Annotated in this window: 57 protein-coding genes (1 of these 57 running past the window's edge); 28 read left to right on the top strand and 29 right to left on the bottom strand. The window is 67.7% G+C overall.

Annotated elements, in window-relative coordinates; genetic code table 11:
* On the top strand, positions 1-653 hold the 3' portion of the coding sequence (locus tag NA4_RS09675) for a helix-turn-helix domain-containing protein (RefSeq protein ID WP_067467323.1). Its footprint begins 535 nt before the window's first position; 653 of the gene's 1,188 nt are visible here — the last part of the coding sequence; its start codon lies off the left edge, out of view; its stop codon occupies positions 651-653.
* A gap of 288 nt (positions 654-941) precedes the next feature.
* Here the strand turns inward: NA4_RS09675 and NA4_RS09670 are convergent, their stop codons facing one another.
* Positions 942-1,286: a hypothetical protein gene (locus tag NA4_RS09670; protein WP_157128922.1), complete on the bottom strand. Its 345-nt coding sequence runs from the start codon at positions 1,284-1,286 to the stop codon at positions 942-944.
* 133 nt (positions 1,287-1,419) lie between these two features.
* Between NA4_RS09670 and NA4_RS09665 the strand changes: the two genes are divergently transcribed.
* Positions 1,420-2,379 (top strand): NsdA family TPR-like regulatory protein, encoded by a 960-nt coding sequence (locus tag NA4_RS09665; protein ID WP_245671232.1) that lies wholly within the window; start codon positions 1,420-1,422, stop codon positions 2,377-2,379.
* Between the two features lie 442 nt (positions 2,380-2,821).
* Here the strand turns inward: NA4_RS09665 and NA4_RS09655 are convergent, their stop codons facing one another.
* The 12 genes from NA4_RS09655 to NA4_RS09600 all read right to left on the bottom strand — a co-directional run bounded on the left by NA4_RS09655 (position 2,822) and on the right by NA4_RS09600 (position 14,868).
* Complete coding sequence (locus NA4_RS09655; RefSeq protein ID WP_067467311.1) at positions 2,822-3,316, bottom strand: h domain protein; 495 nt, start codon at positions 3,314-3,316, stop codon at positions 2,822-2,824.
* Positions 3,313-4,512, bottom strand: a complete 1,200-nt coding sequence (locus NA4_RS38990) for an Rv1363c family protein (protein ID WP_084496945.1) — start codon at positions 4,510-4,512, stop codon at positions 3,313-3,315. Before NA4_RS38990 ends, NA4_RS09655 begins: the two co-directional genes overlap by 4 nt.
* The gene (locus tag NA4_RS09645) at positions 4,509-5,933 is read right to left on the bottom strand and encodes an MCE family protein (RefSeq protein WP_067467308.1); all 1,425 of its coding nucleotides are present in this window, start codon (positions 5,931-5,933) and stop codon (positions 4,509-4,511) included. Before NA4_RS09645 ends, NA4_RS38990 begins: the two co-directional genes overlap by 4 nt.
* A complete protein-coding gene (locus NA4_RS09640; protein WP_067467305.1) occupies positions 5,930-7,174 on the bottom strand; it encodes an MCE family protein in 1,245 nt (414 codons plus the stop codon). The genes NA4_RS09645 and NA4_RS09640 overlap by 4 nt, the downstream gene beginning before the upstream one ends.
* The gene (locus NA4_RS09635) at positions 7,171-8,436 is read right to left on the bottom strand and encodes an MCE family protein (protein WP_067467302.1); all 1,266 of its coding nucleotides are present in this window, start codon (positions 8,434-8,436) and stop codon (positions 7,171-7,173) included. The genes NA4_RS09640 and NA4_RS09635 overlap by 4 nt, the downstream gene beginning before the upstream one ends.
* Positions 8,437-8,515: 79 nt before the next feature.
* Entirely contained in the window at positions 8,516-9,577 is a 1,062-nt protein-coding gene (locus NA4_RS09630; protein ID WP_067467299.1) for an MCE family protein, read from the bottom strand.
* The gene (locus NA4_RS09625; RefSeq protein WP_084496944.1) at positions 9,574-10,602 is read right to left on the bottom strand and encodes an MCE family protein; all 1,029 of its coding nucleotides are present in this window, start codon (positions 10,600-10,602) and stop codon (positions 9,574-9,576) included. Before NA4_RS09625 ends, NA4_RS09630 begins: the two co-directional genes overlap by 4 nt.
* Complete coding sequence (locus NA4_RS09620; protein ID WP_067467373.1) at positions 10,599-11,771, bottom strand: MCE family protein; 1,173 nt, start codon at positions 11,769-11,771, stop codon at positions 10,599-10,601. Before NA4_RS09620 ends, NA4_RS09625 begins: the two co-directional genes overlap by 4 nt.
* Before the next feature lie 47 nt (positions 11,772-11,818).
* The gene (locus tag NA4_RS09615; protein ID WP_067467296.1) at positions 11,819-12,670 is read right to left on the bottom strand and encodes an MlaE family ABC transporter permease; all 852 of its coding nucleotides are present in this window, start codon (positions 12,668-12,670) and stop codon (positions 11,819-11,821) included.
* A 4-nt stretch (positions 12,671-12,674) separates the two neighbouring features.
* Complete coding sequence (locus tag NA4_RS09610; protein ID WP_067467293.1) at positions 12,675-13,439, bottom strand: MlaE family ABC transporter permease; 765 nt, start codon at positions 13,437-13,439, stop codon at positions 12,675-12,677.
* Positions 13,440-13,733: 294 nt separating this feature from the next.
* Positions 13,734-14,636, bottom strand: coding sequence for a 3-oxoacyl-ACP reductase (locus NA4_RS09605; protein ID WP_067467290.1), 903 nt, complete (start codon positions 14,634-14,636; stop codon positions 13,734-13,736).
* Between the two features lie 43 nt (positions 14,637-14,679).
* Positions 14,680-14,868, bottom strand: coding sequence for a ferredoxin (locus NA4_RS09600; RefSeq protein WP_067467367.1), 189 nt, complete (start codon positions 14,866-14,868; stop codon positions 14,680-14,682).
* 210 nt (positions 14,869-15,078) lie between these two features.
* Here NA4_RS09600 and NA4_RS09595 point away from each other — a divergent pair, with 210 nt between their 5' ends.
* From NA4_RS09595 to NA4_RS09580, 4 genes are all read left to right on the top strand, one after another.
* Complete coding sequence (locus NA4_RS09595; protein ID WP_067467288.1) at positions 15,079-16,272, top strand: acyl-CoA dehydrogenase family protein; 1,194 nt, start codon at positions 15,079-15,081, stop codon at positions 16,270-16,272.
* Positions 16,273-16,292: 20 nt separating this feature from the next.
* Positions 16,293-17,396, top strand: a complete 1,104-nt coding sequence (locus NA4_RS09590) for an acyl-CoA dehydrogenase family protein (protein ID WP_067467285.1) — start codon at positions 16,293-16,295, stop codon at positions 17,394-17,396.
* 117 nt (positions 17,397-17,513) lie between these two features.
* Complete coding sequence (locus NA4_RS09585; RefSeq protein WP_067467282.1) at positions 17,514-17,753, top strand: type II toxin-antitoxin system Phd/YefM family antitoxin; 240 nt, start codon at positions 17,514-17,516, stop codon at positions 17,751-17,753.
* Positions 17,750-18,154 carry a type II toxin-antitoxin system death-on-curing family toxin gene (locus NA4_RS09580; protein WP_067467279.1) on the top strand — a complete coding sequence of 135 codons (405 nt, stop codon included), beginning with the start codon at positions 17,750-17,752 and terminating at the stop codon, positions 18,152-18,154. Before NA4_RS09585 ends, NA4_RS09580 begins: the two co-directional genes overlap by 4 nt.
* Here the strand turns inward: NA4_RS09580 and NA4_RS09575 are convergent.
* Entirely contained in the window at positions 18,133-18,744 is a 612-nt protein-coding gene (locus NA4_RS09575) for a TetR/AcrR family transcriptional regulator (RefSeq protein WP_067467276.1), read from the bottom strand. The two genes, NA4_RS09580 and NA4_RS09575, sit on opposite strands and share 22 nt — an antisense overlap.
* 101 nt (positions 18,745-18,845) lie before the next feature.
* Between NA4_RS09575 and NA4_RS09570 the strand changes: the two genes are divergently transcribed.
* Positions 18,846-20,033, top strand: coding sequence for an FAD-dependent monooxygenase (locus NA4_RS09570; RefSeq protein ID WP_067467273.1), 1,188 nt, complete (start codon positions 18,846-18,848; stop codon positions 20,031-20,033).
* 68 nt (positions 20,034-20,101) lie between these two features.
* Here NA4_RS09570 and NA4_RS09565 read toward each other — a convergent pair whose 3' ends face one another.
* Positions 20,102-21,751, bottom strand: coding sequence for an acyl-CoA synthetase (locus NA4_RS09565; protein WP_067467364.1), 1,650 nt, complete (start codon positions 21,749-21,751; stop codon positions 20,102-20,104).
* A gap of 60 nt (positions 21,752-21,811) precedes the next feature.
* Between NA4_RS09565 and NA4_RS09560 the strand changes: the two genes are divergently transcribed.
* Entirely contained in the window at positions 21,812-22,594 is a 783-nt protein-coding gene (locus NA4_RS09560) for a crotonase/enoyl-CoA hydratase family protein (protein WP_067467270.1), read from the top strand.
* A 77-nt stretch (positions 22,595-22,671) separates the two neighbouring features.
* Here NA4_RS09560 and NA4_RS09555 read toward each other — a convergent pair whose 3' ends face one another.
* Complete coding sequence (locus NA4_RS09555; RefSeq protein WP_067467267.1) at positions 22,672-23,091, bottom strand: VOC family protein; 420 nt, start codon at positions 23,089-23,091, stop codon at positions 22,672-22,674.
* 179 nt (positions 23,092-23,270) lie between these two features.
* Here NA4_RS09555 and NA4_RS09550 point away from each other — a divergent pair, with 179 nt between their 5' ends.
* On the top strand, positions 23,271-24,272 hold the full coding sequence (locus NA4_RS09550; RefSeq protein WP_067467264.1) for a sigma-70 family RNA polymerase sigma factor: 1,002 nt from the start codon (positions 23,271-23,273) through the stop codon (positions 24,270-24,272).
* A 148-nt stretch (positions 24,273-24,420) separates the two neighbouring features.
* Here NA4_RS09550 and NA4_RS09545 read toward each other — a convergent pair whose 3' ends face one another.
* A complete protein-coding gene (locus tag NA4_RS09545) occupies positions 24,421-25,980 on the bottom strand; it encodes an acyl-CoA synthetase (RefSeq protein ID WP_067467261.1) in 1,560 nt (519 codons plus the stop codon).
* A 22-nt stretch (positions 25,981-26,002) separates the two neighbouring features.
* Positions 26,003-27,040 (bottom strand): LLM class F420-dependent oxidoreductase, encoded by a 1,038-nt coding sequence (locus NA4_RS09540; protein ID WP_067467361.1) that lies wholly within the window; start codon positions 27,038-27,040, stop codon positions 26,003-26,005.
* 166 nt (positions 27,041-27,206) lie between these two features.
* On the opposite strand from NA4_RS09540, the gene NA4_RS09535 reads away from it, so the two are divergent.
* The 5 genes from NA4_RS09535 to NA4_RS09515 are packed head-to-tail and all read left to right on the top strand — an operon-like array spanning position 27,207 to position 31,701.
* Positions 27,207-28,160, top strand: a complete 954-nt coding sequence (locus tag NA4_RS09535; protein ID WP_067467258.1) for a Zn-ribbon domain-containing OB-fold protein — start codon at positions 27,207-27,209, stop codon at positions 28,158-28,160.
* A gap of 10 nt (positions 28,161-28,170) precedes the next feature.
* On the top strand, positions 28,171-29,208 hold the full coding sequence (locus NA4_RS09530) for a thiolase family protein (RefSeq protein WP_067467255.1): 1,038 nt from the start codon (positions 28,171-28,173) through the stop codon (positions 29,206-29,208).
* Positions 29,205-30,386, top strand: coding sequence for a thiolase family protein (locus NA4_RS09525; RefSeq protein WP_067467252.1), 1,182 nt, complete (start codon positions 29,205-29,207; stop codon positions 30,384-30,386). Before NA4_RS09530 ends, NA4_RS09525 begins: the two co-directional genes overlap by 4 nt.
* Before the next feature lie 5 nt (positions 30,387-30,391).
* Positions 30,392-31,291, top strand: a complete 900-nt coding sequence (locus tag NA4_RS09520; RefSeq protein WP_067467249.1) for a TIGR03619 family F420-dependent LLM class oxidoreductase — start codon at positions 30,392-30,394, stop codon at positions 31,289-31,291.
* Positions 31,288-31,701, top strand: a complete 414-nt coding sequence (locus NA4_RS09515) for a nuclear transport factor 2 family protein (protein WP_067467246.1) — start codon at positions 31,288-31,290, stop codon at positions 31,699-31,701. Before NA4_RS09520 ends, NA4_RS09515 begins: the two co-directional genes overlap by 4 nt.
* Before the next feature lie 62 nt (positions 31,702-31,763).
* Here the strand turns inward: NA4_RS09515 and NA4_RS09510 are convergent, their stop codons facing one another.
* Positions 31,764-33,023, bottom strand: coding sequence for a cytochrome P450 (locus tag NA4_RS09510; RefSeq protein ID WP_067467243.1), 1,260 nt, complete (start codon positions 33,021-33,023; stop codon positions 31,764-31,766).
* 144 nt (positions 33,024-33,167) lie between these two features.
* Between NA4_RS09510 and NA4_RS09505 the strand changes: the two genes are divergently transcribed.
* Together NA4_RS09505 and NA4_RS09500 are read left to right on the top strand one after the other, a co-directional pair.
* Positions 33,168-34,331, top strand: a complete 1,164-nt coding sequence (locus tag NA4_RS09505; RefSeq protein ID WP_067467240.1) for a steroid 3-ketoacyl-CoA thiolase — start codon at positions 33,168-33,170, stop codon at positions 34,329-34,331.
* A gap of 359 nt (positions 34,332-34,690) precedes the next feature.
* The gene (locus tag NA4_RS09500; protein ID WP_011207048.1) at positions 34,691-35,107 is read left to right on the top strand and encodes a helix-turn-helix domain-containing protein; all 417 of its coding nucleotides are present in this window, start codon (positions 34,691-34,693) and stop codon (positions 35,105-35,107) included.
* A gap of 902 nt (positions 35,108-36,009) precedes the next feature.
* Here the strand turns inward: NA4_RS09500 and NA4_RS09495 are convergent.
* Both NA4_RS09495 and NA4_RS09490 read right to left on the bottom strand, forming a co-directional pair.
* Complete coding sequence (locus NA4_RS09495; RefSeq protein WP_067467237.1) at positions 36,010-36,921, bottom strand: SDR family oxidoreductase; 912 nt, start codon at positions 36,919-36,921, stop codon at positions 36,010-36,012.
* A gap of 40 nt (positions 36,922-36,961) precedes the next feature.
* Positions 36,962-37,744, bottom strand: coding sequence for an SDR family oxidoreductase (locus NA4_RS09490; protein ID WP_067467234.1), 783 nt, complete (start codon positions 37,742-37,744; stop codon positions 36,962-36,964).
* Positions 37,745-37,806: 62 nt separating this feature from the next.
* Here NA4_RS09490 and NA4_RS09485 point away from each other — a divergent pair, with 62 nt between their 5' ends.
* From NA4_RS09485 to NA4_RS09470, 4 genes are read left to right on the top strand one after another with little or no spacing between them, the layout of a single operon-like run.
* Entirely contained in the window at positions 37,807-38,571 is a 765-nt protein-coding gene (locus NA4_RS09485) for an enoyl-CoA hydratase family protein (protein ID WP_067467232.1), read from the top strand.
* Between the two features lie 53 nt (positions 38,572-38,624).
* Positions 38,625-39,500, top strand: a complete 876-nt coding sequence (locus NA4_RS09480; protein ID WP_084496940.1) for a CoA transferase subunit A — start codon at positions 38,625-38,627, stop codon at positions 39,498-39,500.
* Between the two features lie 37 nt (positions 39,501-39,537).
* Positions 39,538-40,296 (top strand): CoA-transferase subunit beta, encoded by a 759-nt coding sequence (locus NA4_RS09475; protein ID WP_067467226.1) that lies wholly within the window; start codon positions 39,538-39,540, stop codon positions 40,294-40,296.
* Positions 40,293-41,378, top strand: coding sequence for an NAD(P)H-dependent flavin oxidoreductase (locus NA4_RS09470; RefSeq protein WP_067467223.1), 1,086 nt, complete (start codon positions 40,293-40,295; stop codon positions 41,376-41,378). The genes NA4_RS09475 and NA4_RS09470 overlap by 4 nt, the downstream gene beginning before the upstream one ends.
* A 76-nt stretch (positions 41,379-41,454) precedes the next feature.
* On the opposite strand, the gene NA4_RS09465 is transcribed toward NA4_RS09470, so the two are convergent.
* A complete protein-coding gene (locus NA4_RS09465; protein WP_067467220.1) occupies positions 41,455-41,982 on the bottom strand; it encodes an SRPBCC family protein in 528 nt (175 codons plus the stop codon).
* Entirely contained in the window at positions 41,979-42,764 is a 786-nt protein-coding gene (locus NA4_RS09460; RefSeq protein ID WP_067467217.1) for an SDR family NAD(P)-dependent oxidoreductase, read from the bottom strand. Before NA4_RS09460 ends, NA4_RS09465 begins: the two co-directional genes overlap by 4 nt.
* 79 nt (positions 42,765-42,843) lie before the next feature.
* On the opposite strand from NA4_RS09460, the gene NA4_RS09455 reads away from it, so the two are divergent.
* A complete protein-coding gene (locus NA4_RS09455; protein WP_067467214.1) occupies positions 42,844-43,416 on the top strand; it encodes a TetR/AcrR family transcriptional regulator in 573 nt (190 codons plus the stop codon).
* A gap of 220 nt (positions 43,417-43,636) precedes the next feature.
* The gene (locus NA4_RS09450) at positions 43,637-44,110 is read left to right on the top strand and encodes a YbhB/YbcL family Raf kinase inhibitor-like protein (protein ID WP_067467211.1); all 474 of its coding nucleotides are present in this window, start codon (positions 43,637-43,639) and stop codon (positions 44,108-44,110) included.
* A 76-nt stretch (positions 44,111-44,186) separates the two neighbouring features.
* Here the strand turns inward: NA4_RS09450 and NA4_RS09445 are convergent, their stop codons facing one another.
* The 5 genes from NA4_RS09445 to NA4_RS09425 all read right to left on the bottom strand — a co-directional run bounded on the left by NA4_RS09445 (position 44,187) and on the right by NA4_RS09425 (position 49,064).
* The gene (locus tag NA4_RS09445) at positions 44,187-45,380 is read right to left on the bottom strand and encodes an acetyl-CoA C-acetyltransferase (RefSeq protein ID WP_373862770.1); all 1,194 of its coding nucleotides are present in this window, start codon (positions 45,378-45,380) and stop codon (positions 44,187-44,189) included.
* A 10-nt stretch (positions 45,381-45,390) separates the two neighbouring features.
* Positions 45,391-46,008, bottom strand: coding sequence for a TetR/AcrR family transcriptional regulator (locus NA4_RS09440; protein ID WP_067467208.1), 618 nt, complete (start codon positions 46,006-46,008; stop codon positions 45,391-45,393).
* 36 nt (positions 46,009-46,044) lie between these two features.
* Complete coding sequence (locus NA4_RS09435) at positions 46,045-46,824, bottom strand: hypothetical protein (protein ID WP_245671230.1); 780 nt, start codon at positions 46,822-46,824, stop codon at positions 46,045-46,047.
* A 210-nt stretch (positions 46,825-47,034) separates the two neighbouring features.
* Positions 47,035-47,832: an SDR family oxidoreductase gene (locus NA4_RS09430; protein ID WP_067467202.1), complete on the bottom strand. Its 798-nt coding sequence runs from the start codon at positions 47,830-47,832 to the stop codon at positions 47,035-47,037.
* Complete coding sequence (locus NA4_RS09425; RefSeq protein WP_067467199.1) at positions 47,829-49,064, bottom strand: acyl-CoA dehydrogenase family protein; 1,236 nt, start codon at positions 49,062-49,064, stop codon at positions 47,829-47,831. Before NA4_RS09425 ends, NA4_RS09430 begins: the two co-directional genes overlap by 4 nt.
* Positions 49,065-49,140: 76 nt before the next feature.
* Here NA4_RS09425 and NA4_RS09420 point away from each other — a divergent pair, with 76 nt between their 5' ends.
* The 6 genes from NA4_RS09420 to NA4_RS09395 all read left to right on the top strand — a co-directional run bounded on the left by NA4_RS09420 (position 49,141) and on the right by NA4_RS09395 (position 55,834).
* Positions 49,141-50,694, top strand: a complete 1,554-nt coding sequence (locus tag NA4_RS09420) for a FadD3 family acyl-CoA ligase (protein ID WP_281179992.1) — start codon at positions 49,141-49,143, stop codon at positions 50,692-50,694.
* Complete coding sequence (locus NA4_RS09415) at positions 50,694-51,599, top strand: enoyl-CoA hydratase (protein ID WP_067467193.1); 906 nt, start codon at positions 50,694-50,696, stop codon at positions 51,597-51,599. The genes NA4_RS09420 and NA4_RS09415 overlap by 1 nt, the downstream gene beginning before the upstream one ends.
* Entirely contained in the window at positions 51,599-52,741 is a 1,143-nt protein-coding gene (locus NA4_RS09410; protein WP_067467190.1) for an acyl-CoA dehydrogenase family protein, read from the top strand. The genes NA4_RS09415 and NA4_RS09410 overlap by 1 nt, the downstream gene beginning before the upstream one ends.
* Positions 52,738-53,769: an acyl-CoA dehydrogenase family protein gene (locus tag NA4_RS09405; RefSeq protein WP_067467189.1), complete on the top strand. Its 1,032-nt coding sequence runs from the start codon at positions 52,738-52,740 to the stop codon at positions 53,767-53,769. The genes NA4_RS09410 and NA4_RS09405 overlap by 4 nt, the downstream gene beginning before the upstream one ends.
* Positions 53,770-53,916: 147 nt before the next feature.
* Complete coding sequence (locus NA4_RS09400) at positions 53,917-54,972, top strand: acyl-CoA dehydrogenase family protein (RefSeq protein ID WP_067467186.1); 1,056 nt, start codon at positions 53,917-53,919, stop codon at positions 54,970-54,972.
* Positions 54,973-55,081: 109 nt separating this feature from the next.
* Positions 55,082-55,834 (top strand): DUF427 domain-containing protein, encoded by a 753-nt coding sequence (locus NA4_RS09395; RefSeq protein WP_067467183.1) that lies wholly within the window; start codon positions 55,082-55,084, stop codon positions 55,832-55,834.
* Positions 55,835-56,045: 211 nt separating this feature from the next.
* On the opposite strand, the gene NA4_RS38985 is transcribed toward NA4_RS09395, so the two are convergent.
* Positions 56,046-56,165, bottom strand: a 120-nt coding sequence (locus NA4_RS38985; RefSeq protein WP_157128920.1) for an AraC family transcriptional regulator, incomplete at its 5' end; no start/stop codon positions are given.

Genomic DNA, 56,165 nt, shown 5'->3' with positions numbered 1-56,165 from the left:
CAGCCGAGCGTTGCGTATGGGCCGCTGAGCGCAGTGGTGACCCGGCGTGGCCGATCGCGGCGGAATTCCATCGCGCGGTGATCCTGCTGTATTCCGGCGCGTACGCCGCTGGGTTGCGGATCGTTGAGCGCGCGTACGCCGCCAGCGAGCAGCTACCCACGACACCGGAGATCCTCGCGGTGCGCGGCGCGTTGCACCTGCGGGGTTCGATACTGTCGGCTCGTGCGCTCGACGGCGACACCGCCGACGCGCATCTTCGGGAGGCACGCCGGATCGGCGAGGCGATCAGCTCCGACCAGTATCAGGAGTACGGGACCCGGTTCGATCTGGCGAACGTCGACATTCACTTCGTCGCTGTACCGGTCGAACTGTCCGATGGGACAACGGCCGTATCCCGCGCAGGACAGGTACGCCTACCGGCGTCGGTCGCTCCCTCCCGTGCCGGGCATCACTGGATCGATGTGTCTCGCGCATGGTTGCTACACGGGGACAAGCAGCGTGCGCTGACCAGCCTCGAACACGCGCGCAAGATCGCGCCGGAGCTGACGCGCAACCACCCCCAGGTGCATGAGACCGTTCGCGTACTCGCCCACGCCCGCCGCGGAACCGACGCCCTGACCCGGTTCGCGAAGTGGGCCAACGTCAAGATTTGAGCCGCATCGCTGGTGGCCAGGTCGTTGCTCAGCCAGACACTGCGCTCGACCCGGAGATTGTCGAAGCTGATCACCGAGTTGTCCATGATGACCGCGGCTGATGGTCGAGCCAGGTGATCGTCACGCCGGGGCACGGGTCGCCGTTGCCGTCGCGTAGGCGCGCCGTGAACAGGTGCACGCCCTGATCGACGCCCGCCGCGTCGATGGACCGTGCGCCGATGACGCAGACCCGAGCAAACCGGGATGCCGACGCTGGGCATGAATTTCTGGGTCTAGTTCTCGGGCGGCTCAGACCGGAGTGACGACCTCGACCCACCAGCGCGAGTCGGTTTTCGCCAAGGTGACGCGCACCCGGCTGCCAGTGGTGGTGCCCTGGGATGTCTTTCTCGTCATGACCTGGTTACGGGCGTCGCAGTCGATGTGTTCCTGTGTCACCCAGTGCGCTTCATCCACCGGGAATGGTCTGCGCGGCGCTGCGTGAGGTCCTGGGCGTTGCGGCAGTTCGTCGGTGTGCTCGAGTTCGGACAGTTGACCGCCCAGGTCGATCAGCCACGGCAGCACGCAGAACAGCAGTAGCAGCATCCCGGCGACGGCGGCTGCGACGATCAATACGACTGCGAGTTCTTCGGGCATCCCGATACCCCCTGGCGCGTTGGTGTGGTTGGTGAGCACCCGACGCCGGGGACTCGCGGGTCAACCCGGCGTCGAGTGCTACGGAAAGTGTGTTCTGCCAGCAGACTTCGCCGAATGGGCATAGTGTTTGCGTGTGTTTTCCGATACGGGGGTGACGGGCGAACTGCTGCGCGAGCTGCGCACAATCGCCGGTATCGGCTTGCGGCGCATGGCAGGTAAGACCTGCTTCACCCCGGGCTACCTATCGCTGATCGAGACCGGCCAGCGGCCCGTAACCGCCGCAGTGCTAGAGGCATACCGGTCGGTGCTGTCGGATCCCGTGCTGGGGCTGGAATCCGTCGACCTGGAACGGCTCGGCGCGACCGTAGGTGACCCGTCCAGCGCGGGCCGTGCAGGACTGAACGACATCTCCGCGATTCTGGACCGCACACGACACCTCGAGGACATTGTGGGCGCGGCGGCCGTCGTGCAGCTGGTCCGCGGCATGGATGCAACAGCGCGCACCCTGGCACGCCACCGAGCAGGCGGCCCAGCTTCGGCCAGCCTCGCATCCGAAATCACGCGATACCGTGGCTGGTTGGAGCACGCCACCCACCGAGCGCACATCGCCGACAGGGTCCTCGGCGACGCCGCCAAGCTCGCCGCTGACGGCAATGACCCATCACAGCTTGCGCACGCGCACAGCTTCCGCGCCTATGCCGCGCGCCACAACGGCGACCTACAGCGCGCTGTGGACCTCACCGACTCGGCGATAGCCGTCACACGGGCGCATCCGATTCTCGGCGTCTACGACCGCTATCAGCGGGCCGAACTGCTCGCCCTGCAAGGAGACCGTCGCCGCGCTGCCCGGGCGCTGCACCATGCCGACGTGGCAGCAGCGGCAACCGAAGGGATCGACCTCCCGGCGTTCGGATACTGGTACACGCCGGGGTTCTGGGGCCTCGAGCGCGGCGTCGTGCTAGCAGCGATGGGCCGCGCCCCAGACGCGATACGGGAAGCCGAGGACGGGTACGCGGCTCTGCCGGATGGTCACAAGGGCACCGACTGGACGCGCTCGATGCTCACCCAGATCGACCCCGAGATGAGCGTTTGAGCAGCCAAGTTGCCGATGCGCATCTTCGGGACGCACGCCGGATCGGCGAGCCGATCAGCTCCGACCAATATCAGGGGTACGGGACCAGGTTCAATCTGCCGAACGTCGACATTCATTTCGTCGCTGTGTCGCATCTGTGCTGTTCATCGACCAAAACGGTATCGAAACGACTCGAAAGTGTACTGTCTATTTGGATTCACTCAAGCATGACAAATCGAAAGTATGTTCTGAGAACGACCGAGAGCGCTACCTCGAGGCGCTCCGGAGGGCGGACAAAGGCGACTACGGAGCGATGGGCGAGTTCCTTGCTCGCGCGATCCTCGACAACCTCTACCGATTCATCGTCCCGGCAGTGGCAGGACCAGCCAAGCTCGTCCGGAATCCTCCGTTCCCGCCCGAGCCGCAGCGGCGCTGGACGATCCATCGCGCGGTTCTTGGGCGCTCACACCGGAGTGACGGCCTCGACCAACCAGCGCGAGTCGGTTTTCGCCAAGGTGACGCGCACCCGGCTGCCGGTGGTGGTGCCCTGCGGCGTGTCCTTGCTGGTCATGACCTGGTTCAGAAACAGCAGGACCACCGCGTGCGAGCGGTCGGCGGAGACGACACCGCCTGCCTGCGTGGTGGCTGTGACGGTGAGCTGCTTTTCCTTGGCGCCCGGCGCGATCTGCTTGTCGATCAGCGTCAAGTAGTCCTCGCGGAAGTCGCCGCTGAGGTTGTCGGCCGACTTTCGCAGGTCGGTGTCCACGGTCTGCGGGCTGTAGGTGAACATGGCCTCGACGGTGCGGCCGGCCGTGGCGACGGCGTCTTCGCGCGACTGCTCGGACTGCCGGTCGTCCCAGTAGCGGTATCCGTTGACGCCGCCGATGACCGCGGCCGCCGCGACCACGACGCCGAGCACCGCGAGCAGGATCCTGCCTCGAATTCCGTTCAGGTTCATGCCACGAACTCCACATCGGAGACGGTCAGGCCGGTGTCGCCGCGGGAGACGGTGACCCGGAACCGGTAGTACCTGGTCTGCGGCTCGGCCTGGCCCGCGTTGGTGAGCGTCTGCTTGGCGGCGACCAGCACACGCGCCGAGCGATCGTCGTCGCTCTCCAGCGCGGCCTCAACGATCTCGCCGCTGGAGACCACCTTGGCCTGCTGCACGATGCTGGTGAACGGGTCAACCCTGCCGTCGAACTCGGTCTTGAACTCGCCGGAGGCCAGCGACAGGATCCGGTCGATGTCCTGCTTGGCCGAGTCGGCGCGGATGGTGGTGAGATTGACGATCGCCTGCCTGGCGGTCTGCAAATACTCGGCGCGGCGTTCGTCGCGCTCATGTGCCGAGCGCATCGCGAATACCGAAACAGTCGCACCGCAAACGAGTGCGAGCACCAACAGCGCTGAGGCGGCTAGCGTGAGAATCCGGGCGACGCTGCGATTCCGCGTCTGTGCGGCCTGTTTCTCGGTCGGCGAGTCCTCGTCGGTGTCCCGCTGGGCCTCGGTTCCCGCAGCGGCGACTGCGGTCTGGTCGGCTTCGGCGGTGTCCTCGGTGTTCCCCTTGGTAAGCGATGTCTTGTCGGCCTCGCCACCATCTCCCCCGGCGACCGCTGCTTGGTCGGCCGGGTTCGGCTCGGCATCCGCTTTCGCGGCCGCAACCCCTGCCTTGCCCACCACGACCGCATCCGGTTCGGCGTCCGCTATCCCGTTGGCGAGCGATGTCTCGTCGGCCTCGGCACCGTCCACCCTGGCGACCGTTCGCTCTGCGGCAACCGCCGCCCGGCCAGCCTGGTCCGGCTGGACACCCGCTGTCGCGGCCGCCACCCCCGCCTTGCCCGCCACGGCCGCATTCGGTTCGGCATCGGCATTCGTCTTGGCGACCGTTGCCTCGGCAACCTCGGCGGTCGGCGCGCCCGAGTCGGGCATCTCCTGCGAGGCGACTTGCTTCGCCACTGAGGTCGTGGGCTCGGTCTCGGCGACTAGGGAACTCGGTCCGCTATCCAGCGTCGAGCTGGGCGTTCCCGCGCTGCGGCCCACGGCGGCCGAGGTCTTCGCGCCCGTGGTGCTCCCGGTCGTGGTCTCCTCGACCGGGGGCCCGGCCGAGCGCACCGCACGCCGCCGCGTGCGGTGACCTTCTCCGTTGTGATCACTCATCGTTGCTGCTCCTCGAGCATCGACTGCCAGCTCGACGGTACCGTGCCCGAACCGCCCGGTCCGATATCGCCCTGCCGGTATGTGCGCCCATCGGTGCCGATGTACACGCCGGTGTCCGGGTCGTATGCCTGCGCGGCGGCGGGAGTGCCGCCACCGTAACTGGCGGGTGCGACTCCAGGGGATTCGTCCGTGGGCGCGGCCGCGGGGGCGACCGGCTGCGGCGGCCCGAACGGCGGATTGTTGCCCAACGGAACGTACCCGCTCCGGCACATCTCCGGCGTCGGGGCGCGCACACCGGGCACCTCCGCGCACGGGGTGTTGCGGATACCGCGTACCGCTTCGGGCGCGTCCTGCGGCACTTTGCAGTACAGGCCGGGCGGCGTGTCCGGGGTGTCCAGCTCGCTCGGCGAGCGGCGCTGGTCCGGCGGCAGGAAGCCGGTGGTGCACGCGGGCGGGTCGTTGACCAACGACATGAAATCCACCAAGGCGCCGTATTCGAGCGGGCCGCGGACCGCGGTGAGCAGCGCGGCGACCAGTGGCGGATAGACCACCAGGACCTGCTCCAGTCCAGCGTGATACGTGACGCCCACCTGGCCGACGCTGACCAGATTCGCCAGCAGCAGCGGCAGTGTCGGCCGCAGATCGTTGAACAGCGCGCTCACCCGCTGCGCCGCGGCCGGTCCTTTGTTCAGCACGCCGCGCAGCGCGGGGTCGTGGGCGCGCAGTTGATCGGTGACCGTCGCCAGATCGGCGGTCCAGGAACGGATCGCGGCATCCGAGCGGATCTGGGTGTCCAGCAGCGGCCCGACCTGATCGAGCAGCTGTTTCGTCGGTTCGGCGTTGGCCTGCGCTTCCTGCACCAGCAGGGCCGCGGAATCGATGAACCGCTGTAGGTCGGGACCGGCGCCGTTGAACGCGAGGAACGCCTCGTCGATGACCTGCCGCAGCCGGGTGTCGGCGACGCTGGACAGCAACCGGTCGGCTTGGTCGAGCAGCGTGCCGACGTCCTGCGGCAGCTTGGTGCGCTCCACCGGGATCACGCTGCCGTCGTGCAGGTTTCCGCCCGTGCGGCGCTCGGGCGGCACCAGGTCGACGTACTGCTCGCCGACCGCGGACACGCTGCGCACCCAGGCGTCGACGTCGGCGGGGATCTTGTAGTCGCTGCCGATGGACAGCTTCGCGTCCACCCCTACGGGCGTCAGCCGGACTTCCTTCACCACACCGACATTCGTGCCACGGTAGGCGACGTTGGCCGTCGGATAGAGACCACCGGTCGCGGCCAGCTGCACCGTGACCTCGTAGCGCCCGATGCCGAACATCGCGGGCAGCTTCACATATGTCCCGCCCATGACCACCAAGCCGATCACCGTGAGCACGGAGAAGATGATCAGCTGGGTACGGACGAACGGAGTGAGTTTCACTGTCCCGGACCCCCTTGCGGTGCGCTGTTGCCAGGCAAGGGCACGGTCAATCCGGGAATCGCGGGCAGACCTGGTATCGGCGGCAGACCGGGGATGGTCGGAGCGGGTTGGGTCGCAGGCGGCGGCGCCTGGAGCGGCCCGGTGGCCGGGTCACCATTCTGCGCGGCGGTGCCCGGCGCGAAGCTGCCCAGCGCCCCTTCCACCCCGCCGAAGCGCCCGCCCAGCGGGGTACCGGTGAGGAAGTTCGAATCCAGCCGCCGCCCGGTCATATCCACCGTCATGAACAGGTTCAGGTAGTCGCCCTTGATGGCGTGTTCGAGGTTCTTCATCGGGAACGGGAAGGTGGCCAGGATCTTCAGCGCCTCGGTAAGGTTGTTGCCGGTGTCGGAGAGCGATCGCAGCACCGGGACGAGGCTGTGCAAGTTGGCCTTCAGGTCATTTCCGCTGACGTCGATGATCCGCTGCGTGACGTCACTCAATTCGCCGAGCGCGGTGAGTGCCCTGGTGATGTTTGCCCTGCGGTCGGCCAGCACGGTCAGCGCCGGATGGATCTGTTCGATGGCGGCCGCGACCACGTCGCGCTGCTGGGCCAGCTGTCCGCCGAGGCGGTCCAGGCCGCTCATCGCGGCGATGATGTCACCGGTCTGGCGGTCCAGGTTCGTGGTCAGCTCGTTCAGCTGCGGCAGCAGGTCCCGGATCGCGTCCTCCCGCCCGGTGAGCGCGGAATTCAGTTCCCGGGTAATGGTTTCCAGCTGGGCGACGCCGCCGCCGTTGAGCACCACCGACAGCGAGGACAGCACCTGCTCGGTGGTCGGGTAGATCCCGGCTCGCGCCAGCGGAATGACGTCGCCCCCTTTCAGCTCGCCTTCCGGGGGCTGATCGGTGGGCGCGGACAGCTCGACATGATTGGACCCGAGCAGACTGGTCTGCCCGATCTTGGCGACCGCGTTGGCGGGCAACCGCACGTCGGGGTTGAGCGAGACAGTGACCAGCGCGTGCCAGTCCTCCACCTCGATCCTCGACACCGTGCCGACCGTCACGTCGTGCACCCGGACCGGCGAATTCCTGGTCAGTGTGGTGACATTCGGCATCTGGATGCGTACCTGATAGGAGCCCGGCGCGGTGCCCTCGGTGCCGGGCATCGGCAGCGAGTTCAGCCCGTCCCATTGGCAACCGGAAATCGCCAGCGCCAGCCCCACCGCGACGGCGGCGGTGCGGCGCATCCGCCGCGTCGGCATCATCGCAGTCCTCCCGGGATAGCCAGTCCGGCAATGCCGTCCGGCACGCTCACCGGCGCTGGTTGCGGCTGCGCCGGGGTCTGACTCGCCGCCCGATCGGCCAGGCTGGGGTCGGTGTACACCAGCTGGTCCGGGAACGCGGTCACGCCGCTGGCCGCGTTCGACATGATCGGCACGTAGTTCATGCCCAAGCTCTTGATCACCGGCGCCAGGTACTGGGCGCAGAGGTCGGCGCTGCGATCGGAGTCGTTGGTCTCCAGCGCGCGGACCGAGCCGCACAGGAAGCCGAGCGGGTCGGCGGGGTTGTTCAGGGCGATCGCGCCGGTCAAGGTGCCTTGAGCCGGTTTGTAGATCTGGTAGAAGTTCACCAGCGCGGTCGGGCCGGAGTGCAGCACTCGTTCCAGCTCCGGCCGCTTGTCGGCGAGCACCTGGGTGGCGTCGGCCAGCCGCTGCACGCTCTCGGTGAGTTCGGCGCCGCTGTTGTCCAGGAACCGGCGCACGTCGGCCACCGCGGCGTCGAGATTGTCCAGTCCAGCGCCGAGATCCGCCGAGACGCCGGCCAGCACCGAGGACACCGACGCGAGCCGTCCGCCGAACTGCACGATCTGCTCGTTGCTCGCCGAGAGCACCTCGACGAACTTCTGCAGGTTGCGCACGGTGCCGAACAGGTCGGTGCGACCGTCCGACAACGTGCTCAGGGTCGCCGACAACTCCCGGAGCGTGTCGCGGAACCGCTGGCCGTTGCCGTCGAGGTTGTCGGCGGCGGTGTCGACGAAGCGGCCGAACGAGCCCTGCTTGTCGTCGCCGACGGGACCGAGCGCGGTGGCCAGCTTGGTCAGCTCCGCCTTGATGTCGTCCCACTCCACCGGCACCGCGGTGTGCTCCATGGGGATCACGCCGCCGTCGGACAGCTTCGGGCCGCCGGTGTAGGCGGGCGCGAGCTGAATGAACCGCGCGGAGACCAGGGAAGGCGAGATGATCACCGCCCGAGGGTCGGCGGGGACGTCGACACCGCGGTCGAGCGTCATCGTCACCTTCACCCGGTCGGCGCCCGGCTCGATCGCGTCGATCCGGCCCACTTTCACGCCGAGCACCCGCACGTCGTCGCCCGCGTACAAACCGGACGTGGACGGGAAGTACGCCGTGACCTTGGTCGTTCCGATGCGGGCTATGCCGTTCCACGCCACGGCGACGACCAGTACGGCAGCCAGCACACCGGCCACCACCAGCGCCCAGCGGGGCAGTTTCCGTACGACGTTCAGCATGCAGATTCCCCCGGACACGACTCCCCGGCCGATCTATCGACGGCTCGAGACGGGTAGCGGATGGACGGGTAATGCCCACTCATCGCGGCGGCTCCTGTATCGCGGGTTCGATCGACGGGAACGGCGTGAGATAGCTCTGTAGATCGTTCGGCAAGTGCTGCGGCCACACCAGCGCGTCCACCAGCGGCTGCAGCGTCTTGCTCGCGGCGTTGACCACGTACGCCTGGAAGTACGGGCCGCTGCCCACCTGCTCGCCGAGCGCGGCGGCGAAGGGGCCGAGCCCATCCAGCGCGTCGGCGATGTTCTGCTTGTTGCGCTGCAACAGCGCCAGCACCGAATTCAGCTTGTCCAACGCGGGTTTCAGCTGTGCCTCGTTGTCGGCGACCAGCCCGGAGAGCTGCTGGGCGAGTCCGTTGACATACACGATCAGCTGACCAAGCGCGGTGCGCCGCCGGTTCAGCTCGCCGAGCAACTCGTTGCCGTCCAGTATCAGCGCGTTGATCTGGTTTCCCCGGTCGGCGAGGATCTTCGTCACGCTCTGCGCACGCCTCAGCAAATCCGATAGGGCCGCATCGCGTGCGTTGATGCTGCGTGACAGCGCGGTGACACCGTCGAGCGCAGAGCGCAGCGGAGCGGGCGTGTCGGCGAACGTCTCCGACAGCGCGTCGAGGGTCCGATCGACCTGGTCCAGGTCCAGGTCGTGCACCGTGCCCGCCAGATCGCTCAGCGCCTCGTTGAGCGAATACGGCGAGGTGGTGCGATCCAGCGGAATCGTGTCGTCGACACGCAGCGCGCCTGGGCCGGACGGCGTCACCTCCAGCGACTTGCGGCCGAGCACCGTGTTGGTCTTGATCGCCGCTGAAGTCTTCTCCCCCAGCACGATCGACTCCGCCAATGTGAACCGGACGAGCACCTTCGCGCCGTCCAGAGCGACGTCTTCGACCCGTCCGGACCGCACGCCCGCGACCTGCACGGGGTCCCCGGGCAGCAAACCGCCCGCGTCGGCGAAGTAGGCGGTGAACGTGGCGCCGGAGCGGATGAAGGGAAGCCGGTCGAATTGCAATGCCGACAGCGCCACCGCCACCGCGAGCACGAGGCCGACGATGCCGATGGTGACGGCGGAATTTCGCTGCTCGTTCATCGCTCGTCCGCACACCTTCCGGTCGTCTGGGCCCCAGGCATGTTGATCTTCATCGTCTGTCCGTTCGGGCCGTCCACCAGGAAGTTCGTCTGGCAGACATAGAGCTGGAGGAACGAGCCGTACGAGCCGATCCGGATCAGCTGGCGATAGGTCGACGGCAGCCGCTCCAGCACCCACTGGACGGTGTCGGACCCGGCGTCGAGGTTGGTGGCCAGTCGTCCGGTCTGCTCGATCGTGCCCTGCAGGTCGGGGCGGGCCTGGGCGAGCAGGTCGGTGAGGTCGCCGGTGGCACCCGCGATGCGCGGGATGGCGTCGCCGATCTGATCCCGATCGGCGGCCAATCCGCTGATCAGACGCTGCAATTCGGCGATGGTCGTGGCGAATTGGTCGCCGCGCTCATCGATGGTCCGCAGCACGGTGTTCAGGTTGTCGATCACGCTGCCGATCAGCGCGTCCCGATCCGCCAGCGTCTTCGCGAACGAGCCGCCGCTGTTGAGCAGCGCCACCAGCGTGCCGCCTTGGCCTTGGAAGATCTGCAGCAGCGCGTTGGTCAGGTCGTTCACCTGCCCGGGATCCAAGCCGCGCAGCAGCGGCCGGAACCCGCCGAGCAGCATGTCCAGATCCAGTGCGGGCGCGGTCTGCTCCTTCGGGAGGGTGCCGCCCGGTTGCAGCACCCGATTGGAGCCGGGTCCCTCGGACAGCTCGAGGTAGCGGTCGCCGACCAGGTTCTCGTACTTGACCGCCGCGCGTGTGCTGGTGAGCAGTTGATACTTGCGGTCGACGTCGAACTCGACATGCGCCAGATAGTCCTTGCCGACCCGCACCGAGGTGACCGACCCGACCGGCACACCGGCGATGCGCACCTTCGCGCCGGGCAGCATGCCGGAGGAACTGGTGAACACGGCGTGGTAGCTGTGCTCCCGCGCGAAGCGCATCTGGCTGAACACGACCGCGAGTCCGGCGAAGACCAGCGTCATCACCAGGGTGAAGATGGCCAATTTGACGGTCGTCGCGGTGTTTTTCACGGACGCGGCACCCCCGGCATTCCGGCGAACAGGATCTGGAAGATCTTCGGCGGGTTCACCGTCAGCGTGGTCGACGGTGTGTACACCAGGCCTTCCGAGGTATCGGTGACGACATAGTTCGCGTGGCTGCCCGGCACCCGGTCCAGCAGCCCTTCGCAGCGCGGGCCGCCGGTCGCGTTGACCTTGGGCAGGTCCTCCGGATAGGTGTAGGGCTTGACGCCGTACATGAAGCCGGTGTTCAGCGCGACGCCTTCTTGTAGGCCGCCGAAGACCGCCTCACCCATCGGGAGCGCCTTGCCGAGGCCGCCGATCAGGCAGTAGAGCGCGGGCGCGTACTCGTCGAGCAATCCGGTGGTCGGGCGCAGCAGATCGAGCGCCGTGACGAGCTGGCTCTCGTTGTCGCGCAGGACCGAACCGGTGGTGTCGGCCAGCCCGATGAGGTTCACCAGCACGTTGTCCAGACTGTGCTGCTCCTCGACCAGGGTGTTGCTGGTGACGGTCGCGTTGTTCACCGTGCGCAGCAGGTCGTTCACCGTGTCCGCGTACAGGTTGGTGACGTCACTCGTCTTCGCCAGGTCCTGTTGCAGCGTGGGCAGGTACGGGTTGATGTCGCGCAGGTACGCGTCGCTCTGCGCGAGCAGGTCGCCGAGCTTCTCCCCCCGGCCCTGCAACGCGGTGCCCAGCGCGGACAGCGTCGCGTTCAGCTTCTCCGGCTCGATCTTGGCGAGCACGTCGGACAGATGCTGGAACAGCGTGTTGAACTCGACGGTCACCTGCTGCGCCGTCACGGTCGCGCCCGGCTGCAGCGGGGTGGTCGAAGGCTGTTCGGGAACAACGAAATTGACGTACTTCGCGCCGAACACGGTGGTGGACCTGATGTCGACGTCCGCGTTGGACGGCACCAGCTTCAGCAATTCCGGATCGAGGGCCAGTTTCAGCGTGGCGCCCTCGGCAGTGTTGTCGACGGACGCGACGCGCCCGATCTCCACACCGCGGATCTTCACCTTGGCGTCCGGGTCCAGGACCAGGCCGCTACGCGGCGCGTCCACCGTCACGGTGGCGGTGGTGGTGAACCCGCCGACGAACATGACCAACGAGACCGCCACGATCGCGACCAGCGCGAGCACCATCGCGGCCCCGGCGAGTTTCAGCCCGAGACCGCCGCGCATCGCCCGCAGGAAGCGGCTTTCGGTTTGCTTCGATTCCGCCATGTCGCTTATCCGGAGAGATGGAAGTTGCCGGAGGTGCCGTAGATGGCCAGCGAGATCAGCAGGGTCACCGTGACCACCGCGACCAGCGAGGCGCGCACCGCGTTGCCTACCGCGACACCGACGCCGACCGGTCCGCCCGCGGCGTTGTAGCCGTAGTAGGTGTGGATCAACATGACGGCCAAGGCCATGAAGATCGCCTGGGCGAACGACCAGAGGATGTCGCCCGGGATGAGAAAGGTCGAGAAGTAATGGTCGTAGACGCCCGCCGACTGCCCGTAGATCACCACCGTGGCGAACCGGCTGGCCAGGAACGAGGCGATCACCGCGAGCGCGTAGAGCGGGACGATCGCGATCATCCCGGCCAGCACCCGCGTGCCGACCAGGTACGGCACCGGCCGGATCGCCATCGACTCCAGCGCGTCGATCTCCTCGGCCACCCGCATCGCGCCCAGCTGCGCGGTGGAACCGGCCCCGATGGTGGCGGCCAGGCCGATGCCGGAGATGACCGGCGCCGCGATGCGAACGTTGATGAACGCCGCGAAGAAGCCGGTGAGCGCCTCGACGCCGATGTTGCCCAGTGAGCTGTAGCCCTGCACCGCGATGGTGCCGCCCGCGAACAGCGTGAGGAATCCGACGATCACCACCGTGCCACCGATGACCGCCAAAGCCCCGGTGCCCATGCTGATCTCGGCGATCAGCCGGATCGTCTCGGTGCGGTAGTGCAGCAGCGCCCGCGGCATGGAACCGAGCGCCTGGGCGTAGAACACGGCATGCTTGCCGACCGAATCGAGCGAGTCCGAGATCCGGCGTACGCGCCGAACGGTCCGGGGGAAGCGGGATTCGATAACGAAGGCCATCGCGTCACCGCGCCGTGAACTTGATGCCGACGGCGGTGACCACCACGTTCACGACGAACAGGGCCATGAAAGCGAAGACTACGGTCTGATTCACCGCATCACCGACACTCTTGGGTCCACCTTTGACATTCAGGCCCAGATAACAGGCGACCAGCCCGGCGATCAGCCCGAACAAGCCTGCTTTCACCTCGGAAATGATCAGTTCGGGCAGATGGGTGAGCAGCGTGATCCCATTGACGAACGCGCCGGGGTTGACATCCTGCAGATATACCGAGAACAGAAACCCGCCGACGATGCCGATCGTGCACACCAGGCTGTTGAGCATCAGCGCCACGAACATCGATGCGAGTACGCGCGGCACCACCAGCCGGTGCACCGGATTGATGCCCAGCACCCGCATCGCGTCTATTTCCTCGCGAATGGTGCGTGCGCCCAGGTCGGCGCAGATCGCGGTGGCGCCGGCCCCCGCGACGATGAGCACGGTGACGATCGGCCCTACCTGAGTAACGGAGCCGAACGCCGCGCCCGCGCCGCTCAGATCGGCCGCGCCGATCTCGCGCAACAGGATGTTCAGCGTGAAGCTCACCAGAACGGTGAACGGAATCGCCACCAGCAATGTCGGGACGATCGAGACTCGCGCGATGAACCAGGACTGGTCGATGAACTCCCGCCATTGAAAGGGCCGGCGCACACTGGAACGTGCGACGTCGGCGATGAGTTCGAAGAATCCACCCACGGCCCGCAACGGCACGGCAAGGACCTGGTTCATCCGCGATCCTCCTTGCTCAACCGACGTACACGGCGCACGGCGCGAATCTCAACCGTGGCCGCACCGCCGGAACGATTAGAACATGTTCACCGTGTTGCCGGAAGTATTTTTCACACTTTTGAAGTGCATTTTCTCGAAAAGTCGGCATATTAAATTTGACACCGGTTTCAATCGAGAATGATCCCACCTCTGTGAAGCGTGACATACCCAGTCCCTATGTCTACCAAGCGCCGATCCCCCGATCAACAGTTGGTCAGCTGACCAACCAGCGCACCCGCGGCAAGCCCCCTCCGGTCACCCCAGCTCGATCAGCGAAGACGCCGAGAAGGTCTGCCCGGACGGGCGATCGGCGAAGTAGTCCCCCAGCGTGTCGGCCAGATCGTGAGCCGACCACTGCCCGTCGGTCGCGTCGAACCGGCGTTCGACGACGGGCGCCGCCATGAGCGCCACCATCCCCCCGTACACGACGAACAACTGCCCATTGACCGCATCCGCGGCGGGCGAGGCGAGGTAGGCCACCAGCCGGGCCACATGATCGGGCGACAGCGGATCGACATCACCCTCCGGTGCGGGACTGAACACCGCCTCGGTCATCGCAGTCCGGGCACGCGGCGCGATCGCATTGGCCCGCACGCCGTAGCGCGACAGCGCCCGCGCGGCCGAGAGGGTCAGCGCGGTGATGCCCGCCTTCGCGGCGCCGTAGTTGGCCTGCCCCTCCGGGCCGAGCAAGCCCGCCTCCGAGGAGGTGTTGACCAGCCTGCCGTAGACCGGGGCGCCTGCCTGCTTGGATTTGGCGCGCCAGTAGGCGGCGGCGTTGCGGGACAGCAGGAAATGGCCGCGCAGATGCACCGCGAGGACCGCGTCGAAGTCCTCGTCGGACATGTTGAACAGCATGCGGTCGCGGGTGATGCCCGCATTGTTGACGACGATGTCGACCGATCCGAACGACTCCTCGGCGGTACGGATCAGCGCGTCGGCGGTCGCCCGCTCGGCGATGCTGCCCGCGACGAACTCCGCCTTGGCGCCGAGGCCGCGGATCTCGGCAAGCGTGTCCGCTACCGCGTCCGACTCCGCGAGGTCGTTGACCACCACCGACGCGCCGGCCCCGGCCAGCGCGAGCGCCTCGGCCCGCCCAAGTCCGGCGCCGCCGCCGGTCACGATCGCCACTCGGCCCGCAAGGCTCAGATCTTTGCTCACGCGGCCGACTCTAGAACGTGTTCCAATTTACGGCAAGGGTGGTTCACTGCAGCCGCAGTGCCGCCTTGGGGCACTGCGCGACGGCGTCCTCGACGTCGGCGAGCCGATCGGCGGGTACGTCGGCGTTGGCGATGTGCAGCACGTCCTCGTCATCGAGTTCGAACACGTCGTGGGCGATTCCGACACAGATTCCGTTCGCTTCGCATTGGTCCAGATCGACACTGATCTTCATGGCAACTCCTTTACCACCGCTCTGATCGAAGCCTAACAAGCCGATCCGCTCCACCGGGCCGTCATCGGAGGGATCCAGCATCAATACTGGAACATGTTTCAGTCCATATGCAATGATCGGAAGAACCCGATCCAAACGAAGGCTCGGTCCTACCCACCCCGCCGACTCCGCAAGCTCCGTCGGCCGACCATCCCCCAAAGAGGTACCTCCATGCGCATTGCGTACACGCCGCAACAGGAGCAGCTGCGCGCAGAGTTGCGCGACTACTTCGCGCGGCTCATCACCCCCGAGCGCAGAGCGGCGCTCAGCGCGCAGACCGGTGAGTACGGGCAGGGCAACGTGTATCGCGAGGTCGTCCAGCAGATGGGCCGCGACGGGTGGCTGGCGCTGGGCTGGCCCAAGGAGTACGGCGGCCAGGACCGGCCGACCATGGACCAGCTGATCTTCACCGACGAGGCCGCGATCGCGGGCGCGCCGGTGCCGTTCCTGACCATCAACTCGGTCGCGCCGACGATCATGCACTACGGCAGCGAGGAGCAGAAGAAGTTCTTCCTGCCCAAGATCGCGGCAGGCGAGCTGCACTTCTCCATCGGCTACTCCGAACCGGGCGCGGGCACCGACCTGGCCAGTCTGCGCACCACCGCGGTGCGCGACGGCGACGACTACGTGATCAACGGCCAGAAGATGTGGACCAGCCTGATCGCCTACGCCGACTACGTCTGGCTGGCCGTGCGCACCGACCCGGTGGCCAAGAAACACAAGGGCATCAGCATGCTCATCGTGCCGACCACCGCCGAGGGGTTCTCCTGGACTCCGGTGCACACCATGGCGGGCCCGGACACCAGCGCGACGTACTACCAGGACGTCCGGGTGCCCGCGAGCGCGCTGGTCGGTCAGGAGAACGGCGGCTGGGCGCTGATCACCAACCAGCTCAACCACGAACGCGTGGCGCTCACGTCCGCTGGGCCGCTGGCGCTGGCTCTGCGCCAGACCGTGGAGTGGGCGAGCACCACCAAGGCCGGCGACGGCTCCCGGGTGATCGACCGGGAGTGGGTGCAGCGCAACCTGGCCGAGGTGCACGCCAAGGTCGACTACCTCAAGCTGCTGAACTGGGAGATCGCCAGCCGGGCCGACGCGGGCGGCGACGCGGCTCCGCGGCCGTGGGACGCCTCGACCTGCAAGGTGTACGGCACCGAGCTGGCCACCGAGGCCTACCGGTTGCTCATGGAGGTGCTCGGTCCGCAGGCCTACCTGCGCCAGGACTCCCCCGGCGCCGAACTGCGCGGACGCCTGGAACGGATGCACCGCGCCGCGCTCATCCTGACCTTCGGCGGCGGCACCAACGAGGTGCAGCGCGACATCATCGCCATGACCGCCCTGAAGCAGCCTGCCGCTGCCCGCTGATCGAAAGCGACTGGATCACCATGGATTTCACCCCCACCGAAGCCCAACTGGATCTCGCCCGGCTCACCGGCGAGGTGTGCGGCAAGCTGGTCACCGCCGACCGGTTGCGCGAACTCGACACCGCGGACGAGCGATTCGACCAGCCGCTGTGGAGTTCACTCGCCGAGACCGGCGTGCTCGCGGCGGCGCTGCCCGAGTCGGTCGGCGGCAGCGACCTGGGGCCGCTCGAGCAGACCGCCATCCTGCGCGAGCTGGGCAAGCATGTCGCGGCAGTGCCCTACTTGTGGTCGATCGTGCTCGGCGCGGGCACGCTGGCCCGCTTCGGCGATGCGGCACAACAGGATCTGGCCACCCAGGCCGGCGCGGGCAGGATCATCCTCACCGTTGCTCTGGCCGAGGAACGGAACTGGGAACCCACCGCGCCGACCACCACCGCGGTCGAGACCGGCGAAGGATGGCGGCTGACCGGCGCCAAGACCACCGTGCCCTACGCCGGCCGCGCCGCGCGGATTCTGGTGCCCGCCACGATATCCGGCGCCACCGCGGTCTTCCTGGTCGATCCTGCGGCCGCGACGGTGACGGCGCAGCAGGTCGTCGATCGCAGCCCGGAGTTCGCGGTCGAACTCACCGATACCCCAGGTGAATTGGTCGGCACGGTCGCGGGCGGCGCGGAGATCCTCGACTGGCTGCTGACCCGCGCCTGGCTCGGACTGAGCGCCGTGCAACTGGGCACGCTGGAACGCGCACTCGAACTGGTCGCCGAATACGCCAGGGAGCGAGAGCAGTTCGGCAAGGCGGTCGGCAGCTTCCAAGCCGTCGCCCAGCGGCTCGCCGACGCCTACATCGACGTCCAGGGCCTGCGCCTGACGACGACCCAGGCCGCGTGGCTGCTGTCGGAGGACCTGCCTGCGGCCGAGGCGGTGCACACCGCCAAGTTCTGGGCCGCCGACGCGGGCCACCGCGTCGCGCACACCGTCGTCCACGTGCACGGTGGCGTCGGCATCGACCGCGACCACATCGTGCACAACTACTTCACTGCCGCCAAACACAACGAGTTCGCCCTCGGCACGCGCACCGACCACCTGCGCACCCTCGGCGCGCTCTTGGCCGGAACCCCGGCCTGAACCGGACATCACCCAGTCGGCCCGCCACCGTGGCGGGCCGACCGGCGAGTTCGCCGGACTGTGCGCGGAGCTCGCCGATTTCTGTACGAAACCTCGATGAAGACGTACAGTTTTGCTATGACCGCATCACCCATCGGAGAGAACTGGGAACTCCCGGTCAGCGAAGCTCGAGAGCGGCTGGCCGACGTCATCGCCGCAGCTGAAGCGGGTACGGTGGTGCACCTCACACGCCACGGTCGGCGAGTGGCGGCGGTCGTCCCGGAGGCGATGGCCGAAACCGCCGACAGCCAAGTTCGCAAGCTATCCGAACAGTTCGCCAAGCGCCATCGCGGATTGCTCGACAGGCTGGCGGAGTGACGGCAGATCCGGTCTACTACCTGACCGTTGCAGATCTGCACGTCATCGCGCGTGATGCCGTAGGGAATTATCTCGTCCGTGATCACGGCTTGCTGGCTTCCGCGGCCGCACGCCCACAGACGACTGTCTTCGGCACAGATGCCTACCCGACGCTGTTCGACAAGGGAGCAGCCTTGCTCCAATCAATCGCGGGAAATCATCCGCTCGTCGACGGCAACAAGCGCCTCGCGATAGCCGCCGCTGTCGTGTTTCTCGGGCGCAACGGGATCTCTCTGGACCGGCTCGACGAGGATCGCGCCTACGACTTGATGATGTCGGTGGCCAGCGGTGCCGTGGATGAGGTAGCCGATATCGCGGAACAACTCGCGATTGTCCTCGATTACCAATCGTCTGCCGACTGAATTGATCCAATAGGAGCCGACATCAAATAGCGCTGGAGGGTGGGCGCGACGTCCGCGACGATCTGTTCGCGGGTCAGTGCGACGACCGGGGGCAGGCGCAGCACGTAGCGGCACAGCGCGAGGCCGAGCAGCTGCGTGACGATCAGACCGCCTCGGCGCGGGGCGTCGGCGGGATCGCCGAAGCGCAGGACGGCGGGCAGCACCTGCTCGGCGAAGACCGCGCGGATGCGTTCGCCGACCGCGTCGTCGGTGATCGACGAGCGCAGCAAGGTCAGCAGCACTTCACTGTTGGGCTCCTCCTCCCAGACCGCGAAGAATCGGCGGACCAGTAGTTCGCCCAGGGCGTCTGGTTCGGCGGAGCCGAGGTCCGGCAGGTCGAGGTCGATGTCGACCGCTGCCGCGAACAGGCCGTCCTTGCTGCCGAAATACCGCATGACCATGGATGGGTCGATGGCCGCGTCGGCGGCGATGGCGCGGATGGTCGCTTTGCGGAATCCCTCTGCCGCGAAGCGGGCACGGGCGGCAGCAAGGATCGCTGCCCGGGTTGCGTCCGACCGGCGGGCTGGAGCGTGATCAGGTTCGGCAGTCATGCCAACAAGTGTAGGCCAACAACTGTTGACTTCGTCCACCGCGTGCGGCTACGGTTATGCCAACAAGCGTTGGCCTACAAACGTTGACCTGAGGAGTTCCGATGAACACCACCCCGAACTCGCTGCCCGCCACCACTTCCGTCGTGATCGTCGGCGCCGGACCGGCCGGGCTGACCGCCGCCATCACGCTGGCCGACGCCGGAGTGGATTTCGTGCTGCTGGACCGGCTCACCGAAGGTGCGAACACCTCGCGCGCCGCCGTTGTGCATGCCAGGACGCTGGAGGTGCTCGAGCAGCTCGGCATCGCCGACGAACTCGTCGCGACGGGGATCGTCGTGCCGCGCTTCACGGTTCGCGACGGCAAGCGGACACTCGCCGCGATCCTGTTCGGCGGCCTTCCGACGCGCTACCCGTATACCCTGATGACCCCGCAGGCCACCACCGAAGAGATTCTGCTGAACCGGCTGCGCAAGGCGGGCGGCCACGTGCAGCGGCCGTACCAGGTCGGCAAGGTGATCAGCGAAACCGATGGTGTGACAGTCGAATACACCGACGCCGCAGGCGTTCCCGGCAGCATCCGGGCGCAGTACGTCATCGGGGCCGACGGCATGCACAGCGTGGTCCGCGAGCAGGCGGGCATCGGGTTCACCGGCGCCACGTACCCGGAATCCTTCGTGCTCGCCGACGTCCGGATGGACTGGCCCATCGCACGCGACGAAGTAGCCCTGCACCTCTCACCCGAGGGCGTCACCGTGGTTGCGCCGCTGCCGGACCACGACGAACCGAACCGCTACCGCGTGGTCGCCACCCTGGAAACGGCCCCTGAGCACTCGACCGCCGAGGACATCCAGGCCATCTTGGACACTCGCGGCCCCGGCGGCGAGGTGAAAGTTCGGGAGGTGCTGTGGAGCTCGCGTTTCCGCGTGCACCACCGGGTAGCCGACCACTACCGCAGTGGCCGCATCCTCCTCGCGGGCGACGCCGCCCACGTGCACAGCCCAGCGGGCGGCCAGGGAATGAACACCGGTATCCAGGACGCCGCCGCCCTCGGCCCGCTGCTGGCCCGGGTACTCGCGGCCGAGCCGGACACGCTGCTCGACGACTACGAGACCACTCGCCGCCCCGTCGCACTCGGCGTCGTCTCGTTCACCGACCGGATGACCACAATGGCCACCTTGCACGCCCGCCCTGCCCGCGCGCTGCGCAACCTGACCCTCGCCACCCTCGCCCGCATCCCCGCCTTCCGCCACCGCCTCGCATTCCGGCTGGCCGAACTCGCCAACCGCTGAACTCGATCCGCGCAGCAGAAAGTCAACCTGGCGGGCCGCGAAAGCGCGGTCCGCCAGGTCGCGGGTTCCTACTTGCCGCCCGCCTCCGCGTGCTCGTCCGCGGGACGGGCCTGGGTTTGCTCCTTGGCCCAGCGGTAGTCGGGCTTGCCCGCCGGGGAGCGCTTGATCTCGTCGACGAACCAGAGACTGCGGGGCTGTTTGTAGGGGGCGATTTCCTGGGTGAGCATCGGGCGCAGTTCTTCCAGGGTCGGCCGGTTCTCGCCGCGGCATTGCACGACCGCGACCACCCGCTGGCCCCAGCGTTCGTCCTCGATGCCGACCACGAGCGCGTCGAAGATCTCCGGGTGCGTCTTGAGCGCGCCCTCGACCTCCTCGGGGTAGATCTTCTCGCCGCCGCTGTTGATGCTGACCGAACCGCGGCCGAGCATCGTGACCGTGCCGTCTTCCTCGACCCTGGCGAAATCGCCGGGGATGGCGTATCGAATCCCGTTGAACTCCTTGAACGTCGCCGCGGTTTTCGCTTCGTCCTTGTAGTAGCCCAGCGGGATGTGCCCGCGCCGCGCCAGGATGCCGACCTTCCCGGAGCCGGGCTGCACCGGATTGCCGTCTTCGTCGAGCACCTCGGTGGAGGCGTCGATCTTCACCCGGGGGCCGCCGGTGTGCGTCGCGCCCTTGGCCACGATGGAGATGCCGCCGAAGCCGGTTTCCGAAGAGCCGATCGAATCGGAGATCATCCGGTTGGGCAAGAGCTCGAGGAACTGGTCCTTGAGCGCGGGCGAGAACAGCGCCGCACTGCTGGCCATCACATACAGGGTCGAAAGGTCGTAGGGCTCACCGGTTTCCGGGTTGCCGTCGACCAGGGCGTCCAGCATCGGGCGCGCCATCGCATCGCCGGTGATGAAGATGAGGTTGATCTTGTGCTGGTCGACGGCCCGCCACACGCCGTGCCCGGAGAACTCCGGGATCATCACGGTCTTGCCGCCACCGAAGAGGCTTTGGAGGGTGGCCCATTGCGCCCCGCCGTGGATCATCGGCGGAATCGGGAACCGCACCATCGGCGGGCTGCCCGCGCCCACTTTCGCCAATTCCCATTCGTCCTGGACGTATTCGCCGGTGATGAAGTTGACGCCCCCGCCGAGCACCCGCCACACGTCCTCCTGGCGCCACATCACGCCCTTGGGCATGCCGGTGGTACCGCCGGTGTAGAGCATGTACAGGTCGTCCGGGGAGCGTTCGCCGAAGTCGCGCTCACCCGAGGACTGCGCGATCACCGCCTCGTATTCCACCGAATCCGCTGCGGTGGGAATCGTCCCGGTCGTATCGTCGTCCACGACGATGACCGTGCGCAGCTTCGGGGTGTTCGCACGAACCGCGGCGACCTTGTCGCTGTAGCGACGCTCGTGGATCAGCGCGACCGTGTCCGAATTGTCGAAGATGTATTGCAACTCGTTCTCGACATATCGGTAGTTCACGTTGATCATCACGGCGCGCGCCTTGAAGATCGCGACCATGGCCTCGACGGCCTCGATCGTGTTGCGTGAGTAGATGCCCACCTTGTCGCCCGGTTGGACTCCCTGTTCTTGCAGGTAGTGAGCAAGCTTGTTGGCCCGCTCCTCCAACTGGGCGTAGGTGACCTCACGGCCGTCGCCGGCCAGCGCGACGCGGTCGGGCATCAGGTCGATGGCGTGTTCGACAAGGTCCGCTATGTTGTAGCTCACAGTCATAAAAATAGAACGTGTTACTGTTTCTGACAAGGCTCGAAGTCAGGAGAATCCGCAATGCCGCACTGCCTCGTCGAGAAGCGCGACCATGTCCTCATCGTCACCATGAACCGACCCGAGGCGCGCAACGCGCTGTCGGCGGAGATGATGGCGATCATGCGTGACGCCTGGGACCAGGTGGACAACGATCCGGATATCCGGGTGGCGATCCTCACCGGCGCGGGCGGCGCGTTCTGCGCGGGTGCCGATCTCAAAGGCATGACCTCCGCGCACCCCGGAGACACCATCGAGGGCGGCGGCTGGAATCCGGCCAAACTCGAAGCACTGCTGAAGGGCCGCAGGCTCACCAAGCCACTGATCGCGGCGGTCGAGGGCCCGGCCATTGCGGGCGGCACCGAGATCCTGCAGGGCACCGACATCCGCGTAGCCGGTGCGAGCGCGAAATTCGGTGTGTCCGAAGCGCGTTGGGGCCTGTTCCCGCTGGGCGGCTCGGCCGTGCGGCTGGTCCGCCAGATCCCTTACACGGTCGCGGCGGACATCCTGCTCACCGGTCGGCACATCACGGCGGCGGAAGCCAAGGAGATCGGCCTGATCGGGCACGTGGTGCCGGACGGAACGGCGCTGGACAAGGCGCTCGAACTCGCCGGGCAGATCGCCGCCAACGGCCCTCTCGCGGTGCAGGCGATCCTGCGCACCATCCGGGAGACCGAGGCCATGCCGGAAGAGGACGCGTTCCAGATCGACGCCAAGCTCGGTATGGCGGTGTTCCGCTCGGCCGATGCCAAGGAAGGCCCCAAAGCGTTCGCGGAAAAGCGTAAGCCCACTTTCACCGGCAACTGAAAGATCCCGGCGGCAGAAAGCACAACGCCCCCGGTGTGCGCACTGACCGGTGCACACCGGGGCCGACTACGCCGGGCTCAGTTGCTGCCCGGGTAGTCCATCCAGAACGGCTCCCACTGGTGGCCGTCGGGGTCGATGAACGTGCGGCCGTGCATGCCGACCTGCGCCTCCTGCGCGCGCTTGTCCTCGTTCACCTCTTCGGTCGCGCCCGCGGCGAGCGCGGCTGCGGTGAGGCTGTCGACCTCCGCGGCGCTGCCCATCGACAGCGCATACGCGGCATTGATCGCCGCCTTCGTGTCGGCCAGCGGCCGCTTGCTGAAGGTGGTGAAGAAATCCTTGGTGAGCAGCATCAGGCAGATGTTGTCGTCGACCACGATGCACGCGGCGTTGTCGTCGGTGAACTCCTGGTTGACCTTCCAGCCCAGCGCCTCGTAGAAGGTCTTCGACCGGTTCAGGTCGTCGACGGGGAGATTGATGAAGATCATCTTGCTGCTCATGGCCTCGTCCTTTCGAGCATCCGTTCGTGTCACTGGATATGACGGGCCACCACAGAAAAACTCATCGCACCGCCAGGTGACCCGTCCCACACACCGAACAGGTTTAATGATCTTGATCCGAGCGGGTCTCGAGCTTCGAGGCCTGTTGTGTGTCGGTGGCCTGTGGCAGGGTGGCACCCATGAACGACTCGCCCGGCTCCGCCGCGGGCCTCGCTCCCGATGTGCTCGCCTCGTTCGAGACCCATCGCAGAGAACTGTGCGCGTATGCCTACCGCATGCTCGGCTCGTCCTTCGAAGCGGAGGACGCGGTACAGGAGACCTTCACCCGCGCGTGGAAGTCCTATGCCTCGTTCGAGGGCAGGGCCAGCCTCCGATCCTGGCTGTACAAGATCACCACGAACGTCTGCCTGGACATGCTCGACGGCCCGCAGCGCAGAGCGCGGCCGATGGATCTGTCCGGTCCGTCGCGGCCGGATTCGCCGCTACCGGCGCCGCAGCCGGACTACGTCTGGATCGAACCCATCCCGAACGGGCTCGCGTTCGGCGCCGATCCGGCCGAGCACGCCAGCGCCAAGGACACCCTGCGCCTGGCCTTCGTCGCCGCCTGCCAGCACCTGCCCGCCACCCAGCGCGCCATCCTGATCATGCGCGAGGTCCTGCGGTTCTCCGCCAGCGAGACCGCCGAGGCGCTCACCATGTCGCCCGCGTCGGTGAACAGCGCCCTGCAGCGCGCGCGGGCCACCATGTCCAAGGTCCAGCCCACCACCACCGATACTTATGACGAAACCGACGAGGACCAGCGCAGACTGGTGGACAACTTCGTCAAGGCGTTCGAGGCCTACGACATGGACACGCTCACGTCCCTGCTGAAAGCAGATGTGGCACTGTCCATGCCGCCGATCGAGCTGTGGATCTCCGGCCCGGAGAACGTGGCCGCGTTCATGCTCAGCACCGGAAGCGCCTGCCGCGACTCGCGCCTGGTCCGACTGGAAGGCGCCAACGGCCTGCCCGCCTTCGGCCACTACAAGCCGGGCGACGAGCCGGGTGTGTGGGTGCCGTGGTCGATCACGGTGCTGGAACTCGATGGCGACACCATCGCCGGTCTGAACTTCTTCCTCGACACGGAGAAGCTCTTCCCACTCTTTGGCCTGGCGCCAGAACTGCACGAGCCAGTCAGCTGACCACGAGGACAGAAATGGCGGCCCGGATACCAGGCCCGAGCCGCCATTTCACCACCTGACTGCGCCGTAGTCCGCAACCGCGACGTGATCGCCTGCGCCGCCGAGACCGCACGGCCCCATGGCTACACTCCATGCGCCTTCGGCTCGACTACGTTGCCGGGATGTACCGGTCGCGAAGCTTGCGCTTGTAGAGCTTGCCGTTCGGGTCGCGCGGTAGTTCGGGCAGGTAGTCGATCGACTTGGGCATCTTGTACTTCGCCAATTGCGTTGCGGCGAAGGCGAGCAGTTCGGCGGTGAGCTCGTCGTCGCCTTCGGCCCCGTCGGCGGGCTGCACGACCGCCTTTACCTCCTGACCCCAATCCGGATGCGGGATGCCGAAAACCGCGACGTCGGCGACCTTCGGGTGGGTGATCAGGACGTTCTCGATCTCGGCGGGATAGATGTTTACACCACCGGACAGAATCAGGTCCGAGCGCCGGTCGTGCAGGTAGAGGTAGCCGTCCTCGTCGAGGTGCCCGATGTCGCCGACGGTGAACAGGTCGCCGACGCGCGAGTCCTCGGTCTTGGCCTTGTCGTGGTGGTACTCGAAACTCGAAGCGCCCATGCGCATGTAGACCAGGCCGGGTTCGCCGACCGGGACCTCGGAGCCGTCCTCTTCGCTGAGCACCTTGATCACCGACCACGGCCACGCCTTGCCCACCGAACCCGGCTTGCGCAACCAGTCGGAGCCGTTGATCACCGTCCCGCCGCCCTCGGTGGCCGCGTAGTACTCGGTGACGGTCGGCCCCCACCACTCGAGCATCTGCCGCTTGGTCTCCTGCGGGCACGGCGCGGCGCCGTGCACCATGCTGCGCAGCGAGGAGACGTCGTACTTGGCGCGCACTTCCTCCGGCAGCGCGAGCAGGCGATGGAACTGCGTGGGCACCATGTGACTGTGCGTCACGCGGTACTTGTCGATCAGCCGCAGCATCTCCTCCGCGTCCCAGCGGTCCATCAGAACGAGCTTGTGGCCCAGCTGAATCGAGATGGTGGCGAAGTTCAGCACCGCCGTGTGATACAGCGGCGAACCGCAGATGTGCACATGATCGTCATAGGGAGCGAGGCCGAAGAGTCCGAAGAACGCGGTGGTGTGCGGCGGAACGACATCCGGGTCGGCGCCGGTGAGCGGGCGCCGAACTCCCTTGGGCCGTCCGGTGGTTCCCGACGTGTAGAGCATCGGCGCGCCGGTGCTGCGATCGGACGGACGCCCGGTGTCCGCGGCGCCGAGCCAGGCCACCGACTTGAAACCCTCGACCTCGCCCACCGCGAACCGCGCCGCCGCGGGCAATCCCGCCTCGTCGGCCGCGGCCTGCGCGGCGGCGGCGAAACGATCGCTGGCGATGAACGCCTTCGCCTCGCTGTCGCCCAGGATGTAGGCCACTTCCGGGCCGGTGAGATGCCAGTTCACCGCGACGATGTACAACCCGGACTGATAGGCCGCGAAGTAGGCGGCGATCGCCTCCACACAGTTGTGCACCATGCTCACCAGCACGTCGCCGGTATCGAGGCCGAGCCCACGCAGGCCGGTGGCGTAACGATCGGCGAGCGTTGCCAATTCGCGATACGTCACCTCCCGGCCCGACGGGTCGACCATAGCGATCCGATCGGGTTCGGCTTCGGCGATGTTCCACAGACCGAGAATTTTCGACGGGGCTGGTGAGGCAGTCACCCCATTGAATTTAGAACGTGTTCTACTGTTCGACAAGGGGTGCCAACCGACGCAATTGCGCGATATCGGGAACCGACACCAGCATCATGGTGACGCCGGCGGCTTCCCACACCTTCAGCTGTTCCCGGACGTGCTGCTCGTCGCCGATGATCGCGGTGTCCAGAATCAGCTCGTCCGGCACCGCCGCCGCGGCCTCGGCCTTCCTGCCCGCCTGGAACAGCTGCCCGATCTCGTCGACCTCGCGGTCATAGCCCATCCGCCGGTACACCTGGGCGTGGAAGTTCAGCTCCGGCGCGCCCATGCCGCCGATGTAGAGCGCCATGATCCAGCGCATCCGCTCCAGCTCGCTCGCCGGGTCGTCGGTGATCACCACCTGGCAACTCGCGGCGATCTCGAAGTCGTCTCTGGTGCGCCGCGCACCCGCCCGGGCGAAGCCCTCGTCGAGCCAGTCGTGGTACATCCCGGCCAGACGGGGCGCGTAGTAGATGGCCAGCCAGCCATCGGCGATCTCGGCGGTGAGTGCGACGTTCTTCGGCCCCTCCGCACCCAGCCAGATCGGCAAATCCGCACGTAGCGGATGCACGATCGGCTTGAGCGGCTTGCCGAGTCCGAGCGAACCCGGCCCGGCGTAGGGCAGTGGATAGTGCGGGCCGTCGCTGGTGACCGGCGCCTCGCGAGCCAGCACCTGGCGCACGATGCCGACGTACTCCCTGGTGCGCTGCAGCGGCTTAGCGAACGGCTGCCCGTACCAGCCCTCCACCACCTGCGGCCCGGAGACGCCGAGGCCGAGAATCGCGCGGCCGCCGCTGAGATGATCGAGGGTGAGGGCATGCATGGCGGTGGCCGCGGGAGTGCGCGCGGACATCTGCACCACCGAGGTCCCGAGGCGCACCCGCCGCGTCGAGGAACCCCACCAGGTGAGCGGACCGAAGGCGTCCGACCCCCAGGACTCGGCGGCGAACACGGCGTCGAACCCGGCTTCCTCGGCCGCCACCACCAGTTCCCCCGCGTTCGCGGGGGGCTGAGCCATCCAGTACCCGAGTTGCAATCCGAACTTCACGCCGGACCCCTTTCCGATCGACCGCGTTTCCATCGGCGGCGTCCTCGACCATCACGCACACCGCCGCTTGCCAGCAGAGTTAGAACCTGTTCTACTCGATATCGTGACTCAGGGGAATACTGCATCCACGGCAATCGCGGGTGGGAGCGGCACGGGATTGGACACCATGCCCGAGGTACTCAGCGCGCCCCTGCGGGTGCGTTTCGACTACACCCGCTCCGTCGGAACCACCATCGGGACGTTCTTGACCCACCTGCGCGACCGCAAGATCGTCGGCGTGCGCGGCTCGGACGGCCGGGTGATCGTGCCGCCGCCGGAATACGACCCGATTACCGCCGAACCGCTGACCGAATTCGTCGACGTCGCCGAAACCGGCACCGTCGAATCGTGGACCTGGGTGCGCGACCCGCTGCCCGGTCAGCCGTTCGACCGCCCGTTCGCCTGGGCGTTGATCCGGCTCGACGGCGCCGACACCGCGTTGCTGCACGCGGTCGACGTCGCCGCGCCGGAGGACATCCACACCGGCCTCCGGGTGACCGCTCACTGGGCGGCCCACACCGAGGGCAGCATTCGTGACATCGTGTGCTTCGAGCCCGGCGAGACCTCCGGGGCGGCCGCCGAATCCGGCCCCGCGGCCGAGCCGGTCACCATGATCACCACCCCGGTCGACCTGTCCTACAAGCACACCGCCTCCCCGCAGGAGACCGTCTACCTGCGCGGACTCGCCGAGGGCAAGCTGATCGGCGCGCGCACCGACACCGCGGGCAAGGTGTACTTCCCGCCGCGCGGCGCGAACCCGACCGACGGCAGGCCGACCAACGACTTCATCGAGCTGCCCGACCGCGGGACGGTGACCACCTTCTGCATCGTCAACGTGCCGTTCCTCGGTCAGCGGATCAAGCCGCCGTACGTCGCGGCGTATGTGCTGCTGGACGGCGCGGACATCCCGGTGCTGCATCTGGTACTCGGCTGCGACGCCGGCGAGGTGCGCATGGGCATGCGGGTGGAGGCGGTGTGGAAGCCGCGCGAGGAGTGGGGCTACGGCCTGGAGAACGTGGACCACTTCCGTCCCACCGGCGAGCCGGACGCCGACTACGAGACCTACTCCCACCACCTCTGAGAGGCGCACGTTGACTGACAACGCCACCGACATCGCGGTCGTGGGTTTCGCCCACGCACCGCACGTGCCGGAGACCTTCGGCACCACCAATGGCGTCGAGATGCTGGTGCCCTGCTTCCAGCAGCTCTACGACCGGCTCGGCATCACCAAGTCCGATATCGACTTCTGGTGCTCGGGATCCTCCGATTTTCTTGCCGGACGCGCCTTTTCGTTCATCTCGGCGGTCGACGCGATCGGCGCCGTGCCACCGATCAACGAATCGCACGTGGAGATGGACGCCGCGTGGGCGCTGTACGAGGCGTGGGTGAAACTGCGCTCGGGGCAGGCGAAGACCGCGCTGGTGTACGGCTTCGGCAAGTCCTCCGCAGGGACGCTGCGCCAAATCCTCACCATGCAGCTGGACCCCTACCTGGTCGCGCCGCTGTGGCCCGACGCGCTGTCCATCGCCGGATTGCAGGCGCGGGCCGGGCTCGATGCCGGCCGGTGGACCGAGCGCGACATGGCGGCCGTGGCCGCGGGCGAGTCCGGTGATGTCGACAGCCTGCTGGACAACCCGTATGTCGCCGACCCGCTGCGCGCGCACGATGTCGCGCCGATCACCGACGGCGCGGCGGCGGTGGTGCTGGCGGTCGGTGATCGCGCCCGCGAACTGTGTGAGCGTCCCGCCTGGATCACCGGCATGGCGCACCGGGTGGACACCCCGGTCCTCGGCGCCCGTGACCTCACCGTCTCCCCCTCCACGTCGGCCGCAGCCCAGGCCGTCACCGGCGGCGACACCAGTGGTTTCGACATCGCCGAACTGCACGCGCCGTTCAGTCATCAGCAGTTGATCCTCACCGAGGCCATCGGCCTGCGCGACGGCACCACGATCAACCCGTCCGGCGGCGCGCTCGCGGCCAACCCCATGTTCGCGGCGGGCCTGGAACGCATCGGCTTCGCGGCCGAGGCGATCATGGCGGGCTCGGCGAATCGCGCCCTTGCCCACGCCACCAGCGGCCCCGCCCTGCAGCAGAACCTTGTGACTGTCTTGGAATCGGAGACCCAATGACTACGACGCGTGGGCCACTTCCCGCCGCGGTACTCGGCACCGGACAAACCCATCACGTGACGAAACGAACCGACGTGTCGATGGCGGGCATGTGCCGCGAGGCCATCGATCGTGCCCTCGCCGATGCCGGGCTGACCATCGCCGACATCGACGCGGTCGTGGTCGGCAAAGCGCCCGACTATTTCGAGGGCGTCATGATGCCCGAGCTGTCTATGGCGGACGCCTTGGGCGCCACCGGGAAGCCGCTGCTGCGCGTGCACACCGCCGGGTCGGTCGGCGGCTCCACCGGCATCGTCGCCGCCAACCTGGTGCAGGCAGGCGTGCACAAGCGCGTCCTCGCGGTGGCATGGGAGAAGCAGTCGGAATCGAACGCTATGTGGGCATTGTCGATTCCAGTGCCGTTCACCATGCCGGTCGGCGCGGGCGCGGGCGGCTACTTCGCACCGCACGTGCGCTCCTACATCCGGCGCTCCAACGCGCCGGGCCACATCGGTGCGATGGTCGCGGTGAAGGATCGCCGCAACGGCGCCAAGAACCCGCTCGCCCACCTGAAGCAGCCCGACATCACGCTGGAATCGGTGCTCGCCTCGCAGATGCTCTGGGACCCGATCCGCTTCGACGAGACCTGCCCCTCCTCCGACGGCGCGTGCGCGATCGTGCTCGGCGACGCCGACGCGGCCGCCGCCGTCGAGGCCACCGGCAGGACAGTCGCCTGGGTGCACGCCACCGCGATGCGCACCGAGCCGACCACCTACGCCGGACGCGATCAGGTCAATCCCCAGGCCGGGCGGGACGCGGCCGCTGCACTGTGGGAGGCGGCGGGCATCACCAACCCGCTCGAGGAGATCGACGCGGCCGAGATCTACGTGCCGTTCTCCTGGTTCGAGCCGATGTGGCTGGAAAACCTCGGCTTCGTGCCCCCTGGCGACGGCTGGAAGCTCACCGACAAAGGCGAGACCGAGATCGGCGGCACCCTGCCGGTCAACCCGTCCGGCGGCGTGCTGTCCTCCAATCCGATCGGCGCGTCGGGGCTCATCCGGTTCGCCGAGGCGGCCAAGCAGGTCATGGGACGGGCCGGGGACTATCAGGTCGAAGGGGCACGCAAGGCGCTCGGTCATGCGTACGGCGGCGGGTCGCAGTACTTCTCGATGTGGGTGGTCGGATCGGAGCGGCCATGAGTGCCATGAAGTTCACCCTCGGCATCGCGCTGAGTCCACTGGACCAGCTGACCGAGCTCGCGAAAACAGCCGAGGAATGCGGCTTTTCGTCGATCGCGCTGCCGGACTCGCTGTTCTTCATGAAATCGGCGGCGGCGAAATACCCGTACACGCGCGACGGCAGCAGGTTCTGGGGACCGGACACTCCCTGGGTCGACCCGCTCATCGGCGCGACGGCCATGGCGGCGGTCACCAGCCGCATCCGCTTCTACACGAACGTGCTGAAGCTGGGTTCGCGCAACCCGCTGCTGCTGGCCCGGCAGGTCGGCTCGGTGGCCAACCTGTCCGGCAACCGCTTCGGCTTCGGCGTCGGGATCGGCTGGGCGCCGGAGGAATTCGAGTGGTGTGGAGTGCCGTTCGCCCGGCGCGGCGCTCGGGTGGACGAGATGATCGAGGTCATCAAGCTGGTCCTGGGCGGAGGGATGGTCGAGTATCACGGCGAGTTCTTCGACTTCGATCCGTTGCAGATGAGCCCGGCGCCGAGCGAGCCGGTGCCGTTCTACATCGGCGGGCACACCGACGCCGCGTTGCGGCGCGCCGCACGGGTGGGCGACGGCTGGACCTCGGCCATGATGACCTACGACGAGCTGCGGCGCACGATCGCAAGACTCGACGCGCTGCGCGCCGAATACGGCATGGCCGGCGAACCGTTCGAGATCCAGGCGGTGTGCATCGACCGCTTCGGCCGGTCCGGGTACCAGGATCTCGCCGACGCGGGCGTCACCGACGCGATCGTGGTGCCGTGGCTGGCCGACGGCATCGGCTTCGACGGGGAGCTCGCCGCCAAACAGGACTCGCTGCGCAAGTTCGCGCAGCAGAACATCGCCGAGCCGATCGTGGCCGCGCAGCGAAAGGACATGCCATGACCGAAGAGCACCCGGCCAGGGCGGCGGGCCTCGCCTCGCAGGCCGCGGTTCGAGCGCGGGACAAGCAGGCATGGGTGGCGCTGTTCGCCGAGGACGGCATCGTGGAAGACCCGATCGGCCCGTCCGGGTTCGACCCGGAAGGCAAGGGACACCACGGCAAAGAGGCCATCGCCGCGTTCTGGGACAAGGCGATCGCCAAGACCGATCTGATCGAGTTCCGGTTCGGCGACTCGTTCGCCTGCGGCAAGGAAGTCGCCTTCACCGGCACCATCCGCAGCACGATCGGCGGTCACCGGATCGACGCCGACGGCGTGTTCACCTACCGGGTGGACGACGACGGCAAGATCGCCGCCCTGCGCGCGTTCTGGGAGGTCGACCGCGCCATGGCGACCGCGCGACCGGTCGACTGAACGCACTTCGAACGAGAAAAGGGGCCTCGCACCATGTGGTGTGCGGGCCCCTTTTTCGGATCTCAGTGCGCGATCGGGCAGGTCTTGTAGTCGACCGGGAACTCCTTGATCCCATTGAGCCAGCCCGAGCGCAGCCGCTTCGCGCCTGCGACCTTGGTGATATCGGGCAGGTGATCGGCGATGGCGTTGAAGATCAGGTCGATCTCCAGCCGGGCCAGGTTCGCCCCGATGCAGAAGTGCGCGCCGGTGCCGCCGAAGGCCAGGTGCGGGTTGTCCTTGCGCATGATGTCGAACTTCTCCGGCTGATCGAAGACGTCCTCGTCGAAGTTGGCCGAGCGGTACAGCATCACCACGCGCTGCCCCTTCTTGATCCGCACGCCGCCCAGTTCGGTGTCCTCCAGCGCGGTCCGCTGGAACGAGGTGACCGGGGTGGCCCAGCGGATGATCTCGTCGGCGGCCGTGGCGGGCCGCTCCTTCTTGAACAGCTCCCACTGGTCCGGGTGCTCCAGGAACGCCATCATGCCGTGCGAGATGGCATTGCGGGTGGTCTCGTTGCCCGCCACGGCGAGCATGATCACGAAGAAGCCGAACTCCTCCTCGGTGAGCTTGTCACCATCGATGTCGGCCTGGATCAGCGTGGTCACGATGTCGTCGGCCGGGCACTGCTTGCGCGAGGCCGCCATCTGGTAGGCGTAACCGAGGATCTCGGCGGAGGCCGCGACCGGGTCGGCGGTGCTCTCCGGGTCGTCGTAGCCGGTCATGTCATTGGACCAGGTGAACATCTTCATCCGGTCTTCCTGCGGGACGCCGATCAGCTCGGCGATGGCCTGCAGCGGCAGTTCGCACGCGACCTGGGTGACGAAATCCCCGGAACCGGCTTCGGCTGCCGCCTTCACGATCGCCTCGGCGCGGGCCGACAGCTCGGCGCGCAGACCGTTGATGGCGCGCGGCGTGAACCCGCGCGAGATGATCTTGCGCAGTTTGGTGTGCTCGGGCGCGTCCATGTTCAGCAGGACGATGCGCTGTAGCTCGATCTGCTCGCGGGAGATGTCGTCGTTGAACCGCGGGATGGCGGTGTTCTCGTGGCTGGAGAACACATCGCTGCGCCGCGAGACCTCCTTGACATCGGCGTGCTTGCTGACCACCCAGAATCCGTCGTCGCGGAACCCGCTGACGTCGGGCGACTGCGGATTCCACCAGATCGGCGCAGTCCGGCGCAGTTCGGCGAACTCCTCGACCGGAACACGCTCGGCATAGATGTCCGGGTCCGTGACGTCGAACCCGTCCGGGAGAAGCGGCCGGGTATTCCGAGTGTCTACCACCAGATGTCTCCTTCGACAAACTGAAACACGTTCTATAATCATTGAAGCACAGGGGCGAGAACTAGGAAAGAAACCGGACAGATCCGACCCTGGCAAGTGCTATGAACGCGTTCCAGTTTTCTGTCCCATAAGGAAAGGTTGCACATGGGCACACCCGTGATCGTCGAGGCCGCACGCACCCCGATCGGAAAGCGCGGCGGCTGGCTGTCGGGCCTGCACGCGGCCGAACTGCTCGGCCTGGCCCAACGCGGGCTGCTCGAGCGCGCACACCTGGACCCCGCGCAGGTCGAGCAGGTCATCGGCGGATGCGTCACTCAGGCGGGCGAGCAGTCCAACAACGTCACCAGGGTCGCCTGGCTGCACGCGGGCCTGCCGTGGCAGGTCGGCGCCACCACCATCGACACGCAGTGCGGGTCGGCTCAACAGGCCAACCACCTGATCGCCGGGTTGATCGCCGCCGACGCGATCGAGGTCGGCATGGCCTGCGGCGTGGAGGCGATGAGCCGGGTTCCGTTGGGCGCCAATGTCGGCGAGCACGCCGGACTGCGCAGGCCCGCGTCGTGGAACATCGACCTGCCCAATCAGTTCGAGGCCGCGGAGCGAATCGCCAAGCGGCGCGGCATCACTCGCGCCGACGTGGACCAGTTCGGCGCACGCTCACAGCGCCTGGCCGCGCAGGCATGGGCCGAAGGGCGGTTCGACCGCGAGGTGCTAACCGTCACCGCTCCCGCGGTGGACAAGGAAGGCAACCCGACCGGCGAAAAGCTCGACGTGCGACGGGATCAGGGCCTGCGCGAGACCAGCGTGGAGGGGCTGGCGAAGCTGAAGCCCGTACTGGAGGGTGGCGTGCACACCGCTGGATCGTCCTCACAGATCTCCGACGGCGCCGCCGCGATATTGCTGATGGATGAGAAGGCCGCGCGCCGAGCCGGATTGCGGCCGCGGGCGCGGATCGTCACCCAGGCGGTGGTCGGGGCCGAGCCCGAATTCCATCTCGACGGCCCGGTGCAGGCGTGCACCCGGTTACTGGAACGGTCCGGCATGAATATCGGCGACATCGATCTCTTCGAGATCAACGAGGCGTTCGCGTCAGTCGCACTTTCGTGGGCGTCGGTCCACCAACCGGACATGGACCGGGTAAATGTCAACGGCGGCGCCATCGCGCTCGGACATCCCGTCGGCTCCACCGGATCGCGTCTTCTCACAACGGCTTTGCACGAGCTGGAGCGCAGCGACCGCAGCACAGCCATGGTTCTCATGTGCGCCGGTGGCGCACTCGCGACAGGCACGATCATCGAACGTTTGTAGTTTCAACTATTTTCAGCCGATTGGTTGAACGTTCATCCCCTAGGGGGCGAAACGTGTCGTACGCCACAAAAATCCCCATACGCCCTGGTCGATGAGACGTCAGCTATCTTGCGGCTATCAAGACTGCCCGCCGCGGGACCGCGACGACGGGCCAGAACCTGGCCGTACCCCGGGTTCTCGATAGCCGTTGGGGTGACCCGCAAACGCGACCTTCCCAGTGCCTTCGCCGCGTTCCGACCTAGAAGCTTCAAGGAAATCCGGAATCAGGCGTAGGTTTTCAGTTACTGAGCCGCTAATATCAATGATACGTATCCGAGATAACGACTGTTAGTACAGCGAAGGGAATTGGGCGGCTCACAATGGCTGATTTCGCGGCGCGGCTGAACAAGCTGTTCGAAACCGTGCATCCCCCGGGGCGTAAGCCGCACACCAACGCGGAGGTTGCGGCAGCGCTGACGGCCTCCGGACATCCGATCTCGAAACCGTACCTGTCGCAGTTGCGGTCGGGACAACGGACGAACCCATCCGATGAGACGGTGGCCGCCCTGGCGAAGTTCTTCAAGGTCAAGCCGGACTACTTCTTCAACGACATCTATGCCGCCAAGATCGATCACGATCTGGAGTTGCTGTCCCAGCTGCAGGGCTACGGACTGCGACGGCTGTCGAGTAGAGCGTTCGACTTGTCCGAAGAATCACAGAACCTGCTCACGTCCATGGCGGAGAAGTTGCGGGCCAGCGAAGGCTTGCCCGAAATTCCTCCGGACGGCACCGAATAGGTTCACTTGCACGGCAACACAGTGCGGCCCGTCGGGTCGCACTGTGTTGTGTTATGCACGTGCAAGCGTGCTTGCAGCACACAACGGGCGCTGGGGTCGTGCCCGATGAAAAAAGGGCACGACCGCGGTCCGGTATGCGATGTCGTCCGGATCAGCGGTACGGATAACGGTTTTCGATGCCGCACGACGTTCCTCGTTCGGGCCGAACCGGATTCCCATCCGGGCCGGTTCGTTCGAATAGCCGACCGGTCGCGCACTATTGCATCTGACCGATCGCCTGCGCGCGACTGCGCTCAATTTCGAGTCGGCGCGGAAGCCACCTCCGGATAGACCCTGGCGATGGCCTGTACCCATCCGCGTGGACTAATGCCCTCCGACGGAGCTATCCATCGGGCGTCGACCACGACTGCGCCCACCGGATTGCGCGTCCACCGCGCCACCCGGTCGGCCCGCTCGACCACCGAGGCCGGCGGAGACGCGAGTACGACGTCACGGCGGGACTGCGCCGCGCCGAGCGCGAACAGCAGACTCGCGATCTCCCATACGGGCCACGCCTAGATCGCATTGCCGGGCAGCACCTGAGGCGACCGGCGCAGCGGGCGCTGGGTCTGCCCTGCGGCGGCGGGGCACCGCGACCAACGCGGTGTAGATCGCGATGCCGCGGCCGTGCCGTAGGGCGTCGACAACAGCGGTAGCAGGCACGCCGAGCTGACCGCTGCCGAACCTACGGCGGCGGAACCTACCGCGACGGAACCAGTGCGACCTACGGTCATGCGCCGAACCTTCCCTCATCAGTCGAAGCGCAGTTCTCTGCCCGGTCGCCACTCTCACCCGGGACTTCCAGCGGATGGGTGCACATAGTAGACCCACGCTTCGACTGCGCCCCGGAGAGGCTGAGCCGATCAGGCCCCGTACACCGGCTCCGGCGGCGGCGCCTTGGCGATCAGATCGGCCACGACGGGGCCGAGTTCGGCCGGAGTCCAGCGGGCGCCGCGGTCGACGGCGACGCCGTGCCGCCACCCGTCGGCCAGCGCCACCTTGCCGCCCTCGACCTCGAACATCCGCCCGGTCACAGCCGCCGACTGCGTGCTGCCCAACCACACGACCAGCGGAGACACATTCTCCGGGGCCATGGCGTCGAAGCCGTTGTCCGGCTTGGCCATCGTCTCCGCGAACACCGTCTCGGTCATCCGGGTGCGTGCGGCCGGGGCGATCGCGTTCACCGTGACGCCGTAGCGGGCGAACTCGGCGGCGGCTGTCAGGGTCAGGCCCGCGATACCGGCCTTGGCCGCGCCATAGTTGCCCTGCCCCACACTGCCTTGCAGACCCGCGCCGGAGCTGGTGTTGATGATTCGGCCGTCCACCGGACGGCCCGCCTTCGTCTCCGCCCGCCAGTACTCGATCGCGTGCCGCATGGTCGCGAAGTGGCCCTTGAGGTGCACGCGGATCACCGCGTCCCACTCCTCTTCACTGAGGTTGACCAGCATCCGGTCGCGCACGAAACCGGCGTTGTTGACCAGCACGTCCAGCTTGCCGAACGTGTCGACGGCTTGGCGGACCAGCCTGCGGGCGCCGGCCCAGTCCGCCACATCGTCGCCGTTGGCCACGGCTTCCCCGCCGAGCGCCTCGATCTCGGTGACCACCTGCTGCGCCGGGGTCTCCGCGGTGGCCGCGCCGTCCAGCGCCGAACCGAGGTCGTTGACCACGACGCGCGCGCCCGCCGCGGCGAAGGCAAGAGCGTGCGCGCGGCCGATGCCCCGGCCCGCTCCGGTGACGATGACGACGCGTCCGGCGCAGATCTGGTCGGTGTCCATGGGTGTCCTCTTCGTGGGTGGTCGGGTTCGGTCCAGTTGTTCAGGACTGCTGATCCGCGGTGGAGGCGGCGAGGAAGGCGGGGCGCTCGCCACCGCCGTGTACCAGCAGGGTCGCGCCGCTGACGTAGCCGGCCAGCGGCGAGGCGAGGAAAACGGCGCAACGGCCGATGTCCTCGGGGCGGGCCAGGCGACCCATCGGGATGGTCCGGCCCACCGCGTCGACGCCGTCCTGGTCGCCGTAGTGCAGATGGCTCAATTCGGTGTCGACCGGTCCGACCACCAGCGAGTTGACCCGTACTTTCGGCGCCCATTCGACGGCGAGCGAGGCGGTGAGACTGTCCATGCCCGCCTTGGCAGCGCCGTAGGCGGCGGTACCCGGCGACGGACGGTGCCCGCTGACGCTGGAGACGTTCACGATCGAGCCGCCCTCGTCCTGCCGCTGCATCACCGCGTTGGCGGCCTGCGCCACCAGCAGCGGAGCGAGCAGGTTCAGTTCGACGATCTTGGTGTGAAAGTTCTTGCTCGCCTCGGCGGCCAGCGCGAAGGGCGCGCCACCCGCGTTGTTGACCAGATGGTCCAGTCGGCCATGGCGTTCGGTGATCGTCTCGATCAGCGCACGAACCGCGTCCGCGTCCCGGACATCACACGGCAGGTAGTCGATGGCGCGTCCGTCGACCTCGACGGGACCGTCGGCGGGCCGCCGCGCACACGCGACGACGGTCGCACCCGCGGCCAAGAACGCCTTGCTCACGCCCGCGCCGACGCCGCGAACACCGCCCGTCACCAGAACGACGCGTCCGGCGAGATCGATTTCGAGTGCCACCGTGCTAACCTACCAAGCAACTGCTTGCTTTGCCAGTGCGTGCACCGACGATGGGACTTGCGATGGGGATCAACCGCCACTCCGAATCCACCGGCATCACCGTGGTCACGGTCGACTATCCGCCGGTCAACGCCATTCCCACCGAGGGCTGGTTCGCCATCGCCGACGAAGTGCGCGCGGCGGGCCGCGATCCGGACGCCAGGGTGGTGGTGCTGCGCGCGGAGAACCGCGGTTTCAACGCAGGCGTGGACATCAAGGAGATCCAGAGCAAGCCCGGCCACCAGGCGCTGATCGACGCCAACCACGGCTGCTTCGAGGCCTTCGCCGCGGTCTACGAGTGCCAGGTGCCGGTCATTGCGGTGGTGCAGGGCTTCTGCCTGGGCGGCGGCATCGGGCTGGTGGGCAACGCGGACATCGTGATCGCCTCCGACGACGCCACCTTCGGGCTGCCCGAAGTCGACCGCGGCGCGCTCGGCGCGGCGACCCACTTGGCGCGCCTGGTGCCCCAGCACCTGATGCGCGCGCTGTTCTACACGGCCAGCACGATCACCGCGCAGCAGTTGCACCACTACGGCTCGGTCTACCAGGTGGTACCGCGCGCCGAACTGGACGCGGCGGCCCTGGAATTGGCCAAGAACATCGCGGCCAAGCACGGCCGGGTGATCCGTGCGGCGAAGCGGGCCTTGAACGGCATCGACGTGCAAGACGTGCACCGCAGCTACCGGTACGAGCAGGGGTTCACCTTCGAACTCAACCTCGCCGGCGTCGCCGACGAGATCCGCGCCCGGTTCGACGACGATCTCGCGGCGCGCAAGGCCGGGCGGTGAACACAGCGGTGCGGGCGGCGGTGAGCCGCCCATCGGAGAGGGAGCGGAAAGCAATGCGAGACAAGCGGATGTCGCTCGAGGCGGTCGTCGGCGAACTGCGCAGCGGGATGACCATCGGCATCGGCGGCTGGGGCTCCCGGCGCAAGCCGATGGCGCTGGTGCGGGCCATCCTGCGGTCGGACCTCACGGATCTGACCGTGGTCAGCTACGGCGGGCCCGACCTCGGGCTGCTGTGCTCGGCCGGGAAGGTGCGCAAGGCGTACTACGGGTTCGTGTCGCTGGATTCGCCGCCGTTCTACGACCCGTGGTTCGCCGCGGCGCGAACCTCCGGCGCGCTGGTCGCCCGCGAAATGGACGAGGGCATGCTCCAGTGCGGCCTGAAGGCGGCCGCGGCGCGACTGCCGTTCCTGCCGATCCGTGCCGGTCTCGGATCGGACGTCCCGAACTTCTGGGAAGGCGAACTGAAGACCGTCGAATCGCCGTACCCGGTGGACGGCACGCCGGAGACTCTGATCGCCATGCCTGCGCTGCGCCTGGATGCGGCGCTGGTGCACCTGAATCTCGGCGACGCGCACGGCAACGCCGCCTACACCGGCATCGACCCGTACTTCGACGACCTGTTCTGCCTGGCGGCGCAGCGGCGCTACGTCTCGGTGGAACGGGTGGTTGAGACCGGCGAACTGGTGAAAACCGTTCCACCACAGGCACTGCTGCTCAATCGCATGATGGTCGACGGCGTGGTGGAGGCCCCGGGCGGCGCGCATTTCACCCTCGCCGCGGACAGCTACGGCCGGGACGAGAAGTTCCAGAAGCACTACGTCGAGTCCGCGAAGACGCCGGAAGCGTGGCAGCGGTTCGTCGACACCTACCTGGCCGGGTCCGAGGAGCAGTACCAGGCCGCGGTCCGCCGATTCGCCGAGGAGGCGTGATGCAGACGACCGTGTCCCGCAAGCCACAGGAGGCGCGATGACCAGCACCGAGACCGTGACCCGCGCCGAGGTGTGCGCGGTCGCCTGCGCGGAGATCTTCCGCGGCGCGGGAGAAATCATGGCCAGTCCGATGTCGCCGATGTCCATCCTCGGTGCCCGGTTGGCCAAGCTCACCACCGAACCCGATCTGCTGCTGTCGGACGGCGAAGCGCTGCTGTTCGCCGAGACTCCCCCGCTGGGCGGGAAAGCTGCGATCGAGGGTTGGATTCCGTTTCGGAAGGTCTTCGACGTGGTGGCCTCGGGGCGCAGGCATGTGGTGATGGGCGCCAATCAGATCGACCGCTTCGGCAACCAGAACCTCTCGGCGTTCGGTCCGCTACAGCAGCCGTCCCGGCAGATGTTCGGGGTGCGCGGCGCGCCGGGCAACACCATCAATCACGCCACCAGCTATTGGGTCGCGCGGCACTCCAAGCGCGTGTTCACCGAGCGGGTGGACATCGTCTCGGGTGTGGGATACGACAAGGTCGACCCGGCCGACCCCGCCTACCGCTTCCATCACCTGCACCGTGTGGTGACCAACCTGGGTGTGTTCGATTTCGAAGGTCCCGGCCACACCATGCGCGCCCGCAGCCTGCATCCCGGCGTCACCGCCGACGAGGTCGCCGAGAACACCTCCTTCGACATTGCGGGTCTCGCCGAGGCCGACGAGACGCGCATACCAACGGCCGGGGAACTGCGGTTGATCCGAGAGGTGCTCGATCCCAAGAAGATTCGCGAAACCGAGGTCCCGTCATGACCGCGCATCTGCGCACCGCGTTGACCGATCTGGTCGGCGTCGAGCACCCGATCGTGCAGACCGGTATGGGGTGGGTTGCGGGTCCGCGGCTGGTCTCGGCCACCGCGGAGGCGGGCGGGCTCGGCATCCTCGCCTCGGCAACCATGACCTTCGCGGAGCTCGAGGCGGCCATCGCGAAGACCAAGGCGCACACCGGGAAACCGTTCGGTGTCAACATCCGGGCCGACGCCGCTGACGCCCCCGAGCGGATCGATCTGCTGATCCGGGAGAAGGTGGCGGTCGCCTCGTTCGCGCTCGCGCCCAAACAGGATTTGATCGCGAAGCTGAAAGACGCCGGCGTGGTGGTCATCCCGTCGATCGGTGCGGCCAAGCACGCGGTCAAAGTGGCGTCCTGGGGTGCGGACGCGGTCATCGTGCAAGGCGGCGAGGGCGGCGGGCACACCGGCCCGGTGGCCACCACCTTGCTGCTGCCGTCCGTGCTGGACGCGGTGGACATTCCTGTGATCGCGGCGGGCGGGTTCTTCGACGGACGCGGGTTGGCCGCCGCGCTGGCCTATGGCGCGGCGGGTATCGCGATGGGCACCCGGTTCCTGCTCACCCAGGAGAGCACGGTCCCGGACGCCGTCAAGCAGGAGTATCTGCGCAGGCAGCTGCAGGATACGGTGGTGTCGCTGAAGGTCGACGGAATGCCGCACCGCGTGCTGAACACCGAACTGGTACAGCGCCTGGAGCATTCGGGGCGCTGGCGCGGACTAACCGCGGCGGTCGCGAACGCAGCCCGGTTCAAAAGCATGACGGGGATGAAATGGTCCACCATGATCCGCGACGGACTGTCGATGCGAAAGACCAAGGATCTGAGCTGGTCCCAGGTCGTGATGGCCGCGAATACCCCGATGCTGCTGCGCGCCGGACTGGTCGAGGGCAACACCCACGCGGGTGTGCTCGCGGCGGGTCAGGTCACGGGGATCATCGATGACCTGCCCACCTGCAAGGAGCTGATCGATCGGATCGTCACCGACGCGGTGGCGCGGATCGGTGTGCTCGCCGCGCTTCCCGATGGGGCGAACTCGACGACGATCTAGTCCGAATGGATGGCGGCCTTCGGAGCCCAGACCGAAGGCCGTCTTTTCGGGGCGGCCAGACCCGAAGCGGCTGCCATCATGGTCCTGCAGGCGGCAGGTCCGACGGTTGATCGGGGTGCGCGTGGGCGAATCCGGCGAGTCCAGCGGCGAACGAGTCGAACATCGGCTCGAAAAACCGTCGCATGACCAGGGATTCGATCGGGCGCAGAACCGGTGCCGGATCGAGGTGTACCTGCCAGATCAGGCGGCAGCGGTCGGGTCCGATCGGATCGAAGGTGATGTCCTCGATCATTCTGCGGGCCAACGGGATCGACATGGCATCGGCGGAGAACGTGAAACGGGCGGCGGGCTCCCAGACCAGGAATCGTTCGCGCACGGTGATCCAGCGCAAGTGGATGTCACGGATCGTTCCCACGTCATGCGGTGCACTTCCGTACCAGGTGGTAGCCCGGTATCCGGCGGCCCACTCCTGTTGCGCTTCGCCGGTGGCGAGAATGTCGAAGGCCCGCTGCGCCGATGCCGTCACGATCCGTTCGTTGCGCAGGTGGCAGCGCATCGCAGAGATGTCGCCGAGGCTGCTGGGTCGCAGTGCGTACAGTGTCATTTCGCCGCGACCAATCCACGGGTCAGGCGAATCGTGGTGCGGCGCGGCAGGTATCGCGGCAATCGCGTCGACATTGCGTTCGCCAGCCCGGATACCACGCTCGGCCGGGGTGTGCGGCGGTCCATTTCGCGGAGCGTCGTCGCGACCACCTGCTGTGATGTCTGCCGTCGTCCGACGCTGGCGGCTTCGCCCGCCACCTCGAAGAATTCGGTATCGGTGGCGCCGGGGCACACGGCAAGCGCGGTGACACCACTGCCTTCGAGTTCGCCCCACAGCGCCTCGGTGAACGACAGCACGAACGCCTTCGTCGCGCCATAGACGGCCATGAACGGGATCGGTTGGAATGCCGCGGTGGAGGCGATGTTGACCACCGCTCCCTCGCCCCGCCGCAGCATGCCCGGCAGTACCGCCGAGGTCAGTTCCGCGACGGCGGTGACGTTGACCGCGATCTCCGCGCGCGTTCGCGCCGGGTCGTGGTCGGCGAGCGGGCCGTGGGTTGCGAAACCGGCATTGTTGACCAGCAGATCGATGGGGTTGTCGTCCGTGCTCAACACTGCGGCGAGTCGCTCGACGTCCGCGGGGATCGAAAGGTCCGCGGTGAGGACTCGAGCCCGGATACCGAAGGTGTGTTCGAGCTCTGTCGCCAGCTCGCGCAGCCGATGCTCGCGCCTGGCGACCAGGATCAGGTTGCAACGTCGTTCGGCCAAGGCCGTGGCGAACGCCGCGCCGATCCCACTACTCGCACCGGTCACGACCGCGGTCGCGCCTTCCCACTTCTTCATGTCAGCCTCCTGAAGGTGAACAGGTGTTCATCTAGGTATACTTAACAGCTGTTCAGTGATACTTGTCAAGGGAGGCTCGATGACCGACACACGTCAGCGACGAGCGCGTGGGGAGGGTGAGCGGCTCCGCGCGGAGTTGGTTGCCGCCGCGATCGAACTGCTGCTGGAACCGCAGGCGTTGCCGACGCCGTCACTGCGCGCCATCGCCCGGGCCTGCGGTGTCGCGCCCAGCGCGGTCTACATGCATTTCCCGTCTCAGGATGCGCTGAACTATGCCGTGACCGTGGAACTGTTCGGTCGGCTGCGGCACGCGCTGGATGCCGCTGACCCGCCCACCGGCACCCGCGCCGACCGGCTGCGCGCGTTGATCGATGCCTATCTCACGTGGGCCGAGAATCATCCCGGCGCCTACCAATTGCTGTTCGAACGCCCCGATCCCCCGATCGAATCCGGCACTGGGCCAGGGCTGGATCTGCTGGACCGTCTCGCCGATCTGTTACCCGCCGAGAAAGCGCCGGATCTCGCGCTGCGTGTGTGGTGCGCCCTGCACGGCGTGGTCTCGCTGCGCATTCACAAACCCACGGCCCCTTGGACATCGGAACCACGTACCGACGCATGGGCAGTCGTCGCAGCCCTCGCCGACCTACGATGAACTCGCGCCATCCATCCGCCGATCCGGCACGTCATCCACCGCCCGGACCAGCGCATTTACCGCCAACGCCTGGTTGACGGGGAATCGGCGGCCTAATCTTGATCCATAACCGCATACCGGTTTCGCCTGTCTCCGCCGTACCGGCGCAGGCGTCGGCCGCGGCAGGTGGCGATACGGCGAATCCAAGGACTCGACCACTACCACTCGAGCGGAGGCCACGATGCCTGCGACGAACGAGATCACTGTGAGCAGTAGCGCTTTCACCGATGGCGCGCCTATCCCGGAGACATACTCGTGCACCGGAAAGAATCGGCCGCCACCCCTGACCTGGACCGTTCCGGAATCAGCCGTCCGGCTCGCCCTGATCATGGACGACCCGGACGCACCCATCGGGCTGTTCACCCACTGGGTGGTCAGTGACATCCCGCTGACCACGACCTCCAGCGAGGAGGGCCAGACCCCGAAGGGCGGTGTAGTCAGCCTCAACAGCGCGGACCTGGCCGATTACTTCGGGCCGTGCCCACCGACCGGGACCGGCGTGCACCACTACCGATTCATCGTGCATGCGCTGTCGCACCCGGTTTCCTTGAGCTCGAAAACACCCGTCGCCCAGGCGAAATCCGCGATCGAAGGCGCAAGTGTCGGAAGCGGCCAGCTGGTCGGCACCTACACCGTCGACACCGGACCGGTCTGAGCGGAGTCTTCGCCGCATCCACCCGGCGGCATGCCGGCGAACTCGAGTCGCCGACGTGCCGCTCGCGGCGCCGGTATCAGCGGGGCAGGCGCTCGATGATGGTGGCGTTGGCGGTGCCGCCGCCCTCGCAGATGGTCAGCAGGCCATAGCGACCCTCGATCCGCTCGAGCTCATTGAGCAGGGTCGCGAAAAGCTTTGCGCCGGTGGCACCGAGCGGGTGGCCGAGGGCGATCGCCCCGCCGTTGACGTTGACCCGCTCCGGATCGGCGCCGGTCTCCTTCAACCAGGCCAGCACCACCGGCGCGAACGCCTCGTTGATCTCGACCACATCGATGTCGTCGATGCTGAGCCCCGACTTCTCCAACGCCCACTTGGTCGCCGGAATCGGCGCGCTCAGCATGAAGATCGGGTCCGCGCCGCGCGCGCTCACATGATGGATGCGCGCCCGCGGCGTCAGGCCGTATTCGCGCACCGCCCACTCCGACGCGAGCAGCGTGGCGCTGGCGCCGTCGGAAATCTGGCTGGCCACCGCCGCGGTGAGCGGGCTGCCCTCGGCCAGCGCCGGCAGCGCGGCCATCTTCGCCAGACTGGTCTCGCGAGGGCCCTGGTCGATCCAGAAATCGCCGACCGGAACGATCTCGTTGTCGAAGCGTCCGTTCTTGATCGCGTCGCGCGCCCGTTCGTGGCTGCGCAGTGCCCAGCGCTCCATGTCCGCCCTGCTGATACCCCACTTCTCGGCGATCAACTTGGCCCCGCGGAACTGCGAGACCTCGCCGGTGCCGTAGCGGTGGTCCCAGCCTTCGGCGCCGACGAATGGCGAGTCGAAGCCGTATTCCTTGCCCGCGAGCATGGCCGCGGAGATCGGGATCGCGCTCATGTTCTGCACGCCCCCGGCCACGATCACTTCGGCGGTGCCGCTCATGATGGCCTGCGCGCCGAAATTGATCGCCTGCTGACTTGATCCGCACTGCCGGTCCACCGTGACACCGGGAACCTCTTCGGGATAACCCGCGGTCAGCCACATGGTGCGGCCGATATTGCCCGCCTGCGGACCGATGTTGTCGACGCAACCCACGATGACGTCGTCCACCGCCCCCGGATCGATCGGGCTGCGATCCAGCAGACCGCGCAGCACGGCCGCACCCAGATCGGCGGGGTGAACGCCCGCCAGTGCGCCGCCGCGCTTACCGACCGGCGTGCGTACCGCATCGATCACGTACGCGTCCCGCAGCGGAGCATACGGGCGGCGGGACGCGGAAGGTGCTGACATGTATGGACTCCTACGTGGTGCGCTCGGGGACGGTGAGCCCGTCGAGCACGATGGTCAGGTACTGCTTGGCGAGGTTGTCGACGGTGATGGGGCCACCTGGCCGGTACCACCGCACCGCGACCCACACCGTGTCGCGTAGGAACCGGTAGGCCAGTTCGACGTCGAGTTCCGGCCGGAAGCTGCCGTCCTGTACGCCGTTGGTCAGCACCCGGTGCCAGAGTTCACGGAATTCGCGGTTGTAGTCGGCGATGTAGGTGAACCGCTCCGCGGTGCGCAATCGCTTCGCCTCGGCCTGGTAGATCGCGACCGCGGCGTGCCAGCGGTCGAACGACTCGTAGGAGGCGAGCACCAAGGCTTCCAACGTGTCTCGCGAACTCAGTCCGGAGCCGACGATCTCGCGGTAACGGCCGAAGAGGTCGTCGAGGAATCCGCGCAGGATCTCGTCCACCATCGACTCTTTGGAGTCGAAGTGGTGGTAGAGGCTGCCCGACAGGATTCCGGCCGCGTCGGCGATGTCACGCACGGTGGTGGCTCGCAGGCCCCGCTCGGCGAACAATTCGGCCGCAAGGGCGAGCAGCTCGCTGCGCCGTGCTGATTTCGAGGCGTCTGATGCGGTCACGCGGCCCATCATACAACCAAGCATTTGCTTGGTCGAGTAGGGCGTTCAGCGCGAGGAGTAGCGCAGCGGGGAGGAGACCGAGAGGTCGGCGAGCAGTCGATCGCAGATCACCACCGGCGAGACGCCCGCACGCGCCATCCGCGCGACGAGCGCGAGACGTCGTTCGCAACTGTCCCATTCCACCGTGAGCTGGCCACGGTCCGGTCCCGCGTCCACGGTGGCCATTACCCGCGGCGGACCGCCGGGCACCGCTTCCTCGCTCAACTTGAGCACCATGCCACGCTGCCAGGCGTGATAGGTCTCCATGTCGGCGCCGATCACGAGCTTGTCCGTGGCCGCGCACAGACCCTGGGCGATCTCGTCCGCGAAGGTCACCCCATCGAAACGGGACTTGCGGCATTTCGCGAGGACTGCGAGCAGGTCCGCGCGCACCTCGCACAGCAGAGCCATCTGGCGCTGCCTGCGCCGCTCGTCCTCGGTTTCGAAATCGCCCGACGGGTAGCTGAGTCCGATACGCCTGGCGCGCTCCCGATCGCGCGCCAGATCGGAGCGCAACGCGCCGCGCGGGTCGCGCGCGACTTCGCCCTCGTCGACGGCGTGCTGCTCGAGAATCCGCGCGGCCGCCATCGCGACCGCGCGTTCGGAAGTGTGCTCGATGAGTTCGGCGCCGAGGGCGAGCGCCGAAAGCACAAGGCTGTCCAGCCGCCGCCTGGCGAGTACGACGTCGCGGACCAAGTCGAGTTCCAGTTGTTCGCGGGCAGGTGGGCGATCCAGGCCCATAGCCATCGCCCCCTTGCAGAGCGCGGTTCCGATCCCATCCAGCATGGCACACCCCCATGCTCTCCGGCTCGTCCTTTTCCACCTGATCAGCTGCCTATTTCGGCGCACTGCGCCCGACGCTGGAAGGCGATCGCACTCCGGCGTGCGGATCGCGCACCGGTACCGAGCAAGCGGCTGCTCGATGGTCGCCAGACGCGCCCGCCGCCCGATCCGACGCGAAAGAACCGGGCGGACAGCCGTGAAAGCCGGGGCGGCTCAGGCGCGTTGGCTGCTGACCGAGACGACCTCGCCGGTCAGGTACGAGGTGTAGTCGCTGGCCAGCATCGCGATCGTCGCCGCGACCTCCCACGGCTCGGCCGCGCGGCCGAACGCCTCCCGCTCGGACAATCGGTCCAGCAGTTCGGTGGAGCTCACTTTGTCCAGGAAGGCGTGCCTGGCGATGCTCGGGGCCACCGCGTTGATCCGGACGCCGAGTTCGGCGGCTTCGATCGCGCTGCACCTGGTCAGCGCCATCACGCCCGCCTTCGCCGCGGCGTAGTGCGCTTGGCCGTGCTGCGCGCGCCAGCCGAGCACACTGGCGTTGTTGACGATCACGCCGCCGTGGCCCGCGTCGCGGAAGTAGCCGAGCGCGGCGCGGGTGCAGCGGAACGTGCCGCTCAGCGTGATGTCCAGGACGCGGCTCCACTGCTCGTCGGTCATGTCGACCACGGGCGTCTCCCCGCCCAGCCCGGCGTTGTTCACCATGACGTCGATCCGGCCCATGGTCTCGGCCGCGCCGCGCACCAGCGCGTTCACCTGCTCGGTGCGCTGCACGTCGCACGCGATCGAGGCAACGCGCCGGTCCGGGAACTCCGCGGCGAGCTCGGTGGCCGTCTCCGCCAGCCGCCGCTCGTGCCAGTCGGAGACCACCACGTCCGCGCCCTCGGCCAACAGCCTGCGCGCCGTGGCCGAGCCGATGCCGGTGCCCGCGGCGGCGGTGATCACGGCGGTGCGCCCGATCAGCAGGCCGTGCCCGGGAACGGGCGCGGGGGCGATCGACAGCGGGCCCGTCACGGGCGCGCCTCGCGCGGCAGTCCGAGCACGCGCTCGGCGATGATGTTGCGCTGCACTTCGTTCGAACCTCCGTAGATGGTGTCGGCGCGGGTGAACAGGTACAGCCGCTGCCATTCGTCGAGATCGTTCTCGCCCGTCGGCCCGGCGGTTGAGGCGACCAGGCCCCGGGCGCCGAGCACGGCCATGGCCAGCTCGCCGAGTCCGCGATGCCAGTTGGCCCACAGCAGTTTCGCCACCGATGCCTGGCCACCGCCATCGTCCAGGCCAGCGCCCTGCATCGTGCGCATGGCGTGCGCACGCAGCACGCGCAGACCGACCCAGGCTCGGTCGATCCGGTCGGCGATCAGCGGGTCGTCGGCCGCGCCGGTGCGGCGGGCCAGCGCCTCGATGTCGGCCAGTTCGCGGGCGAACCGGATCTGCTGGCCCAGGGTGGAGATACCGCGTTCGAAGGTGAGCGTGCCCATGGCGATCCGCCAGCCGTCACCCGGTTCGCCGACCACCAGGTCCGCAGCCGTGCGAGCGTCGTCGAAGAAGACCTCGTTGAACTCCGACGTCCCGGTGAGCTGGATGATCGGGCGCACGTCGATGCCCGGCTGCCTCATCGGCACCAGCAGGTAGGACAGGCCCTTGTGGCGGGTGGAACCGCGCTCGGTGCGGGCGAGGACGAAGCACCAGTCGGCCACGTGGGCCAGCGACGTCCAGATCTTCTGCCCGTTGATCGACCACTCGTCACCATCCAGGTGCGCCGAAGTGGTGATCGCGGCCAGGTCCGAGCCCGCGCCCGGTTCCGAGTAGCCCTGACACCACAATTCGCTGACCGTACGGATGCCGGGCAGGAACCGATCCTTCTGAGCTTTGGTGCCGAAGGCGAGCAGGGTCGGGCCGAGCAGTTCCTCACCCACGTGCGACACCCGCGCGGGCGCGTTGGCCTTGGCGTATTCCTCGTGGAAGATCACCTGCTGCCGCACGGTGGCCTCGCGGCCGCCGTATTCCTTCGGCCAGCCGAGGCACGTCCATCCCGCGGCGGCCAGATGCCGGTCCCAGGCCAGGCGCTCGTCGAACGCCTCATGTTCGCGGCCGGGCCCGCCGAGACCGCGCAGCGCGCGGAATTCTCCGCTGAGGTTCTCATCCAGCCACTCGCGCACCTCGGCGGCGAATCGCGCGTCCTGTGCGGCGGAAAGCCGCCCGTCCGGCGCGGCGGTATCGGATTCTGAGGTCTGGATCGCACCCACGCCGGTAGGATAACCTACCAAGCACTTGCTTTGTAGAGCGCGCGCATAACTGGCTCGCGGACGGTAAGGACAACCCGTGACAACCCCTGCACAAACGACGCCGATGGCACTGCATCACGCCGCACGCACGTTCGGCGCCGCCTTCGCGGTCGCGGACGGCGCGGTCCGGCTGAGCTGGGCAGATCTGCTCGAGTCGGTCCAAGACGTGGCGCGGGCGCTCATCGCGCGCGGCGTGCGGCCGGGTGACCGGGTGGCCATGTGGGCGCCCAACACCCATCACTGGGTGATCGCCGCGCTCGCCGCGCACTACGCCGGGGCGGCGCTGGTGCCGTTGAACACCCGCTACGTCGCCGAGGAGGCCGCCGATGTCCTGCACCGGGTGCAGGCGAAGGCGCTGTTCATCGCAGGGAGTTTTCTCGGCCGCGACCGGCTCGTGGAATTGCACGCGGCCGCGCCCGATCTGGCCATCGACACGGTCGTGGTAATCCCGGTCGAGCCGGGTACGGAGAACACGGATATCGCCGCGCTGGACTGGTCGGAACTGGCGATCGTCGCCGAACAGGTCACGGTGGCCGAGGCCGAGAAACGCGCCGCGGCGGTACTCCCGGACGACATCTCCGACATCCTGTTCACCTCCGGTACCACCGGCCGCAGCAAAGGCACCCTGGTCGCGCACCGGCAGGCGCTCGCGGTGGTGCGAGCCTGGGCGGAATGCGCCACGTTGCGCCGCGCCGACCGGTACCTGGTGATCAGCCCGTTCTTCCACAATTTCGGCTACAAGGCGGGCATCCTCGCCTGCCTGGTCACCGGAGCCACGATCATCCCGCAGGCGACCTTCGACGTGCCGGAGACGATGCGGCTGATCGGCGCGGAGAACGTCACGGTGCTGCCCGGCCCGCCGACCATCTACCAGACGATCCTGGACTTCCCCGACCGCGACGGGTTCGACCTGAGCAGCCTTCGGGTGGCCGTCACCGGCGCGGCGACGGTGCCGGTGGTGCTGATCGAGCGGATGCGCTCGGAACTCGACTTCGATGTCGTCATCACCGCCTACGGCCTGTCCGAGGCCGCGGGCTTCGGCACCATGTGCCGCGCCGAAGACGACGCCGAGACCATCGCGAACACCTGCGGCAGGCCGATCGCGGATTTCGAACTGCGGCTCGGCGAGGCCGGCGAAGTCCTGCTGCGCGGACCCAACGTCATGCTCGGATACCTGGACGACCCGGACAGCACGGCCGAGACCATCGACGCCGACGGCTGGTTGCACACCGGCGATGTCGGCACGATCGACGAGCGCGGATACCTGAAGATCACCGACCGGCTCAAGGACATGTACATCTCCGGCGGCTTCAACGTCTATCCGGCCGAGATCGAGCAGGCGCTGGCCCGGCTGGACGGTGTGGCCGAATCCGCCGTCATCGGAGTGCCCGACAGCAGGATGGGCGAGGTGGGCAAGGCCTACGTGGTGCGCAGGCCCGGTTCGGCGCTCACCGAGGCCCAGGTGCTGGCCCATGCCACCACCGTGCTGGCCAACTTCAAGGTGCCGCGGTTCGTCGAATTCCGCGACCAGCTGCCCTACAGCGCCGCCGGGAAAGTGCTCAAGCGTCAACTACGTGAGGAGAAGTCGTAATGTCGCAACCGGCAACCCCGAACGAGGGTCCGGCCGTCCCGGACGAGGGCGAGGTGGTCACCTACGAGCGGCGCGGTCGCGTCGCGATCGTCACGCTGAACCGGCCGGACTACCGCAACGCGCAGAACTCGGTGATGACCTACGCGCTCGACGCCGCCTTCGAGCGCGCCGTGGAAGACCCCGAAGTCGGGGTGATCGTCTTGGCGGGCAATGGAAAGCACTTCAGCGCCGGGCACGACATCGGCACGCCGGGCCGCGACCACCATGTGCGATACCAGAACAAGGCCGCGCTGTGGTGGGACCACGTGGACCGGGTCGGCGGCGATCAGCGCTTCGCCAGGGAGCTCGAGGTCTATCTCGGCATGTGCCGTCGCTGGCGGGAGATTCCCAAGCCGACCATCGCCATGGTGCAGGGCGCCTGCATCGCGGGTGGCCTCATGCTGGCCTGGGTGTGCGATCTGATCATCGCCTCCGATGACGCGTTCTTCTCCGATCCGGTCGTTCGCATGGGCATCCCCGGTGTCGAATACTTCGCGCACCCCTGGGTGATGGGTCCGCGCGCGGCCAAGGAGTTCCTGTTCACCGGCGACCGGTTCGGCGCGGCCCAGGCCAAAGAGTGGGGCATGGTCAACCGGGTGGTGCCACGGGCTGAACTCGAGGCCGAGACCTTGGCGCTGGCCGAAAAGATCGCCACCATGCCGCAGTTCGGTCTCGCGCTGACCAAGAAAGCGGTCAACCAGGCCGAGGACCTGATGGGCATGCGATCGGGCATGGACTCGGTCTTCGGTCTGCACCACTTCGCACACGCGCACAACGCCGAAGTCGGCGCCGACTCGCTGGGCGGCATGAACGCCAAGTCGATGAAGGCTTCCGCGAGCACCGCAGAACAGAATGGAACGACGTAGTGGATCTGGATCTCGACCAGGCGACGCGGGAATTCCAACGGGAGGTCCGCGAATTTCTGGCCGCCAACAAACCCGCGCAGCCGCTGCCCTCGATGGACACGAAGGCCGGATTCGAGGCGCACCGCGCATGGGAGCGCGCCCTCGCCGACGCCAGGTTCTCCGTCGTCGCCTGGCCCGAGGAGTTCGGCGGACGCGACGCCTCGCTGCTGGAATGGGTGCTCTTCGAGCAGGAGTACTATGCCGCGGGCGCGCCGGGACGGGTCAGCCAGAACGGCATCTTCCTTTTGGCGCCAACACTTTTCGAGCACGGAACGCCGGAGCAGCTCGCGCGGATCATGCCGCGGATGGCGCGCGGCGACGACATCTGGGCGCAGGCGTGGTCCGAGCCGGAGGCTGGCAGCGACTTGGCCGGCATCCGCTCCACCGCCCGGCGCACCACCGGCGGCTGGCTGCTGAGCGGCCAGAAGACGTGGAGCTCGCGCGCCGCCTTCGCGGACTGGGCGTTCGGCCTGTTCCGCAGCGACCCCGACGCCGAGCGGCACAAGGGCCTCACCTATGTGATGTTCCCGCTGAGCGCTGACGGCGTTTCCGTGCGCCCGATCCCGCAACTGGACGGCGAGCCCGGCTTCGCGGAGATCTTCCTCGACGACGTCTTCGTGCCCGACCGTGACGTGATCGGTGCGCCCGGCGAGGGCTGGCGGGTGGCGATGAGCACCTCCAGCAACGAGCGCGGCCTCTCGTTGCGTAGCCCCGGCCGGTTCAGCGCCACTGCGCGGCGGCTGATCGATCTGTGGCTCGACACCGGCGACCAGGACAACACCGCGCAGCGCGACGCGGTGGTCGACGCGTGGATCGGCAGCGAGGCATACCGGCTGCACACCTTCGGCACGGTCACCCGCCTCGACGAGGGCGGCAAGCTGGGCGCGGAATCCTCCATCACCAAGGTGTTCTGGTCCGAACTCGACATCGCCATGCACGAGACCGCGCTCGAGGTGCTCGGCGCGGCGGCCGAGTACTCCGGGCCGTGGACCGACGGTTACCTGTTCGCGCTGTCCGGCCCGATCTATGCGGGCACCAACGAGATTCAGCGCAACATCATCGCCGAGCGGCTGCTCGGACTGCCGAGAGGAAGCAGCCGATGAGATTCGCGCTCAGCCCCGAACAACTCGATTTCGGCGCCAGCCTGCGCAAGCTGCTGGACGCGGGCCGCACGCCCGCCGCGGTGCGCGCATGGGCGTCGGGCGATCCCGGACCGGGGCGCGCCCTGATCCGGCAGCTGGCCGAAGCCGGTGTGCTCGGCTTGGCCGTGGCGGAGCGGCACGGCGGCCTCGGTGCCGAGCCGATCGATCTGGTCGTGGCCTTCCAAGAGATCGGACGTGCGGCCGCGCCGGGACCGCTGGTGGAAACAGCCGCCGCGATCCCCGCACTGCTGCAAGCACTTCCGGACCAGGGCTTGGCCGCGCGGTGGTTGCCGGGCTTCGCGGGAGGAGTGGCGCTGGGCACTGTCGCGTTCGAGGCGCCCGGTCGCAGCGGCGTCGCGTTGGATGCCGACACCGCCGAGGTCGTACTCCTGACCGAAGGAACACGGCTGTCCACCGGGCACCGCACCAGCCTGACGCGGTCGGTCGATCCGGCACGCCGGTTGTTCACCGTGGCAGCGGACGCCGCTGTTGCCGAGGGCGAGCCGGTCCGCGAGGCCGCGGCCGCGGGATTCGACACGGGTGTGCTGGCTTGCGCGGCCCAGTTGCTCGGCGCTGGACGCGCGCTGCTGCACGCCTCGACCGAATACGCCAAGCAGCGCAAGCAGTTCGGCAAGCCGATCGGTGAATTCCAGGCGGTGAAGCAGAAGCTCGCCGACGTGCAGATCGCGCTCGATCTCGCCGAGCCACTGCTCTACCGCGCCGCGCTGACCATGACCGGACCCACCCGCGGCCGGGATGTGTCGGCCGCCGTGATCGCCTGCGGCGATGCGGCTTACCGTGCGGCCCGCGCCGCCCTGCAAGTGCACGGCGCCATCGGCTACACCGCCGAGTACGACCTCTCGCTGTGGCTGACCAAGGTGACCGCTTTGCGATCGGCGTGGGGCACAACCGATCTGCACCGCTCTCGGATCGCCCGCGCGCTGCGCGAGCAGACCGATCGGGATCACGCCACGGAAGGCATCGCATGAGTAACCAGGCCCGCAGACAGCAAGGCGTGATCATGCATCGCCCCGCCCGAGCCGGAAAGAGCACAGCATGAGCGAGCGCAGCGAGCGAACCATCGGCACAGCCACCCGGGTGGTGGTGCCGGAGCCGAGCTTCAGCGAGGCGCAGGCATGAGCACCGCCGAACACCAGGACTTCCTCGCGTCGGTCCGAGCCCTGCTGACCAAGCACGCCGGGTCAGCGGCGGTGCGTGCCGCGATGGACACCGAACTCGGCTACGACCCGGACCTGTGGCGGCTGCTGTGCGAGCAGATCGGCGTCGCGGCGCTGGCGATTCCCGAGGAGTACGGCGGTTTCGGCGCGAGCCTGGTCGAATCACTGCTGGTGGTCGGCGAATTGGGCCGCACGCTGGCCGGGGTGCCGATGCTCGGGTCGGCCGTCCTCGGTGCGCAAGCCGTGCTGTTGTCGGGTGATGCCGAGGCGTGCGCGCGGCTGTTGCCCGAGGTCGCCGAGGGCACCAGGGCGATCGCGGTCTGCTGGGCGGGCGAGCGCGGCTGGGACGAGCCGGGCGTGCACGAGACGGACGGCGCACTGACCGGGACCACGCATTACGTGCTCGACGGAATGTCCGCGGACGCCCTCGTCGTGGTGACCTCCAGCGGTCTCTTCGAAGTCGAGCCGACTGCGGCGGGCGTCACCCGGCGGTCCGCGCCGACCATGGACCCCACGCGGAAACTCGCCGAGATCACCTTCGCCGCAGCGCCCGCCCGCAGGCTCGGGTCCGGTGATCCGGCGGCGACCATCGCCCGGCTGCGCGACATCGCCTTGGCCGCCCTGGCCGCCGAGCAGGTTGGCGCCGCGGACCGGTGCCTGGAGATGACCGTGGACTACGCCAAGTCCCGGGTGCAGTTCGGCCGGGTGATCGGCAGCTTCCAGGCACTCAAGCACCGCATGGCGGACATGTACGTGCTGCTGGAATCGGCCAGGTCCGCGTCCGTGGCGGCTACGGCGGCGGTGGCGTCGAACAGCCCGTCCGCCGCAGAGGACGTGTGGGTCGCCCGGGTGCACTGCTCGGAAGCACTCACCGCCATCGCGGCCGAAACCGTCCAATTGCACGGTGGCATCGCGATCACCTGGGAGCACGACGCGCATCTGTTCTTCAAGCGCGCCCACGCGGACGCACAATTGTTCGGGACGCCGCGACGGCCGTCGACCCAGCCGGTCTGACGGGCGCACCGAGCCGGGATTCAACCTCGGGTTTCGAAACGCACCGAAGGCCGCCATTCGTCGCTTCACCCCCTGGCGCAGTCCCCGGCGAGGAGTACGGTCAGGAGATATGACCGAAGCGAAGCGGGGCCGCGTCCGCGTCGAGACCGGCCAGAAGAGAGTGCGAGTCTATTTGGGCGGGCACTTGGTGGCCGACACGGTCAGGCCGGTGCTCGTGTGGGAGCACCCGCACTACCCGACCTACTATCTGCCGGTCGCGGATCTGCGCGCGAAGCTCGAACCACACGGAACCACCCAGCACTCCCCCAGCCGTGGCGACGCGACCGTGTACGACGTCGCGGTGGACGGCACGACGGCGGGCGCGGCGGCGCTGCGGTATCACGATTCGCCGCTCGCCGAACTACGCGACCTGGTCCGGCTGGAGTGGGACGCGATGGACGAGTGGTTCGAGGAGGATGAGCCGATCTATGTCCATCCGCGCGATCCGTACTCGCGGGTCGACATCCTGGCCAGCTCGCGGCACATCCGGGTGGAGATCGACGGCGTCACCGTCGCCGACTCGCGTACGCCGCGCATCCTCTTCGAAACCGGCTTGCCGCCAAGGTATTACCTGCCGATGACGGATGTCCGCATGGATTTGCTGCACCCGTCGGCCACCAACACCCACTGCCCCTACAAGGGCACCGCGGACTATTGGTCGGTCCGCATCGAAGGCAAGGAGTACTTCGACTACGTATGGGGCTACCGCACTCCGCTTCCGGAAAGTCAGAAGGTCGCCGGACTGGTCTGCTTCTACAACGAGAAGGTCGACATCTACGTCGACGGCGAACTCCAGGAGCGACCCCGCTCACCGTTCAGCTGACCACCTCCGGGTTCGCTGGCAAGCGGCCGACCGGTCGGTCATGTCGACGGCGTCACGTGAACGCACCGCGCTACTCGGTCCGCCGCGCGGAGGCAGCATCGTCGTAGGACGCCCGGTTTGTAGCTCTCAGTGCCGCGAGGTGGAACCGCCCCTCGCGCAAAGTGAGTGGGCGGCTGCTCAGGAAGCCCGCCGGCATCGCGCAAAGGGCTGATCAGACCGCGACCAGTGGCGGGCTGTCGGCCGCGCGGCGGTATTGCCCCGGGGCCACCCCGTATTCGCGTTTGAATGCCTTCGCGAAGGCGAACTCCGAGGTGTAGCCGACTTGTCGGGG

The organism is Nocardia amamiensis NBRC 102102 (assembly GCF_001612745.1).
Taxonomy (GTDB): domain Bacteria; phylum Actinomycetota; class Actinomycetes; order Mycobacteriales; family Mycobacteriaceae; genus Nocardia; species Nocardia amamiensis.
Note: the sequence above shows the minus strand (reverse complement) of the source record. Positions and strands in the feature narration are given on the sequence as shown.

Excerpts from the sequence above, each read along its gene's own strand:
- NA4_RS09670 (WP_157128922.1), bottom strand. The coding sequence starts at position 1,286 with ATGCCCGAAGAACTCGCAGTCGTATTGATCGTCGCAGCCGCCGTCGCC.
- NA4_RS09655 (WP_067467311.1), bottom strand. The coding sequence starts at position 3,316 with ATGAACCTGAACGGAATTCGAGGCAGGATCCTGCTCGCGGTGCTCGGC.
- NA4_RS38990 (WP_084496945.1), bottom strand. The coding sequence starts at position 4,512 with ATGAGTGATCACAACGGAGAAGGTCACCGCACGCGGCGGCGTGCGGTG.
- NA4_RS09640 (WP_067467305.1), bottom strand. The coding sequence starts at position 7,174 with ATGATGCCGACGCGGCGGATGCGCCGCACCGCCGCCGTCGCGGTGGGG.
- NA4_RS09635 (WP_067467302.1), bottom strand. The coding sequence starts at position 8,436 with ATGCTGAACGTCGTACGGAAACTGCCCCGCTGGGCGCTGGTGGTGGCC.
- NA4_RS09630 (WP_067467299.1), bottom strand. The coding sequence starts at position 9,577 with ATGAACGAGCAGCGAAATTCCGCCGTCACCATCGGCATCGTCGGCCTC.
- NA4_RS09620 (WP_067467373.1), bottom strand. The coding sequence starts at position 11,771 with ATGCGCGGCGGTCTCGGGCTGAAACTCGCCGGGGCCGCGATGGTGCTC.
- NA4_RS09615 (WP_067467296.1), bottom strand. The coding sequence starts at position 12,670 with ATGGCCTTCGTTATCGAATCCCGCTTCCCCCGGACCGTTCGGCGCGTA.
- NA4_RS09610 (WP_067467293.1), bottom strand. The coding sequence starts at position 13,439 with ATGAACCAGGTCCTTGCCGTGCCGTTGCGGGCCGTGGGTGGATTCTTC.
- NA4_RS09600 (WP_067467367.1), bottom strand. The coding sequence starts at position 14,868 with ATGAAGATCAGTGTCGATCTGGACCAATGCGAAGCGAACGGAATCTGT.
- NA4_RS09595 (WP_067467288.1), top strand. The coding sequence starts at position 15,079 with ATGCGCATTGCGTACACGCCGCAACAGGAGCAGCTGCGCGCAGAGTTG.
- NA4_RS09590 (WP_067467285.1), top strand. The coding sequence starts at position 16,293 with ATGGATTTCACCCCCACCGAAGCCCAACTGGATCTCGCCCGGCTCACC.
- NA4_RS09585 (WP_067467282.1), top strand. The coding sequence starts at position 17,514 with ATGACCGCATCACCCATCGGAGAGAACTGGGAACTCCCGGTCAGCGAA.
- NA4_RS09575 (WP_067467276.1), bottom strand. The coding sequence starts at position 18,744 with ATGACTGCCGAACCTGATCACGCTCCAGCCCGCCGGTCGGACGCAACC.
- NA4_RS09570 (WP_067467273.1), top strand. The coding sequence starts at position 18,846 with ATGAACACCACCCCGAACTCGCTGCCCGCCACCACTTCCGTCGTGATC.
- NA4_RS09560 (WP_067467270.1), top strand. The coding sequence starts at position 21,812 with ATGCCGCACTGCCTCGTCGAGAAGCGCGACCATGTCCTCATCGTCACC.
- NA4_RS09555 (WP_067467267.1), bottom strand. The coding sequence starts at position 23,091 with ATGAGCAGCAAGATGATCTTCATCAATCTCCCCGTCGACGACCTGAAC.
- NA4_RS09550 (WP_067467264.1), top strand. The coding sequence starts at position 23,271 with ATGAACGACTCGCCCGGCTCCGCCGCGGGCCTCGCTCCCGATGTGCTC.
- NA4_RS09535 (WP_067467258.1), top strand. The coding sequence starts at position 27,207 with ATGCCCGAGGTACTCAGCGCGCCCCTGCGGGTGCGTTTCGACTACACC.
- NA4_RS09525 (WP_067467252.1), top strand. The coding sequence starts at position 29,205 with ATGACTACGACGCGTGGGCCACTTCCCGCCGCGGTACTCGGCACCGGA.
- NA4_RS09520 (WP_067467249.1), top strand. The coding sequence starts at position 30,392 with ATGAAGTTCACCCTCGGCATCGCGCTGAGTCCACTGGACCAGCTGACC.
- NA4_RS09515 (WP_067467246.1), top strand. The coding sequence starts at position 31,288 with ATGACCGAAGAGCACCCGGCCAGGGCGGCGGGCCTCGCCTCGCAGGCC.
- NA4_RS09505 (WP_067467240.1), top strand. The coding sequence starts at position 33,168 with ATGGGCACACCCGTGATCGTCGAGGCCGCACGCACCCCGATCGGAAAG.
- NA4_RS09500 (WP_011207048.1), top strand. The coding sequence starts at position 34,691 with ATGGCTGATTTCGCGGCGCGGCTGAACAAGCTGTTCGAAACCGTGCAT.
- NA4_RS09495 (WP_067467237.1), bottom strand. The coding sequence starts at position 36,921 with ATGGACACCGACCAGATCTGCGCCGGACGCGTCGTCATCGTCACCGGA.
- NA4_RS09485 (WP_067467232.1), top strand. The coding sequence starts at position 37,807 with ATGGGGATCAACCGCCACTCCGAATCCACCGGCATCACCGTGGTCACG.
- NA4_RS09480 (WP_084496940.1), top strand. The coding sequence starts at position 38,625 with ATGCGAGACAAGCGGATGTCGCTCGAGGCGGTCGTCGGCGAACTGCGC.
- NA4_RS09475 (WP_067467226.1), top strand. The coding sequence starts at position 39,538 with ATGACCAGCACCGAGACCGTGACCCGCGCCGAGGTGTGCGCGGTCGCC.
- NA4_RS09470 (WP_067467223.1), top strand. The coding sequence starts at position 40,293 with ATGACCGCGCATCTGCGCACCGCGTTGACCGATCTGGTCGGCGTCGAG.
- NA4_RS09465 (WP_067467220.1), bottom strand. The coding sequence starts at position 41,982 with ATGACACTGTACGCACTGCGACCCAGCAGCCTCGGCGACATCTCTGCG.
- NA4_RS09460 (WP_067467217.1), bottom strand. The coding sequence starts at position 42,764 with ATGAAGAAGTGGGAAGGCGCGACCGCGGTCGTGACCGGTGCGAGTAGT.
- NA4_RS09455 (WP_067467214.1), top strand. The coding sequence starts at position 42,844 with ATGACCGACACACGTCAGCGACGAGCGCGTGGGGAGGGTGAGCGGCTC.
- NA4_RS09450 (WP_067467211.1), top strand. The coding sequence starts at position 43,637 with ATGCCTGCGACGAACGAGATCACTGTGAGCAGTAGCGCTTTCACCGAT.
- NA4_RS09445 (WP_373862770.1), bottom strand. The coding sequence starts at position 45,380 with ATGTCAGCACCTTCCGCGTCCCGCCGCCCGTATGCTCCGCTGCGGGAC.
- NA4_RS09440 (WP_067467208.1), bottom strand. The coding sequence starts at position 46,008 with ATGGGCCGCGTGACCGCATCAGACGCCTCGAAATCAGCACGGCGCAGC.
- NA4_RS09435 (WP_245671230.1), bottom strand. The coding sequence starts at position 46,824 with ATGCTGGATGGGATCGGAACCGCGCTCTGCAAGGGGGCGATGGCTATG.
- NA4_RS09415 (WP_067467193.1), top strand. The coding sequence starts at position 50,694 with ATGTCGCAACCGGCAACCCCGAACGAGGGTCCGGCCGTCCCGGACGAG.
- NA4_RS09405 (WP_067467189.1), top strand. The coding sequence starts at position 52,738 with ATGAGATTCGCGCTCAGCCCCGAACAACTCGATTTCGGCGCCAGCCTG.
- NA4_RS09400 (WP_067467186.1), top strand. The coding sequence starts at position 53,917 with ATGAGCACCGCCGAACACCAGGACTTCCTCGCGTCGGTCCGAGCCCTG.
- NA4_RS09395 (WP_067467183.1), top strand. The coding sequence starts at position 55,082 with ATGACCGAAGCGAAGCGGGGCCGCGTCCGCGTCGAGACCGGCCAGAAG.